General features: G+C 70.9%; 51 protein-coding genes, 2 tRNA genes and 1 pseudogene (1 of these 54 only partly in view). 16 read left to right on the top strand and 38 right to left on the bottom strand.

Features of this window, described 5'->3' with window-relative positions:
• Positions 1-64 carry the 3' portion of a Txe/YoeB family addiction module toxin gene (locus ACLQ2V_RS26020; RefSeq protein WP_425721205.1) on the top strand. The gene continues 191 nt to the left of window position 1, outside the view, so only the last 64 of its 255 coding nucleotides appear in the window; the start codon falls outside the window, past its left edge; the stop codon is at positions 62-64.
• A 279-nt stretch (positions 65-343) separates the two neighbouring features.
• On the opposite strand, the gene ACLQ2V_RS26015 is transcribed toward ACLQ2V_RS26020, so the two are convergent.
• Complete coding sequence (locus ACLQ2V_RS26015; RefSeq protein WP_425721204.1) at positions 344-709, bottom strand: VOC family protein; 366 nt, start codon at positions 707-709, stop codon at positions 344-346.
• A 281-nt stretch (positions 710-990) separates the two neighbouring features.
• Between ACLQ2V_RS26015 and ACLQ2V_RS26010 the strand changes: the two genes are divergently transcribed.
• From ACLQ2V_RS26010 to ACLQ2V_RS25990, 5 genes are all read left to right on the top strand, one after another.
• Positions 991-1,404 carry a VOC family protein gene (locus ACLQ2V_RS26010; RefSeq protein WP_425721203.1) on the top strand — a complete coding sequence of 138 codons (414 nt, stop codon included), beginning with the start codon at positions 991-993 and terminating at the stop codon, positions 1,402-1,404.
• A gap of 159 nt (positions 1,405-1,563) precedes the next feature.
• Positions 1,564-1,974: a DUF6188 family protein gene (locus ACLQ2V_RS26005; protein WP_425721202.1), complete on the top strand. Its 411-nt coding sequence runs from the start codon at positions 1,564-1,566 to the stop codon at positions 1,972-1,974.
• 58 nt (positions 1,975-2,032) lie between these two features.
• Positions 2,033-2,545, top strand: a complete 513-nt coding sequence (locus tag ACLQ2V_RS26000; protein ID WP_425721201.1) for a hypothetical protein — start codon at positions 2,033-2,035, stop codon at positions 2,543-2,545.
• 48 nt (positions 2,546-2,593) lie between these two features.
• Entirely contained in the window at positions 2,594-2,968 is a 375-nt protein-coding gene (locus tag ACLQ2V_RS25995; protein ID WP_425721200.1) for a hypothetical protein, read from the top strand.
• Positions 2,969-3,141: 173 nt separating this feature from the next.
• Complete coding sequence (locus ACLQ2V_RS25990; RefSeq protein ID WP_425721199.1) at positions 3,142-3,702, top strand: SMI1/KNR4 family protein; 561 nt, start codon at positions 3,142-3,144, stop codon at positions 3,700-3,702.
• Here the strand turns inward: ACLQ2V_RS25990 and ACLQ2V_RS25985 are convergent.
• On the bottom strand, positions 3,626-4,387 hold the full coding sequence (locus ACLQ2V_RS25985) for an HAD family hydrolase (RefSeq protein WP_425721198.1): 762 nt from the start codon (positions 4,385-4,387) through the stop codon (positions 3,626-3,628). The two genes, ACLQ2V_RS25990 and ACLQ2V_RS25985, sit on opposite strands and share 77 nt — an antisense overlap.
• Before the next feature lie 54 nt (positions 4,388-4,441).
• Positions 4,442-4,666 carry a GntR family transcriptional regulator gene (locus ACLQ2V_RS25980; RefSeq protein ID WP_425721247.1) on the bottom strand — a complete coding sequence of 75 codons (225 nt, stop codon included), beginning with the start codon at positions 4,664-4,666 and terminating at the stop codon, positions 4,442-4,444.
• A 344-nt stretch (positions 4,667-5,010) separates the two neighbouring features.
• On the opposite strand from ACLQ2V_RS25980, the gene ACLQ2V_RS25975 reads away from it, so the two are divergent.
• The 5 genes from ACLQ2V_RS25975 to hppD all read left to right on the top strand — a co-directional run bounded on the left by ACLQ2V_RS25975 (position 5,011) and on the right by hppD (position 12,143).
• The gene (locus ACLQ2V_RS25975; protein WP_425721197.1) at positions 5,011-6,822 is read left to right on the top strand and encodes an amino acid adenylation domain-containing protein; all 1,812 of its coding nucleotides are present in this window, start codon (positions 5,011-5,013) and stop codon (positions 6,820-6,822) included.
• 208 nt (positions 6,823-7,030) lie between these two features.
• The gene (locus ACLQ2V_RS25970; protein ID WP_425721196.1) at positions 7,031-8,311 is read left to right on the top strand and encodes an MFS transporter; all 1,281 of its coding nucleotides are present in this window, start codon (positions 7,031-7,033) and stop codon (positions 8,309-8,311) included.
• 148 nt (positions 8,312-8,459) lie between these two features.
• Complete coding sequence (locus tag ACLQ2V_RS25965) at positions 8,460-10,085, top strand: hypothetical protein (RefSeq protein WP_425721195.1); 1,626 nt, start codon at positions 8,460-8,462, stop codon at positions 10,083-10,085.
• 68 nt (positions 10,086-10,153) lie between these two features.
• The gene (locus tag ACLQ2V_RS25960) at positions 10,154-10,993 is read left to right on the top strand and encodes a phytanoyl-CoA dioxygenase family protein (RefSeq protein WP_425721194.1); all 840 of its coding nucleotides are present in this window, start codon (positions 10,154-10,156) and stop codon (positions 10,991-10,993) included.
• A gap of 79 nt (positions 10,994-11,072) precedes the next feature.
• Positions 11,073-12,143: a 4-hydroxyphenylpyruvate dioxygenase gene (gene hppD / locus ACLQ2V_RS25955; protein WP_425721193.1), complete on the top strand. Its 1,071-nt coding sequence runs from the start codon at positions 11,073-11,075 to the stop codon at positions 12,141-12,143.
• Between the two features lie 184 nt (positions 12,144-12,327).
• Here hppD and ACLQ2V_RS25950 read toward each other — a convergent pair whose 3' ends face one another.
• The 12 genes from ACLQ2V_RS25950 to ACLQ2V_RS25895 form a co-directional block, all read right to left on the bottom strand.
• A complete protein-coding gene (locus ACLQ2V_RS25950) occupies positions 12,328-13,437 on the bottom strand; it encodes an alpha/beta fold hydrolase (RefSeq protein WP_425721192.1) in 1,110 nt (369 codons plus the stop codon).
• A complete protein-coding gene (locus ACLQ2V_RS25945; RefSeq protein ID WP_425721191.1) occupies positions 13,434-14,414 on the bottom strand; it encodes a phosphopantetheine-binding protein in 981 nt (326 codons plus the stop codon). The genes ACLQ2V_RS25950 and ACLQ2V_RS25945 overlap by 4 nt, the downstream gene beginning before the upstream one ends.
• Before the next feature lie 105 nt (positions 14,415-14,519).
• Positions 14,520-14,981, bottom strand: coding sequence for an HIT family protein (locus tag ACLQ2V_RS25940; protein ID WP_425721190.1), 462 nt, complete (start codon positions 14,979-14,981; stop codon positions 14,520-14,522).
• A complete protein-coding gene (locus tag ACLQ2V_RS25935; RefSeq protein ID WP_425721189.1) occupies positions 14,978-15,988 on the bottom strand; it encodes a glycosyltransferase family 4 protein in 1,011 nt (336 codons plus the stop codon). Before ACLQ2V_RS25935 ends, ACLQ2V_RS25940 begins: the two co-directional genes overlap by 4 nt.
• 107 nt (positions 15,989-16,095) lie before the next feature.
• Positions 16,096-16,620 (bottom strand): dCTP deaminase, encoded by a 525-nt coding sequence (locus ACLQ2V_RS25930; protein ID WP_425721188.1) that lies wholly within the window; start codon positions 16,618-16,620, stop codon positions 16,096-16,098.
• Complete coding sequence (dcd, locus tag ACLQ2V_RS25925) at positions 16,617-17,249, bottom strand: dCTP deaminase (protein ID WP_425721187.1); 633 nt, start codon at positions 17,247-17,249, stop codon at positions 16,617-16,619. The genes ACLQ2V_RS25930 and dcd overlap by 4 nt, the downstream gene beginning before the upstream one ends.
• Before the next feature lie 37 nt (positions 17,250-17,286).
• Positions 17,287-18,312, bottom strand: coding sequence for an HAD family hydrolase (locus ACLQ2V_RS25920; protein WP_425721186.1), 1,026 nt, complete (start codon positions 18,310-18,312; stop codon positions 17,287-17,289).
• A 22-nt stretch (positions 18,313-18,334) separates the two neighbouring features.
• Complete coding sequence (locus tag ACLQ2V_RS25915; protein ID WP_425721185.1) at positions 18,335-20,146, bottom strand: non-ribosomal peptide synthetase; 1,812 nt, start codon at positions 20,144-20,146, stop codon at positions 18,335-18,337.
• A 65-nt stretch (positions 20,147-20,211) separates the two neighbouring features.
• Positions 20,212-21,084, bottom strand: a complete 873-nt coding sequence (locus tag ACLQ2V_RS25910; protein ID WP_425721184.1) for a glycosyltransferase family 4 protein — start codon at positions 21,082-21,084, stop codon at positions 20,212-20,214.
• 376 nt (positions 21,085-21,460) lie between these two features.
• Positions 21,461-22,267 carry a sulfotransferase family protein gene (locus ACLQ2V_RS25905; RefSeq protein WP_425721183.1) on the bottom strand — a complete coding sequence of 269 codons (807 nt, stop codon included), beginning with the start codon at positions 22,265-22,267 and terminating at the stop codon, positions 21,461-21,463.
• A gap of 324 nt (positions 22,268-22,591) precedes the next feature.
• Complete coding sequence (locus ACLQ2V_RS25900; protein ID WP_425721182.1) at positions 22,592-22,771, bottom strand: hypothetical protein; 180 nt, start codon at positions 22,769-22,771, stop codon at positions 22,592-22,594.
• A gap of 97 nt (positions 22,772-22,868) precedes the next feature.
• Positions 22,869-22,942: transfer RNA gene (locus ACLQ2V_RS25895), tRNA-Ile, on the bottom strand.
• A 234-nt stretch (positions 22,943-23,176) separates the two neighbouring features.
• On the opposite strand from ACLQ2V_RS25895, the gene ACLQ2V_RS25890 reads away from it, so the two are divergent.
• Positions 23,177-23,380, top strand: a complete 204-nt coding sequence (locus tag ACLQ2V_RS25890) for an SDR family oxidoreductase (RefSeq protein ID WP_425721181.1) — start codon at positions 23,177-23,179, stop codon at positions 23,378-23,380.
• Positions 23,381-23,482: 102 nt separating this feature from the next.
• Here the strand turns inward: ACLQ2V_RS25890 and ACLQ2V_RS25885 are convergent.
• Positions 23,483-23,558 (bottom strand) — tRNA-Asn (locus ACLQ2V_RS25885).
• A 283-nt stretch (positions 23,559-23,841) separates the two neighbouring features.
• Between ACLQ2V_RS25885 and ACLQ2V_RS25880 the strand changes: the two genes are divergently transcribed.
• Positions 23,842-24,282 carry a hypothetical protein gene (locus ACLQ2V_RS25880; protein WP_425721180.1) on the top strand — a complete coding sequence of 147 codons (441 nt, stop codon included), beginning with the start codon at positions 23,842-23,844 and terminating at the stop codon, positions 24,280-24,282.
• A gap of 170 nt (positions 24,283-24,452) precedes the next feature.
• Here the strand turns inward: ACLQ2V_RS25880 and ACLQ2V_RS25875 are convergent, their stop codons facing one another.
• From ACLQ2V_RS25875 to ACLQ2V_RS25775, 21 genes are all read right to left on the bottom strand, one after another.
• Complete coding sequence (locus ACLQ2V_RS25875) at positions 24,453-25,463, bottom strand: sugar phosphate isomerase/epimerase family protein (protein ID WP_425721179.1); 1,011 nt, start codon at positions 25,461-25,463, stop codon at positions 24,453-24,455.
• 298 nt (positions 25,464-25,761) lie between these two features.
• The gene (locus ACLQ2V_RS25870) at positions 25,762-27,465 is read right to left on the bottom strand and encodes a ThuA domain-containing protein (protein WP_425721178.1); all 1,704 of its coding nucleotides are present in this window, start codon (positions 27,463-27,465) and stop codon (positions 25,762-25,764) included.
• Between the two features lie 82 nt (positions 27,466-27,547).
• On the bottom strand, positions 27,548-30,412 hold the full coding sequence (locus tag ACLQ2V_RS25865; RefSeq protein WP_425721177.1) for a PQQ-dependent sugar dehydrogenase: 2,865 nt from the start codon (positions 30,410-30,412) through the stop codon (positions 27,548-27,550).
• 175 nt (positions 30,413-30,587) lie between these two features.
• Positions 30,588-30,737, bottom strand: coding sequence for a hypothetical protein (locus tag ACLQ2V_RS25860; RefSeq protein ID WP_425721176.1), 150 nt, complete (start codon positions 30,735-30,737; stop codon positions 30,588-30,590).
• A 543-nt stretch (positions 30,738-31,280) separates the two neighbouring features.
• The gene (locus ACLQ2V_RS25855; protein WP_425721246.1) at positions 31,281-32,501 is read right to left on the bottom strand and encodes a Gfo/Idh/MocA family protein; all 1,221 of its coding nucleotides are present in this window, start codon (positions 32,499-32,501) and stop codon (positions 31,281-31,283) included.
• A 53-nt stretch (positions 32,502-32,554) separates the two neighbouring features.
• On the bottom strand, positions 32,555-33,613 hold the full coding sequence (locus tag ACLQ2V_RS25850) for a substrate-binding domain-containing protein (protein WP_425721175.1): 1,059 nt from the start codon (positions 33,611-33,613) through the stop codon (positions 32,555-32,557).
• Positions 33,610-34,758 (bottom strand): ABC transporter permease, encoded by a 1,149-nt coding sequence (locus ACLQ2V_RS25845; protein ID WP_425721174.1) that lies wholly within the window; start codon positions 34,756-34,758, stop codon positions 33,610-33,612. The genes ACLQ2V_RS25850 and ACLQ2V_RS25845 overlap by 4 nt, the downstream gene beginning before the upstream one ends.
• Complete coding sequence (locus ACLQ2V_RS25840; RefSeq protein WP_425721245.1) at positions 34,755-36,269, bottom strand: sugar ABC transporter ATP-binding protein; 1,515 nt, start codon at positions 36,267-36,269, stop codon at positions 34,755-34,757. Before ACLQ2V_RS25840 ends, ACLQ2V_RS25845 begins: the two co-directional genes overlap by 4 nt.
• Before the next feature lie 164 nt (positions 36,270-36,433).
• Entirely contained in the window at positions 36,434-37,612 is a 1,179-nt protein-coding gene (locus ACLQ2V_RS25835; protein WP_425721173.1) for an ROK family protein, read from the bottom strand.
• 300 nt (positions 37,613-37,912) lie between these two features.
• Entirely contained in the window at positions 37,913-39,037 is a 1,125-nt protein-coding gene (locus ACLQ2V_RS25830) for a YihY/virulence factor BrkB family protein (RefSeq protein WP_425721172.1), read from the bottom strand.
• Between the two features lie 65 nt (positions 39,038-39,102).
• Positions 39,103-39,912, bottom strand: a complete 810-nt coding sequence (locus tag ACLQ2V_RS25825; RefSeq protein ID WP_425721171.1) for an ABC transporter permease — start codon at positions 39,910-39,912, stop codon at positions 39,103-39,105.
• 10 nt (positions 39,913-39,922) lie between these two features.
• Positions 39,923-40,726 (bottom strand): ABC transporter permease, encoded by an 804-nt coding sequence (locus ACLQ2V_RS25820; protein ID WP_425721244.1) that lies wholly within the window; start codon positions 40,724-40,726, stop codon positions 39,923-39,925.
• A gap of 2 nt (positions 40,727-40,728) precedes the next feature.
• On the bottom strand, positions 40,729-41,274 hold the full coding sequence (locus tag ACLQ2V_RS25815) for a hypothetical protein (RefSeq protein ID WP_425721170.1): 546 nt from the start codon (positions 41,272-41,274) through the stop codon (positions 40,729-40,731).
• Positions 41,275-41,370: 96 nt separating this feature from the next.
• Complete coding sequence (locus tag ACLQ2V_RS25810; RefSeq protein ID WP_425721169.1) at positions 41,371-42,303, bottom strand: ABC transporter ATP-binding protein; 933 nt, start codon at positions 42,301-42,303, stop codon at positions 41,371-41,373.
• Between the two features lie 114 nt (positions 42,304-42,417).
• Positions 42,418-43,041: a hypothetical protein gene (locus ACLQ2V_RS25805; protein ID WP_425721168.1), complete on the bottom strand. Its 624-nt coding sequence runs from the start codon at positions 43,039-43,041 to the stop codon at positions 42,418-42,420.
• Positions 43,041-44,912: a DNA primase gene (gene dnaG / locus ACLQ2V_RS25800; RefSeq protein ID WP_425721167.1), complete on the bottom strand. Its 1,872-nt coding sequence runs from the start codon at positions 44,910-44,912 to the stop codon at positions 43,041-43,043. Before dnaG ends, ACLQ2V_RS25805 begins: the two co-directional genes overlap by 1 nt.
• A 138-nt stretch (positions 44,913-45,050) precedes the next feature.
• On the bottom strand, positions 45,051-46,688 hold the full coding sequence (locus tag ACLQ2V_RS25795) for a BCCT family transporter (protein WP_425721166.1): 1,638 nt from the start codon (positions 46,686-46,688) through the stop codon (positions 45,051-45,053).
• 120 nt (positions 46,689-46,808) lie between these two features.
• Positions 46,809-48,083: a phospholipase D-like domain-containing protein gene (locus ACLQ2V_RS25790; protein ID WP_425721165.1), complete on the bottom strand. Its 1,275-nt coding sequence runs from the start codon at positions 48,081-48,083 to the stop codon at positions 46,809-46,811.
• A gap of 97 nt (positions 48,084-48,180) precedes the next feature.
• Entirely contained in the window at positions 48,181-49,014 is an 834-nt protein-coding gene (locus ACLQ2V_RS25785) for a siderophore-interacting protein (RefSeq protein WP_425721164.1), read from the bottom strand.
• A gap of 19 nt (positions 49,015-49,033) precedes the next feature.
• On the bottom strand, positions 49,034-50,287 hold the full coding sequence (locus tag ACLQ2V_RS25780; RefSeq protein WP_425721163.1) for a deoxyguanosinetriphosphate triphosphohydrolase: 1,254 nt from the start codon (positions 50,285-50,287) through the stop codon (positions 49,034-49,036).
• A 9-nt stretch (positions 50,288-50,296) separates the two neighbouring features.
• Positions 50,297-50,662, bottom strand: a complete 366-nt coding sequence (locus tag ACLQ2V_RS25775; protein WP_425721162.1) for a VOC family protein — start codon at positions 50,660-50,662, stop codon at positions 50,297-50,299.
• Positions 50,663-50,905: 243 nt separating this feature from the next.
• Here ACLQ2V_RS25775 and ACLQ2V_RS25770 point away from each other — a divergent pair, with 243 nt between their 5' ends.
• A complete protein-coding gene (locus ACLQ2V_RS25770; protein ID WP_425721161.1) occupies positions 50,906-51,406 on the top strand; it encodes a roadblock/LC7 domain-containing protein in 501 nt (166 codons plus the stop codon).
• A 101-nt stretch (positions 51,407-51,507) separates the two neighbouring features.
• Here the strand turns inward: ACLQ2V_RS25770 and ppdK are convergent, their stop codons facing one another.
• Positions 51,508-54,297 carry a pyruvate, phosphate dikinase gene (gene ppdK / locus ACLQ2V_RS25765; protein ID WP_425721160.1) on the bottom strand — a complete coding sequence of 930 codons (2,790 nt, stop codon included), beginning with the start codon at positions 54,295-54,297 and terminating at the stop codon, positions 51,508-51,510.
• Between the two features lie 189 nt (positions 54,298-54,486).
• Here ppdK and ACLQ2V_RS25760 point away from each other — a divergent pair, with 189 nt between their 5' ends.
• Both ACLQ2V_RS25760 and ACLQ2V_RS25755 read left to right on the top strand, forming a co-directional pair.
• Positions 54,487-56,358 (top strand): family 20 glycosylhydrolase, encoded by a 1,872-nt coding sequence (locus ACLQ2V_RS25760; protein ID WP_425721159.1) that lies wholly within the window; start codon positions 54,487-54,489, stop codon positions 56,356-56,358.
• A 508-nt stretch (positions 56,359-56,866) separates the two neighbouring features.
• Positions 56,867-57,102: pseudogene (locus ACLQ2V_RS25755) on the top strand (C39 family peptidase); the annotation flags it as partial.

Here is a 57,102-nt window from a genome sequence, read left to right as displayed (position 1 = left end):
CCTCGTATACCGGATCATGGACGACACAGTGCAGATTGCGCAGTGCCGCTACCACTACGAATGAGGCAGTCCTCGCCGGTGACCATTACGCCCGCCGATTGCGCAGTCACCGGCGAAAGTCCGCTCCCGGCGACGAGCCGGGACGTGGTATCGGGGCGGGGACCGACCAGGCCACCTCAATGAAGGGCGGCTCCGGTCAGGGCTGCGGCCGGGTCAGGATCGCAGCGCGTGGCCGATGATGGCGCGGCCCCACCCGACATGAACCTCATGCGGGACGGACACGAACCGCTCCTTTACCAGCGCCCGAGTCTGCTCCACGTCGATGGCACTCTGACGCTGGCGATCACTGGGGTGACATCACTTCCCACAGGTTCCCGGCTTCATCTTGAAAGAACACACCCCGAGGCACCAACGGGTGGTCGGTGCGACCGTTGTCGGGCTGCTGGGGGTCGTTGCCGTACGGGACGCCCCGACTTTGCAGCCCGGCCAGGATCTGGTCGAAGCTCTCCGGGTCGACGTCGAAGGCGAGGTGGTGCCCGAGGGCATCCGGCATGGTCAGGAAATCCAGCGTGAGCTGTTCGTTGACCTGGACAGGGGCGAAATGACGGTTAAGCCCGTGATACGGCAGCCCCATGATTTCGGCGAAGAAGCGCGCCTCTCGCTCGTTGTCGCGCGCCGGAATGATCGTGTGATTCAGGGTGATCGTCACGTGGGCTCCTTCTCGTCGGTGAGCATCGCCGGTCGTGCTGGCTCAGCAGCGCAGGCTTTCGCCCTTCGGGGCTACCGCCCGTGTGGCCGTCGAGAGTAGACGGCCCTACCGCTCAGCCACACAATTCCCCGCACCGACATCCCGGGGGGATGCGCGGCCACCCGGAGCTTGGGTCGGCTCGCGGCAGTTCGGCACCGGGCTCGAGCGGCCGGTGCATGTGGTGCGGGCTGTCGACCAGGGGCGTGGCCTTCAGCCGCCTGGTCCTGTGGCACGATCGCGGGATGCTGCGACTCACCGATTTCATCATCGATTGCCCGGACACGATGAAGCTGGCAGCCTTCTACGCCGAGGTGACGGGCCGCCCGGTCAGGGAGGGCAGCGACGAGAACTGGGCCGGCATCAAGTTCGGCGAGATCGAGCTGGCCTTCACCCCAGTGGAGGACTACCGAGCCCCGCAGTGGCCCGACGGTGAGCACCCCAAGCAGTTCCACCTCGACTTCGAAGTCGACGACATCGAGGCGGAGCAGAGCCGCGTCCTGGCCCTCGGCGCGACCCTGAAGCGGGACGAAGTGGGGCCCAACGGCTACGGCTTCCGCGTCTACACCGACCCCGTCGGCCATCCCTTCTGTCTCTGCCGCAACGAGGGCGTCGTCTGGACCGACCAGGGCCTCATCTGGCCCAACAAGGCCGAGTGAGCCGTTAGCGCCTGGCTCGAAGTCGTTCACCGCCACTCGTTGACGGGTCGGGCTTCGCGAGCCTGTCGGTAGTGGTCGGCTGCGGCGGGGTCATCGCCGAACGCACCGATGACCCCGCCGCAGCAGAGCACGTTGACACCGTCTGGCAGTGTCCTGACCGTGAACGGACGGACGGGCCTGATCGAGTCGGAAGACCGCTGGCTGCTGCCCTATCGCGACATGCAGGTAATCCAGATTCGGGTCAGCTGTCAGCTGACACTGGTCCTCGACGGGGCTCAGGTGGAGCTGGAGAACGAAGCCGTGCTCACCGATGGTCCGTTGACCGCTCCGGGCGTGGTGCCGGTTCGTCTGGATCCCGCGTGCCAAGACGTCGTACCTGCTCTATCGCTCTTCGGCGCGAAGATCCGCTCTGCGGTCGCGTTCAAGACGGGAGCACTGTGGCTGGTGTTCGACACCGGAGCGCACCTGAACGTGAACCCTGATCCCCAGTACGAAGCTTGGAATGCGCGAGGACCGGGAGACCTCTGCCTGGTCTGCCAGCCTGGCGGGGCCATAGCGGTCTGGACATGAGCGGAGTGCCGAGTTCGTTGGTTCGGATGCATCAGGTGCCCCCTCCGAGGCGACGCCGATGACCGCCCCGCTGCCGTCCGTGTGGCTGCTCGACGTGGACGGCGTTCTCAACGCCTCACGCCCCGGCTGGGGCGGGCCACCCCGCAGAAGCGGATGCTGGTCCAGCGTCGACAACTACGAGTACACGATGCGGTGGGCACCCGCGCTGATCGAACGCATCCGCAACCTGAACAGGAGCGGGGCCGTGGAACTGCGCTGGTGCAGCACCTGGTGCGCCGACGCCACTGCACTCGAACGCCTCTGGGCGCTTCCTCCTTTGAAGCGGGCGTTCGCCGACCCGGTGCGGGGCGATGCGGCGTCCGCAGCGAAGCTGGCCGCCGCACGGAAGGTGCTCGCCGACGACCGCCGGCTGATCTGGACCGACGACACCGAAGTCCCCCTCGACGGAGACGTACACGACGAGTTGGTGGCGGCCGGTCGGGCGCTGCTGATCCGCCCGCGTGGCAGCACCGGTTTGCAGCCCGAGCACATGGACCGCATCGAGGCGTTCGCCCGAAGCGAGGCGCCGTGACAACCGGCCAACGTAGGAATGTGGACGCGAATCTCTGGAGGAATGCGCATGCCCCTGAGCAAGCACTTCGGCTGGCAAGTCGGGGACAACGTGTCCAGCTCCTGGCGACCGGGCAGTAAGGTCCGGTACACCGAACTGATGTGCGAGACCCTGCCGGTTGTGCGGGGCATCCTGATCGCCGCAGCCCGCCGTCAGCAGACCATCACATACGGCGAATTGGCGATTGCGGTTGATCGCCGGTACCACAACTTGCAGTTCGGGGACCTACTCGACGTGCTCAGCCAAGATTGCGAGGACTTCAACGAGCCGTCGCTGGCCGCGCTCGTGGTCAACCAGAGGACTGGCCTACCCGGTGGGGCGTTCATCGGTGACGCAGTGGCCGGCAAGCAGGACTGCTTCCGCTACTGGGAACAACAGGGCTGAATGCCCGCTGACTGCCGCCGCCCATCGACCCCTTGCGGACTAGATGCGGGCTGCACGGTCAGCCGGCGGTCTTGGCAGTACGGATGGCTGGGCTGACGAGCCGCAGCCGGCTGGTAGAGCCGAGGCACCGGGCTGGTCTTCTGGGAGCGGCGGCGGGTGGTATCCATGGCCGCATGAATACCGGCCACGCTGGCTCTGAAGACCTTGCTGCGCTCCGGGCGGCTTTGTACGTCGATGACGGTGGCGAGTCCGCCCTGGGCTGGGAAGCCGTGCGCGCTTTCGAGGCGGAGCACGGCATCGTCCTGCCTGACCCCTACCGAACGTTCGTCGCGGAGATAACCGACGGGTCGTACTCCGGACCGCCGGAGTACGGGCTTGTCGGGTTGGCAGAGCTGCCCGACGACTGGGGCGCCGACCGGCCGGAACGCGTTTTGAGTCGGCCCTTCCCGCTGACCTCCCCCTGGTTGTGGGAGGAGGACCCGAGGGCGTGGGAAGAGATCAGCCCGCTCATTGAGCAGGTCTACAACGACGGGTCAATCGTGTTGGGCACCGACGGATGCGGGATGTACTGGCACCTCATCGTCACCGGGCCGCATCGAGGGCATGTCTGGAACATCAGCGGCGAGGGCGCTACTCCGTTCGGAGCGGAGTTCGGGTTCACCACGGCGGACTCGGGATTCGCTGGATGGGTCCTGCACTGGGCCGCGAACAAGCCATGGTTCGACGCTGAGTGAGGCGCGTAGGTCGCGGCTCTCGAAGTATGGCGGGCAGGTCGCCCAGGGTAGCGAAAGCCGGCCCGACCCAGCCCGGATCGGTGTCGTTGTGCTCCGTGGTCCGGAAGACGGTCATACCCACCGCCGCCGCCCCGGCCAGCTCACCATCTGCGCCGTCGCCGACGAAGACACACTCCGCCGGCTCAACCCCCAGCCGCTCGGCAGCAAGGTGATAGATCGCCGGGTCGGGCTTGGCCAGCCCGACCTCGCAGGAGAAGATCGCGACATCGAACCGTCGGGCGAGCCGACTCTGCGGCCACAGCTCGGCAGTGTCCGAGGTGGCGTTGCTGATGAGGGCCAGCGGATGCCCGTCACCGCGTAGCGCGTCGAGCACGTCCAGGGTGCCGGTCGAGACCCTGTCCAGCACTCGGCATGCAAGGGCTCGCCGCTGCTCACCGGCCTTTGTCACCTCTTCGTTCGTTGGCGTGCCGCCGAGGCGTCCGGCGAGGATGCGGATGGTCTCCTCCACGTCCCACCGGATCAGCCGTTCCCGCCAGCTGGCGTGGTACGCGGCGACCAGCTCGGCCGGAGCTACGCCGACGATGACCGCCATCTCGCCCACTACCCGGTCACGCTCCTCGTCGGCCCCGTGGATCAAGGTGTGGAAGAGATCGAAGATCACTGGCTGAGGCATCTTCAGCATCATACGGAGATCATCACCGTTGTCACCTTTCGTGCCATCCGCGGACGTGACCTCCGACTACCCCTGGCCCGCTACGTACACACCGCGCCCCGGCTGCCCTACGACCAGGTCGCGGTCATGCAGAAGCGAGACCGCGCGGTACGCGGTGGCAATGCTGACGCCGAACTGGTCGGCAAGCTCACTCGTGCTGGGGAGCTTCGCCCCTGGCGCGAGTTCACCGCTCTTGATCTTCTTGGTCAGTTCGTCGGCGATACGTCGATATTCAGCAGGTGCAGAGGGCATGGCTTCGTTCCCTTGGTTCACGCCGTAGTTCTCCGCGTGGATCCGCTCGATCATCGCGGTCAGTTCCTCGTCGCGCCCCTCGCGGCCGGCTGGGCGACTGGTGGCGATGCACCCCGAGCGCGCCGTTCACGGCGACATCGGCATACCGAACCACCGATGCCGATAAGCGAGCCGGCCATTACGTCCACGAATGCGAGTGAACTTCTGGTCAGCGGTTGTGACAGTGATAGGCATGTGTTTCAATGGCCCGACGATATCCAGCAGGCAGCCGCGCCGATGGGCGACAGGCTGCGCGTACGCACCCACGGCGGGGCGGGCGTATCGCCGCCAAGGGAGACGATGTCATGAGCCACCTGCCGGAGTCACCGGCGACGGATGCGGCGCGCCAGAGCGTACCCGTCCCTGCGGACGGCCACCCGGGCCGGCGATCTCCGGCGACCTCGGTCGTTCGCAACCACGTCGGTCAATACTCGGTCTGGCCGACGGAGCACAAGCTGCCAGGAGGCTGGCAGAAGGTCGGCCCGCAGGGAACCGAGAGCGACTGCCTCGCGTGGATCCGAGACGAATGGACCGACCTGCGCCCCCACCCCACTCATCGGCGGGCGGCTCCGCAGAGCGCGTGGCGGCTGATCGCCGCGCACGCAGAGTCTTCCGGAGACCGGGTCGCGATAGATTTCGACGGAGTCGAGACGACCTATCGGGAGCTCATGGCCCAGGCGACCCGGGCCGCAGCCGTCATGAGCCCTCTGCTCGACCGCGAAGGGCTTGTCGGCGTGCTGCTGCCGAACTCGACCGCTGCGGTCGTCGCCATGCTCGCCGCGATGATGACCGGCGGCGCCTACGTTCCGTTGGATTCCCATTTTCCGAGGGAGCGGCTGAGCGCGATCGTCGCCGATGCGGGGATCGACCTCATCGTCACCGACGAGCGGGGGGCGGACGAGCACCGCGGGCTGGCCCCCCAAGTGCTCGACATCGGCGCCATCATCTCAGCGGACTCCTGCGGTTGGGCACCGCCGAGTGACGCGGGCGATCCGGACACCCTCGCCTGCGTCTACTACACCTCGGGTTCGACGGGCACCCCGCGCGGGGTGATGATGTCACACGGCGCGCTTTCCGCCTATGTGGCGAACCTGGTCACCGACTGGAGCATTGGGCCGGGCGACCGATTCCTGCAATTTTCCTCGCTCATCTGGGCCACCAGCGGAGAGGAGATCTTCACCTGTCTGTCGGGCGGCTCGACGCTCGTCATCGACACCGCGTCAAGGTCGGGCACCGCCTGGGAGTTCCTGGCGATGGCCGCCGACCGGCAGTTGACGATCGCAGACCTACCCACGGTGTTCTGGCGAGAGCTGGCGTACGGGCTCGCCGACGGCATCGGCATGCTGCCGCCCTCCCTCCGGCTCGTCGTCATCGGTGGCGACAACCTCGACCGGGCATCGGCCGAGCTGTGGCGGGCGCACACGTCGGAAGCGGTCCGTCTGGTGAACACCTACGGATCTACGGAGTTCGGGCTCGCGCTTCAGGCCGAGGTCGGTGCGAAAGCCACCGAGGCCGGCCTGACAGCGATTGGCCGTCCGCTGCCCGGCGTCGCGGCCTATGTCGACGGAATGCCGATCGATGCGCTTCCTGCCGGAACCACGGGAGAGCTCGCCATCGGCGGCCACACCGTCGCCCGTGGCTACCTGGGGGACAGCGCCTTGACGGCTGAGCGTTTCCGCCCCGATCCACAGGGGCCGGCGGAGGGAGGGCGCTGTTTCCGGACCAGGGACCTGGTGGAGGTCGGGGCCGACGGAGAGTTGCTGTTTGTCGGCCGCGCCGACCGTCAGGTCAAGGTGCGGGGAAGCCGGGTAGACCTCACTGAGATCGAGGCCGCCCTTGAAGGAGCGTCGTCGGTGCTGCGTGCGGTGGCAGTGCCGATCACCTCCGCTGATGGCCAGACCGAGCTGTTCGCCCTGGTGTCCGGAGTGCCCGGAGCCGCCGTCGACGCCGGTGAGCTGCGCAAGCATGTCGCCCACCTACTGCCGACGTACGCTCGGCCGAACAAGATCTTCGTCGTGGAGTCTCTGCGACTACTACCCAGCGGCAAGAAGGACCTCCAGGGTGCCCGTCAGCAGGTCATCGCCCTGCGAGGGGTGTCGCTCAAGCAGGGAGATTAGACCCTCGAGCGGTCCTGGTGGGTGCGGGAAGCGGTCGGCGGAAACGGGCCGGCCGAACGGACCCGCACCGAATCCAACCTCGACATCATCGCTAACGCATTTAAGAACGACGTTATCTTGACGATGCACTTCAGCGCATCAACCGACACGCCAGGTGACGCCACTAATTTACTTGCGTAATGTTGTATCCGATCGGCAGAATGGCCGCATGTTGCGCGACGTCCTACCCGCGAGACCCGAAGCCCGCCGGATGCTCGTCGGCACCATCTTCTCATCGTTGGGGCACGGGCTGACGCTGCCATTCCTCTTCATCTACCTCAGCGAGGTGCGGCACATCCCCAGCGGCATCGTCGGCCTGCTGATCGGCTGGTTCGGCCTGCTCACCCTCGTGGTGACACCGTTCGGCGGCACTCTCATCGACCGGCTCGGCGCGCGCCGCGTGGTGTTGCCGGCCCTGCTGTTGGAGGCGGCGGGGCTCGGTGCCATCGCCCTGGTCGGCACCGTGTGGCAGGCGTGGGCGGCGCTGACTCTGGCCGGTCTGGGCGGGGCCGTGATCTGGGCCGGGCAGAACACCATCATGACGTCCCTCACCGGCGAGTCGGAGCGACAGAAGATTTTCGGTTTCCAGTTCGCGCTGCTCAACCTGGGCATCGGGGTCGGCGCGGCCATTTCGGGATCCATCGTGGACGTCAATCGAGTCGAGACGTTCCAGTTCATCTACGTGCTCGACATGCTCTGTTACCTCGGCCCGTTTCTGATCCTGTTCAGCATGCCGACGGTGGGCCTCCGGCTGGTCGAGCGCGACCCGGCAGCCGGGACCAGGGAGAAGGGGTACGCCGAGGTGTGGGCGCATCGTCCGTTCCGGCGGTTCATGATGTTCAGCGTCCTGTTGACGGTCTCCGGGTACGCACAGTTCGAAGTCGGCTTCACCGGCTTCGCCACGAAGACCATCGGGGTGAGCCCGGCGGTGATCGGCTACTCCTTCACGGCCAACACCCTGGTCATCGTGCTGGCGCAACTGCTTGTCATCAAGCGATTGCAGGGGCGCAGCCGCAGTCGGGCGCTCGCGGGCGTCGGCGCGATCTTCGGCCTGGCCTGGCTGATCCTCGGTGCCACCGGGTACGTCGAAGGCACGAGTGCGGCGCTCAGCGCCGCCGGTGTGATCGCCTTCGGCGCGATCTTCGCAGTCGGCGAGACGCTGCTGGCACCGACCAACCCGGCTCTTGCGAACGCGCTCGCGACCGACGAGCTTCGCGGCCGGTACAACGCCCTCGCGTCGATGGCCTGGGGCATCTCCGGCATCATCGCCCCGGTGAGCGCCGGCCCGCTTCTTCAACTCGGGCTCGGCTGGCTGTGGATCATCCTGGTCGCCGCGGGTTGCCTGGGCGCATCGCTGCTGGCCCTGTCGCTGCGAGGGCTCATCACGGCCGAACAGGACGGACGAGCCGCAGAGACCACACCGACCAGGGTCGGTCCCGTGGCGGTGTGAGCAGCGCATGGCGGGTTGGTCAGGGGACGGGAGGCAGCGACGAGCGCAATCGCCAGCGTGCGGTGAATCTTCAGCATCCACAGTCGGCCCGCGACACCAGATCGTGCGAGGAATTCTGATGCATCAGAGGACGTCCACCACCGCACCCATGACCAGGGCGCAAAAGTTTCAGTGGCATCTGGAAAAGGGGATCGCCTCAGGGGTCCAGCCGCTGCCGACCTCGACGGCCGAGGCCGCCCGCTCCTTGGTCCGGGCCTTGGAGCAGCGATTCGAGATATTGCGCACCTCCATCGAGTCGATAGCGGGTGAACTGCGACAGAAATTGCATGAGTCGGGTTCGCCGCTACGCGTGGTCGATATTGCCGGTGAGGTGGACCTGCGGCCATGCATGGCGAGGCTCGCGGAAGATTTCCGGGTCCACAGGCTCGGCGCTGTCAACCAGCTTCTGGTGCAGTTCTACCTGCTGCGCAGCCATGACCGGAACTGGTTGGCGGTCGTGGCCGACAACGTCGCCATCGACGCCGGGTTCCACAGCGTGCTGGAGCAGGAGACGGCCGGGATCCTGGCCGGGTCGGCGCAGACCCAGTCGGCGCTCCCGACCGGGCTCGGCGGGATACAGCCGAGCGAGGCCGCTGCGCTGGAATCGAGCCCCAAGGGAAACCTGGAACGCGCGAAGGCGGCGGACTACCTCCGTCGTCACTACTCGGTCTCCCCGCCGAGGATGCACCCCAGCCGCCCCGGCGGTGACACGAACGAGGGGCGCTACCACCGGTGCACCCTCACGGTGCGCCGCGCCGACCGATTGTTCTCGCGCGTCATGGCCGAGACCGGGCTGCTTCCTTCCGCAGTGATCCTGGCCGCGTTCGCGCAGTTGATGTGCTGGCGCAGCGAGACCAGGGCATGTTCGGTCAACGTGTCGGTCGACAACCGCCACAATCGCGAGTTGCGCAGGGTGTGGTGCGCGACTGCCCAGCGGGCCCCGGTGGCGCTCGCATCGCACGGGGGCAAGCTGTTCGAGGCCGCCACGAACGTGCAGCGAAGGTTGGCTGAAGGACACCCCACATACGGCAGGTACGACCCCTTCGACCTGATCGAGGAGCGGGCCCGGGCCCAGCGCCGCAGGGGCATCTGTCTGAGCACCGATCTGGCCTTCAACTTCATTCCGCCCCCTCAGGGTTGGACCGTACTGACCGGGACGCTCGCCGGGGCGGCCGAGGACGGGACGGAGCTGGCGTCCGACGTCGTCTCAGCGACCACGGACGAGGTCTTCTATGAGTACGGAGCCAGCCTGTCAGTGCGGTGGAGCAGCCCTCAGTCCGCCCAGCTGTCGATCCATGGCGACTCATCCGTCATCACGCCCTCCCAGTGCGAAAGCCTGCTGCGCGGCATCGAGCTGACGTTGAGGCTTGTGGCGGCAGACGGCGACTGCGCGGTGGACGAGGTGGCCAGAAAGGTCGATCTGCACAAGGTGCCGCGATCTGCCGCCGAACAGCAGATCGACGGGCAGTGGATCGACCACGACAGGATCAAGAGCCGGTTGCGCAACCTCGACGAGGTGGACGACGTGGTGACCACCGCCGATCGGGACCCCGCCACCGGCGCGTCGAGGCTGACAGCACGAGTGGTGGTGGCCGCCGGGTCCACGCTGACCCCCGCTGACCTACGCGAGGAGCTCCTCAAAGCGATCGAGACGAACGAACTCCTCGTCGCCCCTGACTGGTACGAGATCGTCGCTGGGCCTACCACAGAGGTCCGCGCGAACGGTGGGGCATGACCCTTGTCACCGGCGGTTCCACCTGGTCACCAACCTCAGCCCGAGGGATTTCGACGATTGGAGTTCACATGGGGGTCACGAAGGCAGAACCGGGCCTGACCCGGGAGGAGATCGACACCTTCTGGTCGGAGGGGTACCTGGTCGTGCGGGGGGTGTTGACGGCGGATGAGGCGAAGCACTTCGCCAGCCTGGTCTTGGACCTGCTCCCGCCCGACCTGAGCATTCCCGACCACTGGGAGTCCTTCGACGGCCGGATCAAACCCTTCCACGCTGCGGGGGATCAGACCTTCGACGGCCCGGAGATCATCCCGCTCTACCAGAACGAACGCCTCTACACGGTGATGGCGCAGCTACTGCAGTCTCCTCGGCTGCTCGTCAGGGACGGCTCACTGGCGATCACGATACGCAACGACACCCGGCATGAGAGCGAACTGAGCCAGCAGCTCCATCTCGACCCTGCGGTTCCCGAGGATGTGGACGAGTTCCTGTTCACCCTGCAAGAGACCGAAATCGGCGGATGCTTCTACTTCACCGACGTCGAGCCCCACGGCGGCGGTATCCACGTCGTGCCGGGCGGGCATCGCATTGTCGAGGAAGAGGCCAGGGCCGCCCCGCGCGGCCGCCAGTTGCACGACAAGTGGCGAAACATCTCCCATCTCGAGACCGTCGAGGTGACCGGGGCTGCCGGCGATTTCGTGCTGATGCACCACCTGATGCCGCACGCCGCGTCACACAACCGCCGGTCCTTGACCCGCGTCGTCCAGTTTCTTCGATACGCGAGGGATGACCAGCCGTACCAGGCCGGCGAGCGGCCGGGTGATCGCCCGACCGATCGCGGCTACGACGAAGCGCAGCTCGCGGCGATGACCCCACTGGGCCGGAAGTTGCTGGGGGTGGACCGCTGGTAGCCGGGCGGCTACGAAATTTCCCTTGTCCGGTCCTACCAAGAGAGGCGGAAATGGCATGGAATCCTCGTGCGCAGGCGCTGTGATCGATGACTTCGAGCTGGACTACGTGGAGATTTATGTCCAGGACATGTCCGCACAGGCTGCGGTATGGCGCGACCACTACGGCTTCGATGAAGTGGCGATCGGCGGCTCACCCCAGCAGGGGTTCCGCTCGGTGCTCCTCAGGCAGGGGGCCATAGACCTGGTGTTGACCGAGGCGACGGACGCGCGACACCCGGCCGCATCCTACGTACTGGCGCACGGTGACGGCGTCGCCGACATCGCGTTGCGCACCGCCGACGTGCGGAAGGCGTTCGCCCAGGTCATCGAGCGAGGTGCCTGCGCGCTCGCCGAGCCTCGGGAACACGAGACCGACGATGTCGTGCTCAGTGCCAGCGTCTCCGGCTTCGACGATGTCGTACACACGCTGGTCCAGCGGCGAGGCTCGGGCAGAGGGCTCCCCCCAGGCTTCCGGCCGCTCCCCCAGGCGGGCGGGCCTGCCGAGCATGAGCACGTCGGCGAGGCGCGGCTCGCCGAGATCGACCACTTCGCCGTCTGCTTGAAGGTCGGGCAGTTGGACCCGACGGTCGACTACTACAAGGCGACGTTCGGTTTCCGTGAGACCTTCGAAGAGCGTATCGCGGTGGGCGCTCAGGCAATGCTCTCGAAAGTCGTCCAGAGCCAGACCGGCGCGGTTACCTTCACCTTGATCCAGCCTGATCCGAGCGCCGATCAGGGGCAGATTGACGAATTTCTGAAAGAGCACGACGGTGCCGGCGTCCAACACATCGCCTTCGGCACCGACAATGTCGTCGAGGCCGTCAGGACGCTGTCCCGCAACGGGGTGGAATTCCTCACGACCCCCGACGCCTACTACGGACGACTCAGCGACCGCGTGTCAACGGGCGAGCACACGCTCAACGAGCTGCGCGAACTCAACATCCTGGTCGACGAGGATCACGGGGGTCAGCTCTTCCAGATATTCACACGATCAATGCACGAGCGGCGCACGATCTTCTTCGAGGTCATCGAACGGCGTGGAGCAGAAACCTTCGGCAGCTCCAACATCAAGGCTCTCTACGAGGCCGTGGAGATGGACTTGACCCGCTGATCACCGAGGCGCGCCGGGTCCGGTCCGGGGTCGGGCTTGTCGAAGTCCTGGCCCCAGGACCGGACACGGCGCGCGCTTGAGCAGGCGGGTCACGGCGGCACGACGGCCCGCGACAGGTCGCTGTCGAACCGGCGGGGCCGGATCGGACCTGACTTGTCGACGGTGACGTTGCCCGGGTGACCCGTCAGCTCGGTGGAGGTGCCGGGGCGGCGGCCTCCCGCCGGTTGTGGGAGCCGGCGGTGTCGGCGTCTTCCGCCTCTCGGTCCGCGGCGTGCATCGCTTTCGCCATAGCCGCCATCACGGCGGGGTTGCCGGGAACATCAAGGTGATCGCACCCGAAGGTTTCGAAGGTGGTCGTGGGCGCCAGCACATCCGGCCAGTACGAGAGCGCGAGGTCCCCGTCCTCCCCCTGAGGAAGCAGCACGGTGACCGGAGTCCCGACCGGCGTCGGCGGGGGCTTGTACCGCGTCAGGGCGTAGAAGTTGGAGACGAACATCCGCGCCCGCGCGATGACCTCCTCGACGTACTCCTCGGCGACCTCCTTGCCACCTGCCCTCAGCTCGGCGAACAGCGCGCTGGCGACCGGGGGGCCGCTGTAGTCCGCCAGCCCCTCCGACGCGGCGATGTGGGCGACCCTGTCGGTGAGGAGTTCGTCGAAGTCGGGCTGGTACGGCCCCTGCGGCTGCGTCGACGGGCTGAGCATGGTCACGCTTCGCACTGGCCAGCCGATCCCGATCAACTCACGGGCGACCTCCATCGCGTAGACGGCGCCGGTGCAGTAGCCGGCGAGATGCACCGGCTCGGCCGTGCGCCACTGCCCTATCTCGTGGGTGATGTCCTCGACGACCTCTTCCAGGCTGCGCAGCGGCTCGCCGTCGCCGGGCAGCAGGCCGCGAAACTCGAGCCCATAAACCCGGCGGCCGAAGATGGGCTCCGTGAGCCTGTCGTTGACCGCCGGGTTTCCGTGGGCGCCGGGAATGAACAACAGCGGGGCGCCGTCGCCGTCCAGGCACAGGGGCAGGATGCGCGATCGCAGGCCGGCGGAGCCCGACCGGATCGCCGAGCAGAGACTCCGTACGGTGGGATTCTCATAGACGAGCTGCACGCTGACCTCACGCCCGAACGCGTCAGACAGCTGCGAGGCATACGTCGCAGCGTCGATCACGGAGGCCCCGGTGGCGAAGAAGTCCTCGTCGACATCCAGCGGCGGACGGCCCATCACGCTGTACCACTGGGCGGAAACTACTGCCTGGATGAGCTGGTGTGGGTCCGGCGGGTGAACGACGGCAGTCACGGTGTTCCTCTCTCGGGCTCTCTCGGCAGGCCGCTCTCGGCCTCGGCAAGAAATTCCTCGATGCTGTCACGAAGTTTGTCGGTCGCGCCGATGCTGCGAATTGTTGTCTGATCCGGATAGGCACCGGAGGCGATCACGTCGCCACGAGACAGCACGAGTGTGGGTGGCAGGCCGTCGAGCGGCACTGCGGTGCCGGCGGCCACGGTGTTCGCGGCGGCGACGCGCAGGCGTACCGCCATCGCGTTGAAGACCGCACCGGACATCGTGCGTCCTGAGCTCGACAAGGCCTTTCGCAACGACTCGAGACTGTCGAGTTCGACTCCGGCGGGGACGAGTGACCCCGCCGAAGACCGGATATGGCCCGCGAGGGCTTCCTCGAAGCTCGTCGGCTCGGGCGTCGCCGGATCGACCAGCACCAGTGCGGGGATCGTCCATCCCTCGGCGCGTAGCGCATGGGCGGCGGCGGCCGCGAAGACACAGCCCACGCCGACGCCGGAGAGGTGCACCGTCCTCGTCGACGACCAGACAGCCAACATCCGGACCCAGTCCCGCGTCATGTCCTCGATCGACAGCAACGGCTTGCCGACGCCCAACAGCCCCTTGCTGCGTACCCCCAGCACCGGCCTCTGGAGCCCGGTGCTGATCGCGCGCAACGCTGCCGGGTCGCCCTGCTCGTCGGGAAACATGATGAGGGGGGTGGCGGTTCCGTCCGCGAGCGACAGGAGCCGGCCATGCGCCGAGACCTGGTTGGCGCGCAGCCATTCGACCAGACCCGCGACGGTGGGCGCCTCGAAGATGGTTCTGAGAGGCACTGCCACGCCGTACAGTGCCGACAGCCGCGACGCCAGGCGGGCGGCACCCAGCGACGATCCTCCGCTGTCGAAGAAGTCCTGGCGGGGATGCTCCGGTGTGCCACCGACAACCACGCTCCATTCGGCGGCCACCTCGGCGGCTGTTCTGGCGTCGCTTTCAGTCACATCTTGTCCGATCTCTGTGCGGAAACAACGGGTGGGCAAAGAAAGGATGATTCCGGCTTCGCGGCAACGCGTCGTCGCCGAAGCGGATCCGGGGTGGCGACGGCGCTAATGGGCCGGCGTCGGCATGAACAGGCGCGCGCGGATCGCCTGGAGCGTGTCCAGCGGGACCGGCGACGCGGTCCAGGGCCGGTGCAGGTGATCGCCGGTCGCCCTCGGGACCACATGGACGTGCAAGTGGAAGACATCCTGCCAACCGGCGTCGCGATTCGCCTGGAACAGCGTCATGCCGTCCGGCCGCAGCACCTCCTCGATCCGCCGGGCCACGCGGTGTACCGTGCGGGTGACCGCCGCCCACTCATCCGGCGCGATCTCCCACAGATCGGCTCGGTGGGTCTTCGGGACAACCAAGGTGTGCCCCGGCGTCACCGCCGTGATGTCCAGGAACGCCAGCGTCGATCCGTCCTCGTACACGACGGCTGTGGGCTGCGTCCGGGCCACGATCGCGCAGAAGACGCATCCGCTCTCCCCGCGCTCGGGCCTGTCGGCCGGTGCGTCTGGTCGCCTCATCGCCCGGCACCGCCCCGACGAGCAGTCGGCGCCCGTGCCACCAGGTCGGCCGAGAGCTTGCGCAGTGCCGAGGCCGTCGCCGACAGCGGGAACCGTGCGCTGTTGGCCCGGCCCGCCTCGCGCGTCTCGGCGAGCAACGCCGGGTTCGCTCGAAGCTTCTCGACGAGCACCGCCACCCTGCCGGCGTCGCTGAAGTCGACCCGGAACCCGCTGTCGAGCAGCACCTCGGAGAGTCCGGGCACGGCCTGGAAGGCGACGGGCAGACCGCAGGCCTGCGCCTCGACGGCCACGAGGCCGAATGCCTCCAGCTTGACGGAGGGGACGATGAGCAGGTCGTGCCGGGCGAATTCCTGCCAGAGCGCGGGGCGCGTCAACCAGCCCAGATAGCGCACCCCGCAGAGGGCGCCGTCGCCGGCCAGCAGGGCGTACTCGGCGGCCGGGGCGGCGACGGAGAGTACGACGCCGTCCAGGCCGGCGACGGTGCTCAGGACGGATCCGGTCGCCTTCTCGGCGGTGAGCCGTCCGGCATACAGGATCCGCAGCTTGCCCGGGGATTCCCGGCCGGGCTCCCCCCCGGATCCGAGCAGCTCGTCGGGAACGCCCCAGGGAATGTGGACGATCCGCTTCGGCAGCCCGTCGACCAACGGCACCAGGCGGTCCGCCATGGCCAGGGTGGGCACGACGACGGCGTCCGCCGTATTCACCGTGCGGCGCAGCACCTCGGCCTGCGCGGCGTAGGTCTCGGCGTACAGGAGGTCCGTGCCGTGGACGATCGCGACCTGCGGAAGGTGAGGGAATGCGTGTTGCAGCGCGGGGGTAGCGCCGAAAGCGAGGTGCTGCAGGTGCACGACGTGATAGTCGGCGGCGGCGAAGCGCTCCCGAAGGGCTGCGCTCAGCGCGGCCGTGTATGACCAGAATGCCGCCCCGTCGAGCGCCTTACCGGCGACCGGCAGGACCACCGGCCCGCCCTCCGGTGCCGCCGGGTGCCCGTCCGCTGCCGTCAGCATGAACACGTCTGAGGGGATCTGCGGCGGCGTGCCGAGATAGAGGTCGTGGAGGAGTTCGACACTGCCGCCAGGGGTGCCGTACGGTAGATCGATTCCCGTAATTACTTTCACTGCAGCTCCTCGTACAGCCGCGACATGTCGATGCCGGAACTGGACATGTATTTGAACCCCATGTCCTGATAGCTGGCGTGCTCGCCCACGGTCTTCAGGAAGATAATCTTGCCGAAGGTCATTCGGGGATAGATTCGTACGCGGCGCACCGTGCATATTTCCAGGGTCCACCGGATTGCGTGGCCCACGTGTCCCAGCGGGGCCGAGACGTGCACCCAGACACCGAGGGCACCGAGGGTCCGGTCACCGTTGATGAATTGCGCGTACCGATCGGAGCGGGTTCGCTCGTACGTGACGCCGAGGTAGAGGCGCCCCGGAAGCAACAGCATTCCGTCGGGTGGGATCGTCAGCTCGGTGTATTCCGTCGGGCGTCTCGCGTCGAGATCGGTGTCGCACAACCGAATGGTGTCGCCCAGCCGCCAGTCGTACGCGTTGGGAGACACCCTGGCCGAATCGAACGGATCGATGCCGATGTCTCCGGCCTCGACAGCTCGCAGAATTTCCGGCCCGGTGAGGATCATGTCGTCACCAGCTTCGTCGTGTCCCGCCAGTATCGAGATTCCTGCGGTCCGGACGCCTGCTGATACTTGCCGGAGTACAGCTCGATGTCGCCGTAGGACCGGAAGAACATGATTTGGCCGATCTTCATCCCGGGGTACACCCTGAGCGGTCGGACCGGCGCCAGCATCAACGTCCACTGCCCGTGAAAACCGATGTCACCGATCGGCGCGGTGATCTCCACGAAGAGCCCCAGCCTGCCGACCGAGGATCGGCCGAACAGCAGTGGCACATAGTAGTCGGATCCGACCTCCTCCATCGTGTGCCCCAGATACAACTCGCCCGGCTGCAACACGAAGCCGTCCGGGTCCATTGTGGTTGTCCGAGTGGGATTCGGCGCATGGGCGTCGATGACGTCAGTATCATAGGTGAGCAGCGTGCGGCCGAGACGCACGTTGTAGCTGTTCGGGTTCACCTGCTCCGGCTCGAAGGGCGAGATCACGATCTTGCCCTTGGCTGTCGAGGCCACGATCTCCGGTCCGGTGAGTATCATGCGATCTCCGCCATCGACATGTCCGGCCAGTACGTGACGATTCCCGACGCGTTCAGCCTTCCGAAGACGGGCGGTCGACTGCCCGGCACGGCGGGCCACCCGCTCACCTCCGTGGCGCGCACATCCTCATCCGAAATCAGGGCAGGGGTTGGTCGCAGCTGCGTGGCGCCTCCTCTTCTTGCGCGGTCGAACCGAGGCGTAGACGTGTTTCTGGGCAACGTATCCCCCCACAAAACGTAGCGAGCGATGCAGATGTCAAATTGCCCTGCAGACCATCGGTTGGTGTACAGCGGTGCATCATGAGCGGGCGAGACCCCGTGGGCGTCCTTGCCGGGGAGATGATCGACTCCAGCGCGATCGCCAGCCCGTCGCTGTCACACGAACTCGTCACCTCGTTCGCGACTTCCTTGAGGAGCGCCGGGGCGTCTCCCATGGCAATGCCCCGCATCGCCCAGCGCAGCATCTCCACGTCGTTCAGGTGATCGCCGACGGCGACCGTGTCACTCCCTGCGACCTTGAGGGCGACGCGGAGAGCCTCCAGCGCCGCTGCCTTGGAGACGCCGCGCGGCCCGATCTCCACCGCCTCCGCGTCCCCGGTGGTGTCCGCGACGCAGTCGAAGCCCAGGTCGTCGGCGATCCGCGCCAGCCGCGCAGGGTTCTCTGCGGCGTGGACGATCAGCCGGCTGGCGCCGCAGAGACCGAGCTGGGACCACGGAACCACGAGCACGTCACCCGGCAACTCGCCCGGGGGGAAGCTCGCGGTGGCCCGGATGCCTCCCGCGCCCGGCAGCTCGACCGCGACCGCACCGCCGGGCCATTCCCGACCGATGATCGCCAAGAGCGCCCGCGGGTCGAAGGCCGCGTGGGCGACCACCGCATATCGATCGGCTCTGGCCGGGTCGAGGCGAAGCGTCACCGCACCGTTGGAGCACACAACGAATTCGCCGGCGAGGCCCAGCGCGACGGTCACCGGCACCGTCGCCGCGGGTGACCGCCCGGTGGCCAGCACCACATGGTGACCCGCCGAACGCACCGCCCGGACCGCCGCGTGCACCCGAGGCGAGATCGTGACTCCGTCGTCCCTGACGGTGGTGCCGTCCACATCGAGCGCGATCAACAGCCGAGTCGAGTACCCACCGCCATCTGCGTATTCCATCTTCATCAGAGGCCCCCGTGAGATTCAGTTATCTGGTCGCGCCGCCCGCCGCTGCCACCGCCCCGGCAAGTTGACGGACGGTGGGGTGCTGGAACACGTCCTTCACCGATACCCGACGGCCGGTGGCAAGCTCCACGGCTGTCGCCAGGTGCACCGCCGAAATCGAATCACCGCCGAGCTCGAAGAAGTTGTCGTCGAGGTCGACGTCGTCTAGGTCCAACGTCTCGCACCAGGTGGTCACCAGCAGGGTCTCCAACTCGCTGAGCGGATCCACTGGGCGGTCGATGGGCGATCCACGCTCGATCTTCGGCACCGGCAGCCGAGACTGGTCCAGCTTGAGATTGTTCGTCAGCGGAATGCCGGAGATGACGGTCAGAGTGGCGGGGTGTTGGTACCTCGGCAGAATCTCCCGGATGTGGGCGCGCACCGCCGCGACCAGTTGCTGGCGATCGTCGTCAAGCCGCGTCGGCACCACGTACGCGTCGAGACGCTTGTCACCGGCACCGTTCTCTCTGGCGATGAGCACCGCATCCCGCACATCCGGGTGGCGGGTGAGGGCCGCCTCTATCTCTCCCGGCTCGATCCGGTAGCCGCGCACCTTTATCTGCCGGTCGAGGCGGCCCAGAAAGTGGATCGCGCCGTCGTCGCCGAGCCGGACCAGATCACCCGTGCGGTAGCGACGCGCCTGGGGTCCCCCGGTCGGATCCGGGACGAAGCGCTCCGCAGTCGCCGCAGGGCGGTCGAGGTAGCCCCGCGCCACCCCGCGGCCACCGATGTACAACTCACCGGCAGCCCCGTCGGGCACCGGCTGACCAGCCGCGTCGAGAATGCGGACATGGACGTGAAGAATCGGTCGGCCGATGGGTATCTGTGCGGCGGCCCCCGTCCCGGCCCGCACCGCCTGGAAGGTGGCGAACCCAGTGGCCTCCGTCGGGCCGTAGAGGTGAATCAGCGTGCCGCGGAAGGCTTCCGCCGCCCGGACACCGAGTTCGGACCGGACTGACTCCCCGCCGAACAGGAGAGTGTGCACTCGGGTCAGAGCACGAAAGTGTCGGGGCTCCAGCAGCCGGAACACGGGGCTGGTCAGGTGCAGGATGGAGACGGCGTCCCGGTCCACCTGCTCGACGAGGGTGGACATGTCGTCACCGGCGAACGAGTAGAGGACGCACGTCGCACCGTTGGTCAACGGCGCCCACACCTCGAAGGTGGAAGCGTCGAACGCCAACGTGGCCAGCGCCGCGACGCGGTCGTCGGGGGTGACGGTCACGTAGTTCTGCGCCGTGACCAGGTTGACCACGCCGCCGTGCGTCGCGAGCACGCCCTTGGGTGTGCCGGTCGACCCTGACGTGTAGCTGACGTAGGCGAGACTGTCAGCAGCCGAGACGGTGGGAAGGTTCTCCGTCGGCCACGGGTCGAGCGAGTCAGGGTCATCGAGGAGCACAGTCGACACGTCATGCTGCGCAAAGAGGGACGCCAGTCGGCGCTGAGAGACGACGACCGGGGGCGCGCTGTCGCCGATCATGAGCGCCAGTCGTTCGGCGGGATAACCCGGATCCAGTGGAACGTACGCGCCACCAGCTTTGAGAATGGCGAGGAGGCCCACCAACATGTCGGCCGACCGGTCGACGCTGATGCCTACCAGCGTCTCGTGGCCGACGCCCAGCGCCCGTAGCCGCCAGGCCACCTGGTTCGCCCGACGGTTCAGTTCGGCGTACGTCAGGCTCTCCGCGCCCGCGACGACCGCCACCCTGTCGGGGGCGGCCTGCGCATGCTGCTCGAACAGGGCATGAACGGCAGCTCCCGGTCGGGGGGCATGCAGCCCGTCGTTTCGCTGGTCCACCAGGTGCCTCCCTCTTCTCCTACGCCGATGCGGCCGAGGCACCACCACCTCGTGGCCTCGGTTTCTCAGTCGATGCGAACTTCGGAACAGGAAGAAGCGGCTTCCTGTTGCCTGGCGGTGAAACCCTCGAGCAGGCGACCGGCCACGTGCCACCAGGACGACGCCTCGGCGTTCCTGCGCGCCTTCTCGCCCATCGACCTGGCGGTCTGCGGATCGGACAGGGCGAGCATCGCCTCGAACAGCGCCGAGGGATCATGAGGATCCACGACGAACGCTCCGTCATTCAGCATCTCGAAAGCCCCGCCCCGGTTGGTCGCCACCACCGGCAGCCCCGCCGAGGCGGCTTCGAGGTATGCGATGCCGGCCGCGTCGAAGAGGCTCGGCAGGACGAAGCAGGTGGCGGTGGCGTAAAGGCGATCCAAGCGGCGCTGCGCCGCAGCGTTCTCCCGGGGCAGGAAGCCGTGGCTCACGACGCCCGGCCTGGCCACCGGAGGGTGGGAGCCCACCAGGTCCAACGACGCGGCGGGGACCCGCTCGCGCACCATGTCGAATGTCCTCAGCACGGTGGCGCCGTTCTTCCGCCGCCAGTCTGCACCGACGAACAGGAACCTCGGCGTGGACCAGTCACGGTCCCCGCCGGCCGCGTCGGCACGCGGTCGATGCCCCATGCCCACGACGGCGATCTTCTCCGCAGGAACGCCATAGTCCGCCATGAAGGACCTGGCCGCCCAATGGGTGCTCACGCAGCAGAGCGTGGCGGCTCTGCTCGCTGACCTCTGGCAGGCGATCGACCTGGCGAGCATGCCGGCTGGAATCTTCGCCTGGCTGACGTCGGAATCCGGTTCGCGGTGCTGCTGCGCCATCGTCGCATCGTCGAAAGTGATGCTCGGAACCCGCGACCCCACAACCTGCGAGACATCGTACAGCTCGGCTCCCATGGTTATCACGGCGTCTAGCGGGAGCGCCTTTGACAACCGTTTGGTCAATGCCTTTGCGCGGGCCCATCGGCTGATTCCCGTGCGGGCCGCGTTCTCGCCCCGCTTTCCGGTGGCCCTGGACAACACGGCGACGGCTGCCCGCATCCCGCGCGGCACGGGCGCGCCTATGGAAACTATCTCCGCGCCGTGTGCGGAGAGCCCCGAGGCGAGGCCGTCTGGTATCCCGGACCAATTTGCGGGTGACACCGCGTCGGGCGCAGGATAGATAAGCGCAATTCTCATCTCACCTTCCCCTCCCTCTTTTCCGACCGGGACGAACCGAACGAGTAGCCGGCGATCCGCGGGTGGCGCCTCCGAGAGCGAACTCCAGGCGCCGTCAAAGGTCGTAGCCGCAGGCTGCGGCGGCCATGCGGACGTCATCGTCGTCGAGCAGCGCGCGTAGCGATGGCGGCAGCGCGTTCCAGTCGGCGGGCGTCCGAGGGGAGTCACCATTGGGGCCGGTGATGTGGATCTTGCGTTTGAACACGTCCGGGTCGAACTTCGCGGGATCCAGCGACGTGTGCGCGCCGATCATCTTCATGGCCATCGCCGGATCGGCGGTGAGATCCTCATACCGCAGGCGCAACACCGGCGGCGACATCTCCGCCGTGCTGTGCAGGAAGCTCTCCGTGATGCGCAGCCAATCCTGCATCGCCAGCTCGGTCTTCCGCCGGTTCCACCACTGGGACTGGCGTTCCCAGAGGTCAAGGCTGCGCAGCACATCGCGCGGGTCGCGGACCAGTTGGATGACGACCGCGCCGGGGAACAAGTGGTGCATCGCGCACGCCTCGGGCAGCCCGTAGCGAACTTCCTTGATGCCCCAGATGGACTTCCCCTGCGCGGCGGCCCGGTCCGCGAACAACGTGGTCAGGAACTGCCGCAGCGCCTCGTCGATCCACTCGACCTCCGGCGTCAGGTTGGCCATGAAGCTCTGGTATCCACCATCCTCGAATTCGTTGCGCGCCTCCATCCCGTCCTCTTCGGCCCAGACCTTCATCCGGGACACTGCTGCGAGGAGGGGGCGGAGCTGACCGGCGTGTTCGCCCCAGATCAGGACATCTGGATGCGACGAGAGCAGCCGCTGCACCAGCGTGCTGCCGCATCGTTGCCCCGACGCGAGAACGAGAACCGGACTGTTCGCCACGGGGGTCACCTCCAAGAGAAAATGGCAGCCTGATTGACGCCTGCCGACGCCTGTGGCGCACAGGAAGGCCAACCAGACCGAAGCGAACTCTAGCATCGGCTGCAGATTTTCTCAGTCCCGGCAGTGGCGACTGTAGATATTTCACAGCACCCGAAGCAGGCGCGATGAGTCCGAGCGACAGCTCACCGGGCACAACTGCGACCGGCCTCTGGGTGTCTTGACGGCCGAGTCCCGGCAAAGTCGTGACGGTCCCTGACTTGCCGTTCCAGGGCGGAAGCGCCGTTGTTGGCGACAGCAAGACGGGCATGACTGTTCGAAAGATCATCACGCTTCCTGCGCCATGCTGATCGCCGAAGTGCGTGATGCCCCGCGCTGCCGCCACTGCTGATCTCGCCCCCGGCCCGCGCGCAGATCACCCGGTTCGCGCCGCTGCTCGACCAGATCGACGAAGCGCGGGGCACCATGACCACCGCCGAGGCCCGGCACTGCCAACGCGAGCCGCACGCGGGCAGGCCTGCCTCTCGCAGCCGGCGGTGCGAGGCCCCGTCCCGGGACGGATGGGCGCTGGCCGACCCGCCTGCGCGCATCGTGGTGCGGACGGTGGGGCGGACGGGACTCGAACCCGTGACCGAGGGATTATGAGTCCCCTGCTCTAACCCGCTGAGCTACCGCCCCGCTACCGCGCGGGGATCCTAACCCGCCCGGCCGATCGCGGGCCAGCGCGAAACGGCGTCGCCCGGCAACCCGAAAACCGAGGGATACGTAACAGTCCAACACGATGAGCTACGCGAGAATAACAGTGCGACAGCCCGCTACGCCCGCCGGCCGGCGGTAGCGCGACCTCGTCACCATCGCCGGACGTAAACGGCCAGCGCAGGTGACCACCGGTCAACCGGCGACGCCCAGGCGTTGCGTGCCGACCACCGCGAGCAGGCGCAGCGCCCAGGTCGCCGCCGTCCGGGCCACGTCGGGCGGCGGCGCGATCGTGAACAACTCCAGCGCCGGCAGGCCGAGCCCGACGGGATCGCCGAGGCCGCCGCGTGGCTGCTCAGCGACCGCGCCTCCTTCGTGACCGGCACGGTCCTGCGCGTGGACGGCGGCTCCGGGGCCTGAGCAAGCGCCGAGGCCTGGGGAAACGACGGGGCCTGAGCAAGCTGCGGGGCCCGTGGAAACGGTGACGCCCGCCGGCTAGGCCGACGGGCGCTGGATGGATCTTGGCTCCCCCGTTTGGACTCGAACCAAAAACCTGCCGGTTAACAGCCGGCTGCTCTGCCAATTGAGCTACGGGGGACCGCTCGCCGCTGGGAAGCGGATCTCTCCGACGCCCGGCGACGGCACAAGAGTACAGGATTCCCGGGGGGTTTGGTCCAGGGGGTTACCCGCCGGGTCGGTCGGCCGGACGCGACGCAGCGAGATCCGAAAACCGGATATTTCGTCATCACCGCACAAGCAGGTATGAGCGCGGTGGAGGATGGGTAGTTAGCTGCCGACAGAGGACGTAGGCGCGAGATTCGTCGCCACGGGGGTTCACCCCCGGGGAGGCGACGGGAGCGTCAGGTACGGAAGGAGCCGCCATGCGCGGAAAGATCATGTTTCTTGGCGGGCTGGCTGCGGGCTTCGTCCTGGGCGCCCGTGCCGGCCGGGAGAAGTACGAAGAGCTGGTCGTGCGGGGCCGCAAGGTGCTCGACCACCCGACCGTCCAGGAGGCGGCCGGGGTCGCGCAGGCCCAGGCCACTCGGCTCTACAGCGAGGGCAAGGACAAGATCGGCCAGACCAAGCTGGGTGAGAAGCTGAGCACCGGCACCAACGGCAGCGACAGCAAGTCGGAGCTGACCTCCGCCGACAAGCCGTTCGCCGGCACGCCGGCCACGGTCGGCGCGAAGTCGGGCGGCACCTCGTCCGGCACCGGCTCGACGGCGTCGTCGACCAGCTCGACCTCGTCGACCAGCGCCACCCCGAGCAGCACCGTTCGCCCCAAGCCCTCCGGCACGGGGACCAACGGCAGCACCATCTGATCGACCGTACGACAACGGGCCGGCCGCCTTCGGGCGACCGGCCCGCGTGCTGTCCGCCCCCGCCGGGGCGCGGGCAGGGCGACGGGTACGACGAAGCCACCGCCCGCGCCCGGAGCGGGGCTCGGCGGGGCTCAGCGGGTCGGTGCCGCCCTCGCTGCGGGCTCGGCGGGTCAGTCCCGGTTGCTGCTGAACGCGGCGTCGAACGCGGCCGACGGGGCGTCGAAGGCCAGCCCTCGGACGAACTTCAGCGCCTCGGGCGCGCCGACGAGGCGGTCCATGCCGGCGTCCTCCCACTCGATGGAGATGGGGCCCGCGTACCCGATGGTGTTGAGCGCGCGGAAGCAGTCCTCCCAGGGCACGTCGCCGTGGCCGGTGGAGACGAAGTCCCAGCCCCGGCGCAGGTCGGCCCAGGGCAGGTGGGAGGCGAGCCGGCCGCGCCGGCCGTCGCCGGTGCGGACCTTCGCGTCCTTGCAGTCGACGTGGTAGATCCGGTCGGCGAAGTCGAGGATGAAGTTGACCGGGTCCAGCTCCTGCCAGACGAAGTGCGACGGGTCCCAGTTCAGCCCGAACGCGGGTCGGTGCCCGATCGCCTCCAGCGCCCGCTTCGTGGTCCAGTAGTCGTAGGCGATCTCGCTGGGGTGGACCTCGTGGGCGAAGCGGACCCCCACCTCGTCGAAGACGTCGAGGATCGGGTTCCACCGGTCGGCGAAGTCGGCGTAGCCGCGCTCGATCATCGCCGGGGGCACCGGCGGGAACATCGCCAGGGTGTGCCAGATCGACGAGCCGGTGAAGCCGACGACCGTCTGCACGCCCAGCTTCGCCGCCGCGCGGGCGGTGTCCTTGATCTCCTCGGCGGCCCGTCGGCGCACCCCCTCGGGCTCGCCGTCGCCCCAGATCCGGGCGGGCAGGATGTCCTGGTGCCGCTCGTCGATGGGGTGGTCGCAGACCGCCTGGCCGACGAGGTGGTTGGAGATGGCGAAGACCTGCAGGTTGTGCTTGGCCAGGGTCTCCCGTTTGCGGTCGACGTACGACTCGTCGGCGAGCGCCTTGTCGACCTCGAAGTGGTCGCCCCAGCAGGCGATCTCCAGCCCGTCGTAGCCCCACTCGGCGGCGAGCCGGCAGACCTCGTCGAACGGAAGGTCGGCCCACTGGCCGGTGAAGAGCGTGATGGGTCGCGCCATGTGTCCTACTCCCCTGCGGTGATGGGGGGATTCCTGGTGCGGGCCGGGGCGAGGGGTGGCCGGCGGGGCGGTGCGGTGGCGGGCGTGCCGGGTGGCCGGTGGGCGCGGGTGGGCGCCGGACCCGGCGGGTTGCGCCTCCCGCCGGGTCACCGGCCACCACGGACGATCGCCGATCTCACTCTAGGACCGCCCCGACCGGTTAGGAAGGGCCCACCGGGCGTACGGCCGCCGCCACGACAGGGGTCACCGCGCGTACGGCCGCCGCCATGGCGGGGTTATCGGCCGCAGACAGAACGCGTTACGGCAGGGTCCACTTCTGGTTGGCGGCGGCGGTGCAGCTCCACAGGTGCACCACCGTGCTGTCGGCGGAGTTGTTGCCGGCCACGTCGAGGCACTTGCCCGATCCGCCGTTGCGCAGCGTCCCGTCCGGCTGCGGCGACCAGGTCTGCGCCCCGCTGCCGTTGCACGTCCAGAGTTGGATCTTCGTGCCGTTGGCGGTGCCCGCCCCGGAGACGTCCAGGCACTTGCCCAGCGCCTTCACCGGACCGCCGCCGGAAGCCACCGTCCAGCTCTGCGCGGCGGTGCCGTTGCAGCCGTAGATCTGCACCTGCGTGCCGTCGGCGCTCGCGCCGCCGCGTACGTCGAGGCACTTGCCGGCCAGGCCCCGGATCGGGCCGGTGCGGGTGGGCGGGGGCGTGCCGCCCAGTTCCTTGATCCGGATGTGGCGGAACGCGGCGTCGTCGCCGGTGCCGTGGTTCTGGATGCCGATGTGTCCGGCCAGGGAGCGGGCCGGGTCGGTGTTGGTGAAGTCGTTGATCTTCACCCCGTTGAGCAGGACCTGCAGCCGCTCCCCCTCGACCAGCAGCTCGTAGGTGTTCCACTCCCCCGGCGGGTTGAGCGCGGCGTCGCGGGCGGCGAGGTCGGCGGACTTGAAGCCGTACACCGAGCCGGTGGTGCGGTCGGCGGCGTCGGTGGGGTCGATCTGCACCTCGTAGCCGTTGCTCACGGCGGAGTTCGGGTCGGTCGACGGCGGGAAGCCGATGAAGACCCCGGAGTTGTCGTCGCCGGCGAGCTTCCAGTCCAGCTTCAGCGAGTAGTTGGTGAACTGCTTCGCGTTGTACCAGTACAGGCCCATCCCGCCGACGGAGGTGAGGGTGGCGTCGGCGTTGGTGAAGCTGCCCGGCCCGGCCTGGGACCAGCCGGCGGTGCTGCCGTCGTAGAGGTTGGTGTAGCCGGTCTCGGGCCGGCAGTCGGCCTTGGCGCGGCCGGCCGCGTACCGGATGCCGCCGAGCAGGTGCGCGCGGAAGGCCGGCTCGGCGTACGACGACTGGGTGTGCCCGCCGCCGGTGTAGAAGGACCGGCCGCCGCTGGCGGTCTTGCACCAGGCGTGCGGGTGGTCGGCGCCCATCGCCCCGCCGGAGTAGCTGGACTCGTCGAGGGTCGCCAGCACGTGCGCGGTGGAGCGGGCGTTGGTGCGGTAGTCGTACCACTCGTCGGTGCGCGGCCAGGACTGCGGCAGGTGGGCGGTGGCGGCGTGGGCCCGGTCCTCGACCTTGACGGTGGCCTGCTGGGTGGCCGGGTGGGAGGCGAACCACGCGCCGACCAGGTTGCCGTAGAAGGGCCAGTCGTACTCGGTGTCGGCGGCGGCGTGCACGCCCACGTAGCCGCCGCCGGCGCCGATGTAGGACTCGAAGACCGTCTGCTGGGTGGCGTCGAGCACGTCGCCGGTGGTGTTGAGGAAGATCACCGCCTCGTACCGGGCGAGGTTGCCGGTGGTGAACGCGGCGGCGTCCTCGGTGGCCGTGACGGTGAAGTTGTTGGCCGCGCCGAGGTCGCGCACGGCCTGGGTGCCCACGGCGATGGAGTCGTGCCGGAACCCTGCGGTCTTGGAGAAGACCAGCACGTCGTACGGGGTGTCGGCGGCCGACGCGGGGACGGTGCAGGCGAGGCCGGCGAGGGCCGCGGTGGCCGCGCCGAGGACGGGACGGAGGAGTCTGCGCATGTCGCTCTCCTGGGGCTTTGGCGAAAGGTTGGGGGCGCCCCCGGTGCAACAAGCTGCACCGGGGGCGGCGCTGGCCCACCGGTCAGGGCAGGGTCCACTTCTGGTTGGCGGCGGCGGTGCAGCTCCACAGGTGCACCACCGTGCTGTCGGCGGAGTTGTTCTCGGCGACGTCCAGGCACTTGCCCGACGCGGGGTTGCGCAGGGTCCCGTCGGCCTGCGCCGACCAGCTCTGCGCGCCGGTGCCGTTGCACGTCCAGAGCTGGATCTTCGTGCCGTCGGCGGTGGCCGCCCCGGAGACGTCCAGGCACTTGCCCAGCGCCTGCACCGGGCCGCCGCCGGAGGTGACGGTCCAGCTCTGCGCGGCGGTGCCGTTGCAGCCGTAGATCTGCACCTGCGTGCCGTCGGCGCTCGCGCCGCCGCGCACGTCCAGGCACTTGCCGGCCAGGCCCCGGATCGGGCCGGTCCGCTGCGCGCCGGTGTTCAGGGTGAACGCGTCCAGGTCGTAGAGCGCCCCGGAGCCGCCGGCGAAGGTGAGGTAGAGGGTGGTGGTGCCGGCGGGCGGGCCGGCGACCGTCGCGGTGACGGTGGTGAAGGTCTCCCAGGAGCCGGTGACCGGCACGGTGGCCGAGCCGAGGACGGTCCCGGTGGCGGAGCCGGCGCGCACCTGGAGGGTGCCGCCCGCCCCGGCGGAGGAGACCCGGGCGCTGAACGAGGTGACGTTGCCGAGCTGGTACGGCTGGAACGCGATCCAGTCGCCGTTCTCGATGTTGCCGACGGTCTTGCCGCCCTCGGCGGTGGTCTTGTCGTGGGTGGCGATGCCGGCGGAGGTCTTGTAGTGCTCGGCCTGCCGGTGGCGGGGTTGCAGGGTGTGCTGGGTGTGGGTGGTCAGGCCGCCGGAGTCGGTGTACTCGGCGTCGAAGATGGCGAAGATGTTCGCCGCGTCGTCGTGCTCGCCGTCGACGGGGATGGCGATGGAGCCGGTGCAGCCGGTCTTCGAGGTGATCTGGTGGCCGTGCTGGTCGTGGCCGAGCACGTAGGTCATCTTGACCTTGGTGCAGTCGATCGTGGTGTCCTCGGGGTCGGTGACGGTGATGCTGAACGGCACGGTGTCGCCGAAGGAGAAGAGCTTGCCGTTGCCGGGGCTGTTCACGGTCACCGTCGGGGCGGTGTTGCCCACGGTGATGGTGACGCCGGCGCTGCCGGTGGCGCCCTGCGGGTCCCGCACGGTCAGCGTGGCGGTGTACGTGCCCTTCGTGGCGTACGTCTTCGTGGGGTTGGCGGCGGTGGAGGTGGTGCCGTCGCCGAACGCCCACGCGTAGGTCAGCGCCCCGTCGTCGGGGTCCGACGACCCGGCCGAGGAGAACGCCACGGTCAACGGGGCGGGGCCCGAGGTGCGGTTCGCGCCGGCCCGCGCGATGGGGGCCCGGTTGCCGGCGCCGATGTGGTCGAAGCGGTAGAGGGCGGAGTTGGCGTCGCCGTTGAAGTAGCCGGTGCCGTAGTCGAGGACGTAGTACGCGCCGTCCGGGCCGAAGGCCGAGTCCATCACCTGCTTGCCGGTCCAGGGGAACGCCTCGATGGTGCCGGGCGAGCCGTCGGAGTTGACGTGGATGGGCTTGATCCAGCCCCGGCCGAACTCGGTGGCGAAGAACTGCCCGTCGAAGGACTGCGGGAACTTCGTGGTGGAGGTGGAGGCGGCGTCGTACCGGTAGACCGGCCCGGCCATCGGGGACTCGGAGCCGGTGCCGAACTGCGGCGGGGTGCCGGCGTCGCCGCCGTACCGGATCCAGGAGGGCAAGGCGCGCGGCAGCTTGCTCAGGCCGGTGTTGCGGAACGAGTTGTTGGTGGGCCCGCCGGCGCAGTCGTACTTGGCCCCGGTCGTCCCGGTGGCGAAGTCCCACTCGTTGTACGTCTCGGCGGTGGTGTTGGTGCCGGTGCAGTACGGCCAGCCGTAGTTGCCGGGGCCGGTGACCCGGTTGAACTCGACCTGCCCGCTGGGGCCCCGGTTGGCGTTGGTGGCACCGGCGTCGGGCCCGTAGTCGCCGACGTAGACGACGCCGGTGGCCTTGTCGATGCTCATCCGGAACGGGTTGCGGAAGCCCATCGCGTAGATCTCGGGGCGGGTCTTCGCGGTGCCGGGGGCGAAGAGGTTCCCGGTGGGGACCGTGTACGACCCGTTCGCGGCGACCTTGATGCGCAGGATCTTGCCGCGCAGGTCGTTGGTGTTGCCGGCGCTGCGCTGCGCGTCGTACGCGGGGTTGCGGTTGGTCCGCTCGTCGATGGGTGCGTAGCCGGCGGAGTCGAAGGGGTTGCTGTCGTCGCCGGTGGAGAGGTAGAGGTTGCCGGCGGCGTCGAAGTCGATGTCCCCGCCGACGTGGCAGCACATGCCCCGGGTGGCCGGGACGTCCAGCACGTCGATCTTGCTGGCCTGGTTGAGGGTGAAGTCGGCGTTGACGGTGAAGCGGGAGAGCCGGTTGACGCCCTCCCAGGCGGAGAAGTCGGTGCCGGTGGCGGGGGCGTCCCCGGCGGGGGTGGAGAGCGGCGGGGCGTAGTAGAGGTAGATGTGCCGGTTGGTGGCGAAGTTCGGGTCGACGCCGACGCCCTGCAACCCTTCCTCGTCGTGGTTGTAGACGGCCAGGGTGCCGACGACCTTGGTGGTGCCGGCGGAGTCGGTGCGGCGCAGGGTGCCGTCGCGGGCGGTGTGCAGGACCGACCGGTCCGGCAGCACGGCCATCGAGATCGGCTCGCCGACCTCGGCGACGCCGCGCGCCAACTCGACCTGTTGGAAGTCGCTGGGGGTGATGACGTGGGCGGCCGCCGGGGCGGGGCCGCCGAGGCCGGTGGGGCCGACGCCGGGGCCGATCGCGCCCGCGGCGACCGCGAGCAGCAGCGCCGAGGCGGCGGTGCTCCACCGTCGGGTGCGCTGGCTGGGGGTGTCCCTGTTGGACATGGTTGGGCAGTCCCTTCCTGACGACTGGCTGCCAGGGCGGGGCGCGCGCCGTCGCGCCGCGATGCCGTAGCGGGGGTGGTGGGGCTACCCCCCGGACATTAACGCTCGTCAATGATGACTGTCCATACCTTCTGACTGATCAGGCTGAACTTTCGCTCGTTGTGGCAAAAGTGGTTCAGCGCGCCAGTCCGGCCAGCTCCAGCAGCAGCGCCTTGACCTCGGTGGCGGCCACCGCCGGCGGGGCCACCGCCGGGTCGGAGCAGAGCAGCACGGGGCGGGCGTCGTCGAGTCGGTGGTAGTAGGTGAACCAGACACCCGTACGCATGGTGCTCCCTCCCGAGCGCCGGGCACCGGCCGTGCGGTGCTCGGCGGACAGCGGTCGAATTCGTGCGTGCTGGGCCCCGTCCGGCCGCCCGAGGAGGGGCCGCTCCGGCGGCGAAGACGGCGACGACGCCACCGGACGGGTCCCGGTGCGGGCGGGACGGACGGGGCTGGCAGGCAGGGCCGGTTCGGCGTCCCGTCCCTGCCTCCCCCGCGTGCGAAGTGCGGCGGTGCGGATGGTGCCGGTGCTGCGTGGTGCCGGTGGTGCGTGGTGCGGGCCCTCCGGTGCGGCCGGGGAATCCCGGTCCGGCCGCACCGGACGGCCGTCCTGCTTCGCGCGACGCCGGGTGCGGACCCGTCGTCGCACGCCCTCCGGGGCGACCCCGTCCCCGCCGCGGGGCGCAACCGCGGCGGTTCCCTCGCCGGTCGGCCCGGAAGCCTCTCGGGCGGTGGCGGCGACCCGCGCCGCCGCCGCGTCGGCACGCCGGCGGCGGACGCCGCCGGCCCGGCCGGCGGTGGTGACGCGCGCCACCGCCACCGGCCGCGCTCAGGCGGGTACCGCCGCCAGCGTCGGTTCCACCTGCGCCCAGAGCGAGCCCAGCTCCGCCGACCGGGTCACCGCGTCCAGCACGAGCTGGACCTGCAACCCGTCGGCGAACGAGGGCGTCGGGTCGACGCCGGTGGCGACCGCCTCGACGAAGTCGCGCGCCTGGTGGGTGAAGGTGTGTTCGTAGCCGATCAGGTGGCCCGGGGGCCACCAGGCCGACATGTACGGGTGCTCCTGTTCGGTCATCAGGATGCGGGTGAAGCCCTGCTCGGCCGTGGGCCGGGTGGCGTCGTAGAACTCCAGTTCGTTGAGGCGTTCCAGGTCGAAGGCGACGGTGCCGAGCGAACCGTTGATCTCCACCCGGAGCGAGTTCTTGCGCCCGGTGGCGAAGCGGCTCGCCTCGTACGTGGCCAACGCCCCGCCGTCGAGGCGGGCGACGAAGACCGCCGCGTCGTCGACCGTCACCGGGCCGGTGGCCGGGCCCTGGCCGTCGACCGGCACCGGGCCCCGGCCGTCGACGGGGGCGACGCCGTCGGCGGCATGCGCGGCCAGGCCGTGCGACTGCGCCGGCAGCGGACGCTCCTTGACGAAGGTCTCGGTGACCGCGCTGACCCCGGTGATCCGCTGCCCGGTCACGAACTGGGTGAGGTCGATGATGTGCGCGCCGACGTCGCCCAGCGCGCCGGAGCCCGCCCTGTCCCGCTGCAACCGCCAGACCAGCGGGAACTGCGGATCCACGATCCAGTCCTGCAGGTACGCCGCCCGGACGTGCCGGATGACGCCGAGGCGGCCCTCGGCGACCAGCCGCCGCATCATGGCCACGGCGGGAACCCGACGGTAGTTGAACCCGCACATCGACCGGGCCCCCGACGCCTGCGCGACGGCCGCGGCGGCGGCCATCGACCGGGCCTCGGCCACCGTGTTGGCCAGCGGCTTCTCGCAGAGCACGTGCTTGCCGGCGGCGAGCGCGGCGAGCGCGATCTCGGCGTGGCTGTCCCCCGGCGTGCAGATGTCGACCACGTCGACCTCGTCGGAGGCCACCAGGTGCCGCCAGTCCGTGGTGTGCGCCGCCCAGCCGAGCCGCCCGGCGGCGTCGGCCACCTTGGCGGCGTCCCGGCCGCAGAGCATCGTCATCCGCACCTGCGCCGGCAGGTCGTAGACCCGGTTGACGGTGCGCCACGCCTGCGAGTGCGCGGCACCCATGAAGGCGTAGCCGACCATGCCGACCCGCAGCTGACTGTGGTGTGTGGACAAGGTGGGTCTCCCCCCGTGTGTCAGAACCCGAGCTTGAGGTAGCCGCTCGCGTTCTCCTTGGTGATCGTCTCGGAGGCCAGCGTGATCTCCTTGGGCACCTGCAGCTCCACCAGGTCGGACATGCCCCGACCCTGGCCGATGAGCCGGGCCAGCGAGATCGCGGAGGAGGCCATCGACGGGCTGTACGTGACGGTGGCCTTCAGCACGGTGTTGTCGGCCTGGATGTCCTCCATCGCCTTCTTCGAGCCGGCCCCGCCGACCATGAAGAACTCCTTGCGGCCGCTCTGGTTGATCGCGGCCAGCACCCCGATGCCCTGGTCGTCGTCGTGGTTCCAGATCGCGTCGATCTTCTTCAGGGCCTGTAGCAGCCCGGTCGCGGCCTGCTGGCCGGAGTCGACGGTGAACGCCGCCGGGCGGCGGTTGGCGACCTTGAAGCCGCTGGCGGCGAGGGTGTCGGCGAAGCCCTTCGAGCGCTCCTGGGTCAGCTCCAGGGCGTCGACGCCGGGGATCTCGCCGATGACCGGGTTGCTGATCCCCTTGGCCTTGAGCTGGGCCACGATGTAGGTGGCGGCGGCCACCCCCATGCCGTAGTTGTCGCCCTTGATCTGCAACCGGTAGGCCAGCGCGTCGGGGAACGCCCGGTCCAGGTTGACCACGGGGATGCCGGCCTTCATGGCCTCCAGGCCGAACGCGTTGAGCTCCTTGCCGTCGTGCGGCAGCACCACGATCACGTCGGGCTTCTGGGCCAGCAGGGTCGACAGCGCCGCCCGCTGGGCCGCCGCGTCCGCGCCGGCCTCCACAGAGGTGAACTGCACGTCGGCGTACGCCCCGGCCTGCGCCTTGGCGTTGTTGGTGACGGCGGCGAGCCAGCCGTGGTTGGCGGCCGGGGCGGAGAAGCCGATGGTCACCTTCTTGCCGGGGCTGGCGTTGCCGCCGCCGGCGCCCTCGGCCGCCTTGGTCTGCGCCACGGTGGGCGCCGCCTCGTTGCTCGTGCAGGCGGTGAGCAGTGCGCCGGCGCCGAGTGCGGCCCCGCCGAAGAGCAGCCGACGGCGCGGCAGGTCCCGCTTGTGCTGGGTCATGATGACCTCCTGGGAGAGGGGTTCGTGGTAGGCCGGTTGCGGCCGAGGAAGCGGGTGAGGCTGCCGAACTGGAACTGCTGGACCAGCACGGCGGCCACGATGATCCCGCCCTTGACCATGTTCTGCGCCTCCGTGGAGAGGCCGTTGATGGCGAAGAGGTTCGTGATGGTGGAGAAGATGACCACCCCGAGCAGGGAGCCGACGATGGTGCCCCGCCCGCCGCTGAGCAGCGTCCCGCCGATGATCGCGGCGGCGATCGCGTCCAGCTCGTAGAGGCTGGCCATCTCCGCCTGCGCGGAGGTGGCCTGCGCGGTCAGCATGATCGCGGCGATGCCGCAGCAGAGCCCGGAGAGCGCGTAGAGCAGCACGGTGTGCCGGCGCACGTCGATGCCGGCGAGCCGGGTGGCCTCCGGGTTGCCGCCGACGGCGACGGTGCGCCGGCCGAACGTGGTGCGGTTGAGCAGCACCCAGCCGACGGCCACCACGGCGACGAGGAGGTAGACCAGCAGGGGGATGCCGAAGAGGTCGGTGCTGGCGATGCCGTTGATGGTGGTGTTGGCCGACACCTGGGTCTGTTTGCCGGAGATCTGGGCGGCCAGGCCCCGGGCGGCCACCATCATGGCCAGCGTGGCGATGAAGGGCACCAGCCGGCCGTACGCCACGAGCAGCCCGTTGACCAGGCCGACGCAGAGCCCGACGGCGAGCGCCGTGAAGATCATGCCGCCCGCGCCGTAGCCCTGGGTGGCCAGCGTGGTGCACCAGACCCCGGCCAGCGCGACGATCGCGCCGACCGAGAGGTCGATGCCCCCGCCGATGATCACGAACGTCATCCCGACGGTGACCACGCCGACCACCGAGGCGAGCTTGAGGATGGTCAGCACGTTGCCCCACACCCAGGCCGAGTCGCCGTACAGGTCGGGGCGGGTGGCGACGCCGATCAGCACCAGCGCCACCAGGACGCCGGTCAGGCCGAGGTTGCGCCGGGTGCCCTCGCCGCCCTCGCCGCGCCACCAGGAGAGCCGGCGGGGAGCGCCGCCGCCGTGGCCCGGCTCCGTGCCGGCCGCCGCCGTCACGGCCGGCTCCACGGGCGGGGACTGGGCCGGCAGCGCAGCCGGCCGGTCCGCGATGGGGGTGGTGTCGGTCATGCTGGCGCGCCTTCCATCAGGGACCCCGCCATCACGAGGTCGAGCACCGCGTTCTCGTCGAGTTCGCCGGCGGCCGCCGTGCGCACCACCCGGCCCTCCCGCATCACCAGCACCCGGTCGGCCAGGCCGAGCACCTCGGGGACCTCGCTGGAGACCAGCAGCACCCCCACACCCCGGGCGGCCAGCCCCCGGATCACCTGGTACAGCTCGGCGCGCGCGCCGACGTCCACGCCCCGGGTGGGCTCGTCGAGCAGCAGCAGCCTGGTGTCGCCGAGCAGCCACCGCCCGACCACCACCTTCTGCTGGTTGCCGCCGCTGAGCGTGCGCACCATTCGGCGTACGTCACGGGGGCGCAGCTCCAGCGCGTCGGCGATCCGCTGCGCCTCGGCCCGCTCCCGCCCGGCGTCGGTGAAGCCGAGGCGGGCGTACCGGCCGAAGGTGGACAGGGTGACGTTGCGGTGGATCGGCTCGCCGAGCAGCAGCGCCTGGCTCTTGCGCTCCTCCGGTGCCAGGCCCACGCCGGCCCGGACCGCCGCGCCGACGCTGCCCGGACGCAGGGCGCGCCCGCCCATCCGGACCGTGCCGGCGTCCGCGCGGCGGGCACCGTAGATGGTCTCCAGCAGCTCGGAACGGCCGGAGCCGACCAGCCCGGCGATCCCGACGATCTCGCCGGCCCGCACCCGCAGCGACACGTCGGCGAACTCGCCGGCCCGGGTCAGCCCGTCGACGCGCAGCAGCTCCGCGCCGGAGTCGCCGTCGTCGGCGGGGCGGTCGGGGAAGACGTACTCGATGCTGCGGCCGGTCATCCGGGCGACCAGGTCGCGGGTCGGGGTGTCGCGCGCCGGCAGGTTCGCCGCGGTGGTCCGGCCGTCCTTGAGTACGGTCACCCGGTCGCCGATTTCGCGGATCTCCTCCAGCCGGTGCGAGATGTAGATGACGGCGATGCCCCGCGCGGTGAGCTCCCGGATGATCCGGAACAGGTTGGCCACCTCGTCGTGGGCCAGCACCGCGCTCGGCTCGTCCATGACGATCAGTCGGGCCTCGTGGGAGAGCGCGCGGGCCATGCTGACGATCTGTTTGCCGGCCGCCGGCAGCGCCCGCACCAGGCGGCCCGGTGGGATCTCGCCGTGGCCCAGCCGGCTCAGGATCTCCCTTGTCCGGCGGGCCAGCCGGCCCCGGCGGACGAAGCCGGCGACGCGCGGCTCGTGGCCGAGGAAGGCGTTCTCCGCCACCGACAGGTCGTCGACCAGGTCGAGCTCCTGGTAGATGGTGGCGATGCCGGCGCGCATGGCGGCCTGCGGGTCGCTGAACTCGACAGGCTCCCCGCGCCACTGGATGCGGCCGGAGTCGGGGCGGTGCACCCCGGCGAGGACCTTGATCAGGGTGGACTTGCCGGCGCCGTTCTGCCCGAGCAGGCAGTGCACCTCGCCGGCCCGCACCTCCAGCTGCACCCCGTCCAGCGCGCGGACGCCGGGGAACGTCTTCACCACGTCGGTCAGCCGCAGCACCACCTCGCCCGCGACGACGTCGGCGGGGGCCGCGACCAGCGGGGTGGCCGCGCCGGGATCGCCGCCCGGCGCGTCGCCTGGCCTGCCGGCCGGCGGGGTGGCGGCCCTGTCGTCCCGCGCGTCGGCGGGATCGCCGGCCGGCGCGTCGCCGGCGCCGGTGTGGGCGCTCACGAGGCCTCTCCGAAGGCCACGTCGCTGGCGAGCACGGCCGCCCCGGCCACCCCGGCGCGCGGACCCAGCTCGGAGAGGACGACCGGCAGGTTGCCGGTGGCCAGCGGCAGCGACCGGCGGTAGACCACGCTGCGGATCTCGGCCAGCAGGATGTGGCCGAGCTGGGCCAGCCCGCCGCCGATGACGATCATCGACGGGTTGGTGAAGCTGACCAGGCCGGCCAGCACGCCGCCGACCCGCCGGCCGCCGTCGCGGATGAGCTGGATGCAGGTCACGTCCCCCTCGACGGCGCACTCGGCGACGTCGAGGGCGGTGACCGCGCCCCGCGCGGAGAGCCGCTCGGCCAGGGCCGGGGACGCGCCGGAGCGCGCGACGGCGTTCGCCTCCCGGGCCAGCGCCGCGCCGCTGAACAGCGCCTCCAGGCAGCCGGCGTTGCCGCAGGAGCAGATCGGGCCGTGCGGGTCGACCTGGATGTGGCCGATGTCGCCGGCGCAGCCGTCGGTGCCCCGGTAGACCGCGCCGGCCAGGTAGATCCCGCACCCGATGCCGGTGCCGATCTTGACGAAGAGGAAGTCGTCCACCGAGTGGGCGACCCCGCCGTGCCGTTCGCCGATCGCCATGATGTTGACGTCGTTGTCGACCACCGCCGGGCAGCCGTGCTCGCGGGTCAGCAGCTCGCGGACGGGGAACCGGTCCCAGCCGGGCATGATCGGCGGCGAGACGGGCACCCCGTCGCGGAAGCTGACCGGGCCGGGCACGCCCACGCCGACCGCGTGCAGCCGCTCGTACGCCCCGTCGGCCCGCGCCTTGTGCAGCAGCTCGTTGACCCGCTGCAGGGTCACCTTCGGGCCGTTGCGGATCTCGGCCTGCTCGGTGTAGGCGGCGATCGGCTCCAGCCGGCCGTCGACCACCTCGACGTCGATCGAGCTGGCGCCGAGGTCGACGGCCGCGAAGCGCAACTGCGGGTTCAGCTCCACCAGGGTGGAGCGACGCCCGCCCCGAGACGCCGCGAACCCGGCCTCGGCCACGTAGCCGAGGCTGACCAGCCGCGCCAGCTCGGCCAGCAGCCGGGGGCGGGGCATCTGCAACCGGTCCCCGAGTTCGGCCCGGGACACCGCGCCCTCGTCGCGGAGCAACCGCAACAGCCGCAGGTGCATGGGCTCCAGCGTGCGCACCGGCACTCACCTCCGCGTCCGAGCCACACATCGTCCACACGCGACGTGTTGTGTTCGACACAGTAGGAGGCTTCCGCGCGACGTGTCCAGAGCTTCGGCCAATCCGGCCCTAACTTTCGTACGTTCTAACGAAAGTCCCCGAATGGTTCGGATTGGACCGCTCTGCGGCCCGGCGCACGACGGCGGGGCGGCACCCCCGCCCACGACGAAGGGTGCGGCACCTCGCGGTCGGCACGAAGGCCCACCGGGAGGTGCCGCACCCACGATCGATCGACCTGCCACCCCCGCCGGGGGCGACGGTCAGCGCGCGGCGGACTTGCGCTGCTTCTTCTTCAGCTTGCGGTCGTCGCGCAGCTCGACGTACGGCTCCACGTCGGCCGGGTGCCCGGCGGCGATCGCCCGGCCCCGCTCCAACTCGGCGTCGAACTCCGCGCCCAGCAGGATCGCGATGTTGCTCAGCCAGAGCCAGACCAGGAAGATGATCACGCCGGCCAGCGCCCCGTACGTCTTGTTGTACGAGCCGAAGTTGCTGACGTAGAGGGCGAACCCGCCGGAGACCAGCAGCCAGATCACCACGGCCAGCACGCCGCCGGGGCTGACCCAGCGGAACCCGCCGTGCCGGGCGTTCGGCGAGGCCCAGTAGAGCACCGCGAACATCAGGCTGACCAGCACCAGCAGCACCGGCCACTTGGCGATGTTCCAGACCGTGACCGCCGACGAGCCGATCCCGATGGCGCTGCCCGCCTCCTCGGCGAGCCGGCCGGTGAAGACCACGATCACCGCGCTGACCACCAGCATCACCCCGACCAGCGCGGTGACCCCCACCCGGATCGGCAGGGTCTTCCAGATCGGCCGCCCCTCCGGCACGTCGTAGATGCTGTTGGAGGCCCGCATGAACGCGGCGACGTACCCGGAGGCGGACCAGAACGCGGCGAGCAGACCGATGACGGCGGCGACGCTGGCCGCCCCGCCGGCGTTGGTCGCCTGGTCGATAGCGGTCGAGATGATCTGCCGGACGCTGCCCTCGGGCACCGCCTGGTTGACCGTGTCCTTGACCCCCTCGGTGGCGCTCGGGCCGAGCAGCCCGAGGATCGAGACGAGCACCAGCACCCCGGGGAAGATCGACAGCACGCTGTAGTAGGTCAGCGCCGCCGCCCAGTCGGTCAGGCTGTCCTCCTGGAACTCCCGGACGGTGCGCTTGAGCGTCGCCATCCAGCCGGCTCCGGAGAGGCCTGTCGGGCTGTCCGGCCCCTCGTCCGGCCCGACCGGCCGGGCCGCGGTCGCGGTGCGCGCGTCGTCGTGGTCGCCCCCGTCCCGGGCCGTCGCGGTGCGCGCGTCGTCCCGGTCGCGCTCGCCCCGAACGGTCGCGGCGGGCGCGTCGTCCCGGTCGCGCCCACCCCGGGCGGAAGTCTCGTCAGAGGCCATCGCCCCTCCTCAAGGTCACGGTGTGTCCGCATGGACATGCCCTGCGACCGTCACCGCTAATCCCGCTACCGGTACAGCCGCCGACCCATCCGGCGCGCCGCCACCGCCAGGCCCACCCCGGTGAGCACCAGCAGGTACGCCACGTCGAGCAGCCAGGACCAGCCGCCGTCGCCCAGCCCGATGCCGCGCAGCAGGTGCACCGAGCGGTACAGCGGGGTCACCTCCACCAGCCAGCGCAGCGCCGTCGGGTAGGCCGAGGCGGGCACGAACGTGCCGGAGAAGAGGAAGAGGGTGAACTGGGCCGAGCTCAACAGGTCGAAGTCCTGCCAGCTGCGCAGGAGGGTCGCCAGCGTCATGCCGAGCGCCCCGAACGCGAAGCCCACCAGCACCGCCGCCGGGAACGCCAGCAGCGCCCGACCCACGGTGGTCAGGCCCATCGCCACCATCACCGACAGGAACGCCGCCGAGTACGCGCTGCCCCGGATCATCGCCCAGGCCAGCTCGCCGAGGGCGATCTCGAACGGCCGCACCGGAGTGGCGATCACCCCGTCGTAGAGCCGCATGTACTTCATCTTGCCGAAGAAGTTGAAGGTGGTCTCCGCCAGCGCGCCGTTCATCGCCGACGCGGCGAGCATCGCCGGGGCGACGAAGGCCGCGTACGACACCGCCCGGCCGCCGGGGAGGGTGAGGTCGCCGACGAGCCCGCCCACCCCGACGCCGATGGAGAAGAGGTAGAGCAGCGGCTCGAGGAAGCCGGAGACGAGCAGCAGCCAGTAGACCGGCCGCAGCGCCGCCACGTTGCGCTCGGCCACCGAGGCGGCGCGCCGGGACGCGGCGGAGAGACCGGCCAGCCGGGGCAGGAGAAAGGTGACCACGGTGCCCTCCCTAGACGATGAGCCGGCGACGGAACGCGCGGTGGGCCAGCAGCCAGCCGCCCACCACCCAGGCGGCCAGGTAGAGCAGGTGCCCGACGACCGACCCCTGCGGGGCGACGCCCAGGGTGGCCGCCCGGCACAGGTCCACGCCGTGCCAGAGCGGGGTCGCGTACGCCAACCAGCGCAGCGCCGCGGGCAGCGACTCGACCGGGAAGAACACCCCGGCGAAGAGCGTCATCGGGATGACCGCGAAGCGGAACGCCATGGCGAGCCAGCTGTCGCTGTCGACCACCGCCGCGTACGCGAACAGCGGCGCGGCCAAGGCCAGGCCGACCAGCCCCGCGACCGGCACCACGGCCAGCGCCCACGGCGACCGCAGCGCCCCGAACAGGGCGGTCACCAGCAGGAACGCCACGATGGAGGCGAGCACCCGGAACAGCACGTAGAGCAGGTGGCCGGCGAGGATGTCGCCCACCCGCAGCGGCGTGGCGCCCTGCGCGAAGTAGACCTTCGCCCACTCGAAGTTGCTGTAGACCGGCCAGGTCGAGTCGGCGACCGCCACCTGCAGGGCGGTCGAGGCCATCAGGCCGGGCACGATCCAGTCGAGGTAGCGCACCCCGTCGACGCCCTGGTCGATGTAGGCGCCCACGCCCAGCCCGAAGCCGACCATCGTGAGCACCGGCAGCAGGAACGAGGAGAACGCCCCGGACCGCCAGGTGCGCCGGTAGCCCACCAGGAAGTAGCTCAGCACCGCCAGGGCCGGCACCCTCGGCAGCGCCGGCCGGGCCGGGGCCGGCGGCTCCCCTCGCGTCACGCTCACCGGTGCAGCGCCTTCGACCGGGGCGCGGTGACCAGCGCCCACACCCCGTACGCCCAGAGCAGCAGCCCGAGGCCGACGCCGACGACCAGCCCGGGTGCCACCGCCGAGGCGAGGCCGACGACGAGCCCGGCGAGGGCGACCAGGCAGGTCGCCACCCCGAGCAGCGGCAGGCGCGGGTCGCGCAGCAGCGGGGCGAGAGGAAAGAAGTGCGCGCCGACGACGCCGCCGACCAGCACCGGGGCGTACGCCGAATGCCCGAGCGCCGCCAGCGCCGCCGCGCCGAGGCCCGCCACGGCGAACTCGGTCAGCACGATGAGCAGGTACCGGCGCTGGCCCGCGCGGTCCACGCCGGCACCCGCCTCGGGGCGGGCGCGGGCCGCGACGACCCCGCCGGCCACCGCCGTGGCCAGCGCGGCGAGGCTGCCGGCCACCAGCAGCGCCCGCAGCGGTTGGCCGGTCGCCGGGACGCTGAACCAGAGCGCGGCGAAGACGCCGAGGTAGCCGGCGGCCAGTCCGGCCTGACGCCGGGGGACGGTGAGCATGGTCGGCCTTTCGTTGGTCGCTCGGCGGGGGCACCGAGAGCTGGTCGGTCGACGGGGGGCGGTCGCCGGTCGAGTCGATGGAGGGCCGGTCGCGGGTCAGTCGACGAGGGTGCGGCCGGTGAGGTGCAGGAAGACGTCCTCCAGGCTGCTGCGCCGCACCAGCACGGTGGCCGGGGTAAGCCCTCGCGCGGTGACGTCGGCCACCGCCGCGTCGCCGTCGGCGACGTAGAGCAGCACCCGGTCGGGCAGCACCTCGATGCGCTCGGCCAGCCCGTCGAGCTTGCCGGCGAACGCCTCCTGCGACTCGGCGGCGAAGCGCAGCTCGACGACCTCCCGGGTGGAGTGCCGCTCGATGAGCTGCCGGGGCGAGCCCTCGGCCACGATCCGGCCGCCGTCCATCACCACCAGCCGGTCGCAGAGCTGCTCGGCCTCGTCCATGTAGTGGGTGGTGAGCACCAGCGTCACGCCCTGGCGCTTGAGCCGGAACAGCCGCTCCCAGACCAGGTGCCGGGCCTGCGGGTCGAGCCCGGTGGTGGGCTCGTCGAGCAGCACGATGTCGGGCTCGTTGACCAGTGCGCGGGCGATGGTGAGCCGCCGCTTCATGCCGCCGGAGAGGGGGTCGACCAGGCTGTCGGCCCGCTCCGTGAGCTGGACGAAGTCGAGCAGCTCGGCGGCGCGCTCGCGGGCGACCCGGCGCGGGATGCCGAAGTATCGGGCGTAGGTGGTCAGGTTCTCCCGGACGGTCAGCTCCGGGTCGAGGTTGTCGAGCTGGGGGCAGACGCCCAGCCGGGCCCGGATCGCCGACCCGTCACGCACCGGGTCCAGGCCGAGGATGCGCAGCTCGCCACCACTGGGCGGGGAGATGCAGCCGATCATCCGCATGGTCGAGGACTTGCCCGCCCCGTTGGGCCCGAGGAACCCGAAGGCCTCCCCCGCCCGCACCTGCACGTCGATGCCGTTGACGGCGGTGAAGTCGCCGAACCGCTTCACCAGCCCTCGCGCCGCAATCAGTGGCTCCCCCGTCGTCACGGCCCGACCCTACCCACCCGTACCGACATCCTGACCGGCAATTTGCTGCCGCCCGCACGGAGCGTGCTTACTCTTGTTGCGCCCGACCGGCCCGCCCGAGCCGCCCGGCGGGGCCTAGAGGTCGGCGGGGGCGGTGGCGGCCCGCGCGGCGGCGACCAGGCGGTCCGTCTCGGCGATCACCGGCTCGTCGTCGGCGGGGGTGCCGGGGTCGTAGCGGACCGTCCAGCTCAGACCGTCCACGCCGGAGACCCGGCGCGCGGCGATCCGGCCGGCGCCGCCGGGCACCGGGTGGTGCCTGGTGTACGTCACCGAGCGGGTCACCCGCGCCCGCACCTGATGCGGCAGCTCCCCCGGATCGAGCAGCAGGTACGTCTCGGCCGGGCCGTCGGCCACCACCAGGTAGCCGGCGCGCTCGGCGACCCGCTCGGCGGGGGTGACGGTCAGCTCGCGACCCGACCAGACGGCCTTGAGGATCTCGTGCCAGCCCAGCCGCTGCCCGCGCCCGGGCAGCCAGAGCCCGAGGTTGGTGGCGACCAGCACGCCTTCGCCCGCGCCGGCACCAGCAACCGCGCCGGCATCATCGGCCGCCCCCGCAGCATCGGCACCGTCGACCGCGCCGGCACCGTCGGCCGCGCCCGGGCCCTTGCCGGCAGCCGCCCAGGCGAGCACGCGCTCGTCGTCGGCCAGCGGGGGACGGGCCGCCGGGGGCAGCTTCCGCTTACGACCGAACAGTCCCATCACAGCCCTCCCGCAGCCTGCTCACGCAGCCCTCGCGCGTGCTGCTCCAACGAGAGCAGCTCCCCGAAGAGCGCGAAGTACTCGTCCTTGTTGCTGACCGGGTTGACCCGCTGGATCTTGGACTTGAGGTCCCTGATCCGGCCGGTCACCGACCCCCACTGCAACTGGGCGACGGTCACCGAGACGTACCGTGGGTCGGGCTCGCCGTCGATGCGCAGCGGCTCCACGGCCAGCTCGCCGACCAGTGCCCGCGCGGTGAGGTCGTCGCAGGCGTCGCGGACGGCCTCGACCCAGACCGCCCCGCCGGTCGCGGCGGCGGCCCCGCCGGCCGTCGCGATGGCCTCCCGCACGGCCACGTGCACCGGGTGGCGGTACTCGGAGGCCTCGATCGCGTCGAACATCGGGCCGGCCAGCACCGGCTCCTGGAGGGCGAGCTTCAACGCCTCCCGCTCGACCAGGGTGTGCGGGCTCTCCGGGGCGGGCGCGGGCCGCCCGGCGCGGGCGGGTGCGGCGCGGCTGTCCCCGCCGGGCTGGCCGGAGGCGGCGGCGAGGACGGCCCGTTGCACGGGCTCGATCTCCATGCCGAGGTCGCCGGCGAGCTTGCGGACGTACTCGGGGCGTTTCTCCCGGTCCTTGATCTTCGCCACCAGGGGGGCGGCCCGGCGCATCGCCTCCACCCGGCCGTCGACGGTGTCCAGGTCGTACCGGCTGATCATGTGACGCAGCGCGAAGTCGACCAGCGGCTCGCGGCGGGCGACCAGGTCACGGACGGCCAGGTCGCCCTTTGCCAGGCGCAGGTCGCACGGGTCCATGTTGTCGGGGCTGACCGCGATGAAGGTACGCCCGACGAAGCGCTGGTCGTCGTCGAAGGCGCGCAGCGCGGCCTTCTGCCCGGCGGCGTCGCCGTCGAAGGTGAAGATGACCTCGCCGGCCACGTCGTCGGTGTCCAGCAGCAGTCGACGCAGCACCGAGATGTGGTCCGCGCCGAACGCGGTGCCGCAGGTGGCCACGGCGGTGGGCACCCCGGCCAGGTGGCAGGCCATCACGTCGGTGTAGCCCTCGACGACGACCACCTTGCCCTGCTTGGCGATCTCCCGCTTGGCCTGGTCGATGCCGTAGAGGACGTGCGACTTCTTGTAGATCGGCGTCTCGGGGGTGTTGAGGTACTTCGGGCCGTCGTCGTCGTCGAAGAGCTTGCGGGCACCGAAACCGATCGTGTCGCCGGTGATCTCCCGGATCGGCCACATCAGCCGGCGGCGGAACCGGTCGATGAGCGTGCCGGAGCGCGACGGCCGGGAGAGCCCGGCGGTGACCAGCTCGTCGTGGGTGAAGCCCTGCTGGCGCAGGTGCTTGGTGAGCAGGTCCCAGGCGTCCGGGGCGAACCCGCAGCCGTAGCGCTGGGCGGCGGCCCGGTCGAAGCCGCGCTGGGCGAGGAACTCCCGGGCCGGGCGGGCCCCGGCGGTGCCGAGCTGGGCGGCGTAGAAGTCGACGGCGGCGGCGTGGGCGGCGACCAGGCGCTGCCGTTGGCCCTGCGCGGGGCGGGCGCGCGGGGCGGACGTGTCGTTCTCGACGTAGCGCAGCTGGATGCCGGCGCGGGCGCCGAGCCGTTCGACGGACTCGACGAAGCTGAGGTGCTCGGCGTCCATCAGGAACTTGATCGCGTCGCCGCCGGCCCCGCAGCCGAAGCAGTACCAGACGTTGCGGGCGGGCGAGACGTTGAACGACGGGCTCTTCTCGTCGTGGAACGGGCAGAGCCCCTTGAGGTTTCCGCCGCCGGCCGACCGGAGGGTCACCGTGTCCGAGATGACCTCCGCGATCGAGGTGCGCTCCCGGACCAGCGCGATGTCCTCGTCCCGGATCCGCCCAGCCATTCGCCACACCCCCTCGGCCCTACATCCTGCCCTGCCGGCGACGACGCCCGGCGGCGGGGGCACGGGGGTCGGGGCGCGTGGGCACGGCGGGCCCGGAGCGGCGGCCCAGCGGTGGCGACGGGTCGGCGAGGCGGCGCCTCAGCGGGGGCGGCGGCGCAGGTAGCGGGTGACCGGCGGGCCCTCCTCGTCGTACGACCGGGTGGCGCGGACGGCGGCGGCCAGCCCGTGCCGACCGGTGCGCGGGGCCTGCGGCCGCATCGCCGGATCGCGGTACAGGTCCCGGACCAGCGCCACGGCCAGGCCGAGCAGCACCACCAGGAACGGCAGCGCGACCAGGATGGTGGCCTGTTGCAGCGCGTCGAGCCCGCCGGCCAGCAGCAGCGCGGCGGCGACGGCACCGATCAGCACGCCCCAGAGCACCACCAGCCCCCGGTGCGGCCGCAGCGCCCCCCGGGAGGTCAGCGAGCCGAGCACCAGCGACGCCGAGTCGGCGCTGGTGACGAAGTAGAGCGCGATCAGCACCATGGCGAGCACGCTGCTCACCGCCGCCAGGGGCAGCGCGGCCAGCAGCCCGAACAGCGCCTGCTCGGTGCCGGCGGCCACGTCGGCGACCAGGTCCCGGGTGCCGGTGGCCTGGGTCCGCAGCGCGGTGCCCCCCATCACCACGAACCAGACCACGCTCGCGCCGCTGGGCACCAACAGGACGCCGGTGAGGAACTGCCGCACCGTACGCCCCCGGGAGATGCGGGCGATGAAGCTGCCGACGAACGGGGCCCAGGAGATCCACCACGCCCAGTAGAAGATCGTCCACGCGCCGAGCCACGCCGGGTCGGTGAAGGCCCCGGTGCGGGTGGACATCACCACGAGGTTGCCCAGGTAGTCGCCGACCGCGGCGGGCAGCACCTGGAGCGTGTAGATCGTCGGCCCGACCACGAAGACGAAGAGCATCAGCGCCACGGCGAGGACCACGTTGGTGGTGGAGAGCCACTTGACCCCGCGGTGCAGCCCGGAGAGGGCGGAGATGACGAAGGCCAGGGTCAGCGCGCCGACCACGATCAGCGCCAGCGCCCGGGTGGCCTCGACCCCCGCCACCAGTTCGAGGCCGGCGGCGACCTGTAGCGCGCCGAGGCCGAGGCTGGTGGCCGTGCCGAAGACCGTGGCGAAGACGGCCAGCAGGTCGACCACCTGCCCGGCCGCCCCGTCGGCCCGCGCGCCGAGCAGCGGGTGGAAGGCCGCCGAGATGCGGTTGTCGCGGCCCCGGCGGAACGTCGAGTACGCCAACGCGAGCCCTGCGATGGCGTAGATCCCCCACGGGTGCAGGGTCCAGTGGAACAGCGTGTACTGCATGGCCGCCGAGGCGGCCGCGCCGCTCTGCGGTGCCACCGCGCTGGCCGGGGGCGGGGTGGCGAAGTGCTGGATCGGCTCGGCCACCGCGAAGAAGACCAGGCCGATGCCCATTCCGGCGCTGAACATCATGGCGATCCAGGCCAGCGTGTTGAACTCCGGCTGGTCGTCGTCTGCGCCGAGCCGGATCCGGCCGAAGCGCGACAGCGCGAGCACCACGGCGAGCACCAGGAAGGCGTTCGCGCCGATCACGAAGAACCAGCCGAAGGTGTCGATCGCCCAGGCCAGCCCGGACTCGCCGAAGCTCGACAGCGAGCCCCGGGCCAGCACCCCCCAGGCCACCACGGCGAGGACCCCGGCCACGCTCACCCCGAGGACCACCGGGTCGGGCCGGTGGGTCCCCTCGCGTGCCTCCCGCGCCACGTCGGCCATGCGCACCTCCGCTGCCCATCCTGGGCCGGGCGGGCCCCGTCCGGCGCTCGAATCGGCGATTCCGCGCCGGACGGGGGGCCGGTTCCCGCCGGGGGCGGGTGGACCGGGGCGCTTTCTTGATCAGTAGACGCAGCTGCCGTTGTCGGGGTTGACGCACTTCGCCCGGCCCCAGAGGGTGGCGAAGTTGGCGCGGTAGTCGGCCGAGACCGTCGGGTGCTCGATCTTGAGGAACGTCTCGTCGTGGTTCCTGAGCGCCGGGCCGGTCAGGTTGTGCGAGCCGGTGAAGACGATGGTCCGCCCGGCCGAACCGTTGTAGTTGCCCTTCACCACGAGGTACTTCGAGTGCACGGTGACCGTCCGGCCGTCGACGTTGCTCGCCTCGGCGTCCCAGTACTTCTTCAGCGACACGTTCGCCGAGCCGCGCAGGGTGCCGTACACCTGGTCGCCCATCTCGCCGTAGACCACCCGGACCTTGCAGCCGAGCCGGGCCACGCGCAGCAGTTCGGCGGCGACCGCCGGGCGGGCGTCGGTGAACATCGCCTGCGCCACGTCGATCGCGCACCCGCTCTCGTACGTGGTGACGTAGCTCAGGACGTTCTCGACGGTGTCGCCGCTGGCTCGGGGCGAGTGGTAGACGGTCACCGCCGTGGTGGGCGACTTGAAGTACCCGTCGGCGGCGGCGTAGTAGTTGGTGTTCTTCCGCTCGGCGCGCAGCTCGTTGAAGTAGCGGGTGAAGTGGTCGTACAGGTCGTAGTCGCCGTGCACGACCACGGCGTTGTTGTAGAGGTTGTTCTGCGAGAACGTCAGGTTCTGCGAGGCGACCAGGACCACCCGCTTCATCGTCCCCGAGGTGGAGAAGGTGAAGAACTTGTTGTGGTTGATCGAGTTCGCGTGGTTGCCGACGCACGCGCTCGACCCGGCCACCGACGCCGCCGAGGTGCCGCAGAAGACCAGGTCGTCCAGGCCGGCCCCGCGCAGGGTCGAGATCCCGGCGTTGGCCGGGTCGAGGTTGACCTTGCTGTCGCCCTCCCGGTCGACCGCCAGCCGCACCAGCACGCCCCGGGCCGCCGCCCGCTTCAGCGCCTCGGCGACCACCGGCGAGGTCCAGCTGTACATCGCCCCCCGGATGTACGCCCCGGCCGGAGCGCCGTCGGCCAGCCGGACGATCTCGTCCTCGATGCTGCGGTCCCGGGTGCCGTCCTCGGCCGGCACGTTGAACACGGTGTACGCGTCGAACGCGGCCAGCGGTGCCGCCTCGCCGGCGAGGTCGGGGGCCACCCCGGCCGGCGCGGGGGCGGCGTCGGACGGGCCTGCGGCGGCGGGAGCAGGTGCCACGGAGAGGGCGACGAGGGCGACGAGGGCGAGCAGCCCGGCCGCCCGGCTACGAATACTCATGGGCGTGTGTCTATTCCATCGCGGCGATCGGGACAACCCCGCCAGCCCGGGACGCGATCCATCGGGGGCGGATCCACCGCCGGCGGCCGTGGCGCGCTCAGGCGGTGGCGGTGATCTCCTCCGCCTCGACCTGACGGTTCCAGTCGGCCTTGCTGGAGCGCCAGCCCTCGTCGTCCATGCCGCGCCGCCAGTAGCCGGAGATGGAGAGCCGCTCGCGGGGCACGCCGCGCTCGACGCGCAGCAGTCGGCGCAGCTCGCGGACGAAGGTCGCCTCGCCGTGCACGAAGGCGTGCACGTCGCCGGCCGGGAAGTCCAGCGCCCGCACGGCCGTCACCAGCGCCTCGCCGACGGGACGGTCGCCCCGGTGCAGCCAGGTCAGCTCCACCGCTCCCGCGCTGGGCAGCGGCTGCTCCTCGGCGGCGTCGGAGATCTCCACGAAGACCTTCGCCGGCGCACCGAGGGGGAGCCGGGCCAGGGCGGCGGCGATCGCCGGCAGGGCGCTCTCGTCGCCCACCAGCAGGTGCCAGTCGGCGTCGGGGCTCGGCGCGTACGCCCCGCCGGGGCCGACGAACATCACCGGGTCGCCGGGGCGCAGCCGGGCCGCCCACGGGCCGCCCACCCCCACGTCGCCGTGGTGCACGATGTCGATGGTCAGCTCGCCGGCCGCCGGGTCCCAGGCGCGCAGCGTGTACGCCCGCAGCCGGGGCCACTGCTGCGGAGGCAGGTCCCGGCGGATCGCGGCGAGGTCGACCGGCTCCGGGTAGGTCACCCCGGGCGGCGCGAAGACCAGCTTGACGTAGTGGTCGGTGTGCTCGCCCACCGGCAGCCCGGTCAGCTCCTCGCCGCCGAGGACCAGCCGGACCACGTGCGGGGTGGGTCGCTCGGTGCGCAGGACCCGGGCGGTGGTGACGCTCTTCGATCGCTCCGTCATATGGGTAGGCTAACCTAAGTCACGCCCGATCCGCGAGGAGCCGCTCGTGCCAGGCCGACGCGGCCGGGTCGGTGAGCGAGGCCACCTGGTCGATCACCACCCGCAGCCGCGCCGCGTCGTCCGGCGCGGCCCGCCAGAGCGGGGCGAAGACCGGATCCAGCGCCTCCGGCGCGCGCCGCCCGAGGGCGAAGACCAGCTCGGCGAGGATCTGCCGCTGCCGCTCGTACCGGCACTCGGCCCCGGGGCGGCGCATCACGTAGCGCAGCGCGATGCCCTTGAGCAGCGCGCACTCGGCCCGGACCCGGCGCGGCACCACCAGGTCGGCCGCGTACCGGCGCAGCGGGCCGGGGCCGTGGCGCTCCCGGGTGGCGGCCACCACCCACGAGACGAACCGGCCGGTGACCAGGCTGGTGGTGGCCTTCAACGCGACCTGGGCGCGGTGGCTGCCGTCGTACCCGGCCAGCGGGGCGAGCACCGGGTCGGCGAGCAGTTCGACCAGCACCCCGCCCAGGTCGCTCGCGGACTCCCCGGAGTACGTCTCGGCCACGTCGGCGCAGAGCGCCGCCCGCTCGTCGGCGTCGACCAGCAGCGGGTGGAGGCTGACGTACCCGCCGTGCACGCCGTCCTCGACGTCGTGCACCGAGTACGCCACGTCGTCGGCCCAGTCCATCACCTGCGCCTCCAGGCAGCGCCGCCCCGGCGCGGGGGCGTCGGCGCGCAGCCAGTCGAAGACGGGCCGGTCGTCGGCGTACACCCCGAACTTGCGCTCCCCGGCCCGGCGCGGCCAGGGGTACTTGCCGGTCGCGTCGAGCGCGGCCCGGGTCAGGTTGAGCCCGGCGGAGCCGCCGTCCGAGGCGAGCACCTTGGCCTCCAGCCGGGTGAGCACCCGCAGCGTCTGCGCGTTGCCCTCGAAGCCGCCGCAGGCCGCGGCGAGCCCGTTCAGCGCGGCCTCGCCGTTGTGCCCGAACGGCGGGTGCCCGAGATCGTGCGCCAGCCCGGCGGTGTCCACCACGTCGGGGTCGCAGCCCAGCCGGGCACCCATCTCCCGGGCGATCTGCGCCACCTCCAGCGAGTGCGTCAGCCGGGTACGCAGGAAGTCGTCGGTGCCGGCGACGTGCACCTGGGTCTTCGCGGCGAGCCGGCGGAACGCCGCGGAGTGCAGCACCCGCGCCCGGTCCCGCTGGTACGGCGACCGGCCGTCGGCGTCCTTGGGCGGCTCGGCGACCCAGCGTTCGGCGTCGGCCGCCGCGCCGACGGCGTGTCGATCGTCCATTGCGTCCCGCTACCCGCGCTGCCGCAGCACGCAGAACTCGTTGCCCTCGGGGTCGGCCAGCATGATCCAGTCGACGTCGCCCTGCCCGACGTCGCCCTGCCCGACGTCGACGTGCCGGGCGCCCATGTCGACCAGCCGCTCGACCTCCGCCTCCTGGTCGGCCGGGCGCAGGTCCAGGTGCAGCCGGTTCCTGACCTGCCGGTCCTCGGGGGCCGGCACGAAGACCAGGCCGGGAAGGCGGTCCGGGGACTGTCGGATCTCCACCTGGCCGGGCCGGTCGGCGACCACCTGGTAGCCCAGCGCCTCGGCCCACCAGCGGGCCAGCCGGGCGGGATCCCGCGCGTCCACGGTCAGACTTTCCCAGACGCTGGTCATGCGGTCTCACCCTCCCACCGGCGATACGACATCTCGCGCGCCCAGGCTACGCCGCGACGGCGCGGACGGCGCGGCGACAACCGCCCGGGGAACGGTTGCGCAACAGCCGATCAGTCGATTGTTGTCGACCGATTGCCGACCGCCCCAGGGGTCGCGGCCCGACGTGGCGGGCGGTAGCGTCGTCGCAGCGGAACGTTACATCAGATTCACTTGTCTGAATGAGCCCGACGGGGAGTGACGCTCGTGGACGTTGACACGGTGCTGGCGGCGGAGCTGCGCGGGCTGCGCCTGCGCCGCCCCGAGGTCGCCGGTGCGGTGCTCGCCGGCACCGACGGCCTGCTCATCTCCAGCGACCTGCCGAGCACCGACGCCACCCACCTGGCGGCCCTGGCCGCCGCCAGCTTCGGCCTGGGCAACCGGGTCGCCGACACGGTGCGCCACGGCGAGTTCCGGGAGTCGGTGGTGCACACCGCCCGGGGGTGCGTGGTGACCTACCCGGCCGGTCGGCATGCCCTGCTCACCGTGATCGCCGCCGCCGGCACCGACCTGGCGACGCTGCACCCGCAGGCCCGGGAGGTGGCCCACCGGGCCGGTTCCGTGTTCGACCGGCAGCGCACCACGGTCGTCGCCGGGCCGCTGCCGGACCCGCATGCCCCGCTGGCCATGCGGACCCCGATGGCGACGCTGCCGGGGCGCTCCCCCAACGCGCCCCGCGCCACCGGCTGGCGACGCCCGCCGATCTGAGCCCGTCGGCCCCGGTGGGGGTGCGTGCGGCTCACCCACCGGGGCCGGCGCCCATCGTCACCACCCGCCGTCCGCCGCCCGCCGGTCGAGCGGGCTGGCGGTCAGCGGCTGTCGGAGCCGGCGCTCTCCACCACGGCCCGCCCCGCCTCCAGCCGGGCCACCGGGACCCGGAACGGCGAGCACGAGACGTAGTCCAGCCCCACCTCGTGGAAGAAGTGGACCGACTCCGGGTCGCCGCCGTGCTCACCGCAGACGCCGAGTTTCAGGTCCGGCCGGGCGGCACGCCCCTCCTCGGCGGCGATGCGCACCAGCCGACCCACCCCGTCGCGGTCGATCGACTCGAACGGCGAGATGCCGAAGATGCCCAGCTCCAGGTAGCGCCAGAAGAACGCGCCCTCCACGTCGTCGCGGGAGAAGCCCCAGCCCATCTGGGTCAGGTCGTTGGTGCCGAAGGAGAAGAACTGCGCCGCCTCGGCGATCTGCCCGGCGGTCAGCGCCGCCCGGGGCACCTCGATCATCGTGCCGATCAGCACCTCGACGCCGCTGTCGCCGACCACCTCGGCGATGATCTTCTCGGCCTCGGCGCGTACCGTCTCCAGCTCCTGCACCGCGCCGACCAGCGGAACCATGATCTCCGGGCGGGCCGCCCGGCCCTCGCGGGTGACCCGGACGGCGGCCTCCGAGATCGCCCGGACCTGCATGGCGAAGAGCCCCGGGATGACCAGGCCGAGCCGGACCCCGCGCAGCCCCAGCATCGGGTTCTCCTCGTGCATCCGCCGCACGGCCGCCAGCAGCGCCTCCTCCTTGGCCACGTCCTCGCCGCGCTCCTGGGCGACGGCCACGTTGACCGCGAGCTGCTCCAGCGGGGGCAGGAACTCGTGCAGCGGCGGGTCGATCAGCCGGACGGTGACGGGCAGCCCGTCCATCTCCCGGAAGATCTCCACGAAGTCGTCGCGCTGCAACGGCAGCAGGGCGGCCAGGGCGGCCTGCCGGTCGGTGTCGGAGCGGGCCAGGATGAGCCGCTCGACCAGCTCGCGCCGGTCGCCGAGGAACATGTGCTCGGTGCGGCACAGCCCGATGCCCTCCGCGCCGAAGCGCCGGGCCCGCGCGGCGTCCGCGCCGGTGTCCGCGTTCGTCCGCACCGCCAGCCGCCGCCGGGCGTCGGCGTGCGTCATGATCCGGTGTACGGCCCGGACCAGCGCGTTGTCGACGTGCGCCGGGTCGAGGCTGCCCTCGAAGTACTGCACCACCTCCGACGGCATCACCGGCACCTCACCCAGGTAGACCCGGCCGGTGGTGCCGTCGATGGAGACGACGTCGCCCTCGGTGACGGTGTGCCCGCCGACGACGAACTTCTTCCCCGGCACGTCCACTTCGATCTCGTCGGCGCCGGAGACACAGGTCTTGCCCATCCCCCGGGCCACCACGGCGGCGTGGCTGGTCTTGCCGCCGCGCGAGGTGAGGATGCCCTGGGCGGCGATCATGCCGGTGAGGTCGTCCGGGTTGGTCTCCCGGCGGACCAGGATCACCGCCTTGCCCTCGGCGGCCAGCTCGACCGCCCGGGCGGAGGTGAAGACCACCGCGCCCGACGCCGCGCCCGGGGAGGCACCGATGCCCCTGGCCACCGGCGCGAAGTCGTGCTCGAGCTGGAACCGGGGGAACATCAGCTGGGCGAGCTGCGCGCCGGTGACCCGGTGCAGCGCCTCGTCCAGGTCGATCAGGCCCTCGTCGACGAGCTGCCCGGCGATGACGAACGCCGCCGCGGCGGTGCGCTTGCCGACCCGGGTCTGCAGCATCCAGAGCTTGCCGCGCTCGATGGTGAACTCGATGTCGCAGAGGTCGCGGTAGTGCTCCTCCAGCCGGGCCATGATGCCGAGCAGTTCGTCGTAGGAGGACTTGTCCAGCCGCTCCAGCTCCTGCAACGGCACGGTGTTGCGGATGCCGGCGACCACGTCCTCGCCCTGGGCGTTGGCCAGGTAGTCGCCGTAGATGCCCTGCGCCCCGCTGGCCGGGTCGCGGGTGAAGGCGACGCCGGTGCCGGAGTCCGGGCCGAGGTTGCCGAAGACCATGGCCACCACGTTGACCGCGGTGCCGAGGTCGGCCGGGATGCGCTCCTGGCGGCGGTAGAGGATCGCCCGCTCGGCGTTCCACGACTCGAAGACCGCGCGGATGGCCAGGTCGAGCTGCTCGCGCGGGGACTGCGGGAACTCCCGCCCGGTGTGCTTGGCGAAGATCTTCTTGTACGCGTCGACCAGCCCGCGCAGGTCGTCCGCGTCCAGGTCCAGGTCGTCGCCGGTGCCCTTGGCGCGCTTGACCTCGTCGAGGGCGTGCTCGAACTCGTCGCCGGGCACGTCGCAGACGGTCTTGCCGAACATCTGGATCAGCCGCCGGTAGGAGTCCCAGGCGAACCGGTCGTTGCCGCCGGAGGCGGCCGGGTCGGCTCCGCCGCCGGAGGCGGCCGGGTCGGCTCCACCGCCGGAGGCGGGCGAGTCTCCCCTGCCGCCGGCCTGTCGGGCGAGCCCTTCGACGCTGCGGTCGTTGAGGCCGACGTTGAGGACGGTCTCCATCATGCCGGGCATGGAGAACTTCGCCCCCGAGCGGACGGAGACCAGCAGCGGGTCGTCGGGGTCGCCGAGCCGGCGCCCCATCACCCGCTCCAGCGACTCCAGGTGCGCCTCGATCTGCCCGGCCAGCCCGTCCGGCTCCCGGCCCGTCGCGAGGTACGCCTTGCACGCCTCGGTGGTGATCGTGAAGCCAGGGGGAACGGGCAGGCCCAGGTTGGTCATCTCGGCGAGGTTGGCGCCCTTGCCCCCGAGGAGGTCCCGCAGCTCCCTGTTGCCCTCGGAGAAGTCGTAGACGTACTTGCTGTCGACCGTCTCTTGCGCTGCCACCAAAGCCTCCCACACGCGTCGGCATTGACACTTAACGAAGGTTCAGTTGCCCATACCCCGGCCTTGACCACGGCTAATCCGGTTTCCGCCGGGGATCGGTGGGCGAAGATTAAGCGACCGCCGCGCGACGTGGGACCGTTCGGTGACAATCTGCACAGTTATCCCCCCTGACCCCGTCCGTACCAGTTTGTGGAAACGCTTCCACACGCACGTTCGCGCAAGCCAGCCCCGTCGCACCCTGGTCGTACACCCGCCCTGCCTCCCCTCCACGCCCCCGGAGCCGCCGCCGTGCCACCCCTTGCCCCACGTACCCCCGCGACCGGCCGCCACCCCGTCGTCCCGGCCGGGCCGCCGGGTGACCGCCGCACCCCGCCCGCGCCGGGCCGGCTCGACGACGTGGTGCCCGCCCCCGAGCACGTCGAGCCCGATCCCGCCGCCGACTTCACCCTGCCGGCCGACGTGGTCCTGCGGGTCGGCCCCGACCCGGCCGCCCGGGACGTCGCCGAGCACTTCGCCGCCCTGCTCCGCCCGGCCACCGGCTACCCGGTCCCGGTGACCGAGGCCGCCCCGGCCCCCGACGGCGTCCTGACCCTCGCCCTGACCGCTGCCGGCCCCGACACGACCCCGGACGACCCCGGCGCCGGTCGGCACCCGGTCCGCGGGTCGGACCGGGCCGGGGACCTCGCGCTCGGCGCGGAGGGCTACCGCCTCGACGTACGGCCCGACGGGGTGCGGCTCACCGCCGCCGCCCCGGCCGGGCTGTTCCACGGCGTGCAGACCCTGCGCCAACTCCTGCCGGCCGCGATCGAGAGCCCGACCCCGGTCACCGGGCCCTGGACCGTGCCCGGCGGGCTGCTCGTCGACCGGCCCCGGTTCCCGTACCGGGGCGCGATGCTCGACGTGGCCCGGCACTTCTTCGCGGTGGCGGACGTGCTGCGCGTGATCGACCTCCTGGCCCGGTACAAGCTCAACCACCTGCACCTGCACCTCACCGACGACCAGGGCTGGCGGATCGCCGTCGACGCCTGGCCCCGGCTGGCCACCGTCGGCGGGGCCACGGAGGTCGACGGCGGCCCCGGGGGCCACTACAGCGCCGCCGACTACCGACGCATCGTCTCCTACGCCGCCCGCCGGCACGTCACCGTCGTACCGGAGATCGACCTTCCGGGGCACACCAACGCCGCGCTGACCGCGTACCCGGAGCTGGCTCCGGGCGGGGTCGCGCCGCCGCCGTACACCGGCACCGAGGTCGGCTTCAGCCACGTCGAGCCGACCGACGAGCGCACGTACGCCTTCGTCGCGGACGTGCTGCGCGAGGTGGCCGCCCTCACCCCCGGGCCCTACCTGCACATCGGCGGGGACGAGGCGTTCAAGGTCCCGGCCGACGTGTACGCCCGGTTCGTCGAGCGGGTGCAGCAGATCGCCGCCGGCACCGGCAAGACGGTGGTCGGCTGGCACCAGATCGCCCCCGCCGGTCACCTGGACGGGCGAATCCTGCAGTGGTGGGGCACCAAGCCGAACGACCCGGTGACCGCCGAGGCCGTCCGGCGCGGCGCCCGCCTGATCCTCTCCCCCGCCAACCACACCTACCTGGACATGAAGTACGCCCCGGACACCGCGATCGGGCACGACTGGGCGGCGCTCATCGACGTGGCCCGCGCCTACGACTGGGATCCGGGCACCCACCTGGCCGGGGTGCCGGCCGAGGCGGTGCTCGGCGTGGAGGCCCCGCTCTGGACCGAGTCGGTCACCTCGCTCGCCGAGATCGAGTTCATGCTGCTGCCCCGGTTGCCCGCCGTCGCCGAGCTGGGCTGGTCGCCCCCGCAGGCCCACGACTGGCCCGCCTTCCGCACCCGCCTCGCCGGCCACGCCGCCCGCTGGCGTACCGCCGGCATCACCTTCCACCGCTCCCCCGAGATCCCCTGGCCCGCGGAGCACGACACCCCGCCCACCACCGCCGACCTCACCACCGGCGACAGTGCCACTGCCGACCGGGCGACAGCAGTGCCCACCCAGACCCGCCCCGATCGGGCAGCCGACACCAACGCATCCCCAACCTGACCCGCCGGGGCCCCGCGCCCCATCCTCCGAACCGCCCCGACCTCGCACCTCGCGTGGCCAAGATCCGCGCATTTTCCCCGAAAATGCTGCCTCATTCGGACTTGGAGGCGACATCTTCCCCAAAGATGCGCGGATCTTGACCTCACGGGTGCCCCCTCGGCGACGTGACCCGGGCGGCGGATGCCCGGAATGTCACGGACGTGGGGGTTCGGATGGGCTCGGTGGGCGGAATTCGGGTGGGGGCCGGGGCGTTGTACATGGTCCAGCGGGCACGAGCCGGCCCCGGCAACGCCGAGAGCAAGCCACCCGTGGAATGCCCGCCCGACCGGCACGGTTACACCCTCGGGCACGCCGAGCCGAGCCGATGGAATGCCCGGCCGACCGGCTTGGTTACACCCCCGGCGCAGCGAGCCGAGCGAGCACACGCCGAAGTCGCGCACCCCCCTTGAGCAGTCACGCGCCCCCGTTGTGCAGTCGCGTATCCCCCGAGCAGAGGAGCACGCCGATCATGCGTACCGATCTGATCCGTAGGACCGCCCTGACCGCCGCCGCCCTCGCCGCCACCGGCGCCGGCATCGCCGCCCCCGCCATCGCCCACGCCGCCCCCACCACCACCCACAGCGCCACCAGCGCGCAGACCGGACACAAGAACACCAACGAGCGGCAGCTCGACGTCCGCTACGAAGCCCAGCCCAACTTCTACTACTGCGGCCCCGCCGCCGCCCGCAACGCCCTCAGCGTCCA

This window comes from Micromonospora sp. DT233, assembly GCF_049841815.1.
Classification (GTDB): Bacteria; Actinomycetota; Actinomycetes; order Mycobacteriales; family Micromonosporaceae; genus Micromonospora.
The sequence above is the reverse complement of the archived record's forward strand: the minus strand, read 5'-3'. Positions and strand labels throughout refer to the sequence as shown.

Bases quoted from the DNA above. Each gene is read 5' to 3' on its own strand.
- ACLQ2V_RS26010 (WP_425721203.1), top strand. From the start codon at position 991: ATGCTGCGACTCACCGATTTCATCATCGATTGCCCGGACACGATGAAG.
- ACLQ2V_RS26000 (WP_425721201.1), top strand. From the start codon at position 2,033: ATGACCGCCCCGCTGCCGTCCGTGTGGCTGCTCGACGTGGACGGCGTT.
- ACLQ2V_RS25995 (WP_425721200.1), top strand. From the start codon at position 2,594: ATGCCCCTGAGCAAGCACTTCGGCTGGCAAGTCGGGGACAACGTGTCC.
- ACLQ2V_RS25990 (WP_425721199.1), top strand. From the start codon at position 3,142: ATGAATACCGGCCACGCTGGCTCTGAAGACCTTGCTGCGCTCCGGGCG.
- ACLQ2V_RS25985 (WP_425721198.1), bottom strand. From the start codon at position 4,387: ATGATGCTGAAGATGCCTCAGCCAGTGATCTTCGATCTCTTCCACACC.
- ACLQ2V_RS25980 (WP_425721247.1), bottom strand. From the start codon at position 4,666: ATGCCCTCTGCACCTGCTGAATATCGACGTATCGCCGACGAACTGACC.
- ACLQ2V_RS25975 (WP_425721197.1), top strand. From the start codon at position 5,011: ATGAGCCACCTGCCGGAGTCACCGGCGACGGATGCGGCGCGCCAGAGC.
- ACLQ2V_RS25970 (WP_425721196.1), top strand. From the start codon at position 7,031: ATGTTGCGCGACGTCCTACCCGCGAGACCCGAAGCCCGCCGGATGCTC.
- ACLQ2V_RS25965 (WP_425721195.1), top strand. From the start codon at position 8,460: ATGACCAGGGCGCAAAAGTTTCAGTGGCATCTGGAAAAGGGGATCGCC.
- ACLQ2V_RS25960 (WP_425721194.1), top strand. From the start codon at position 10,154: ATGGGGGTCACGAAGGCAGAACCGGGCCTGACCCGGGAGGAGATCGAC.
- ACLQ2V_RS25940 (WP_425721190.1), bottom strand. From the start codon at position 14,981: ATGAGGCGACCAGACGCACCGGCCGACAGGCCCGAGCGCGGGGAGAGC.
- ACLQ2V_RS25935 (WP_425721189.1), bottom strand. From the start codon at position 15,988: ATGCTGACGGCAGCGGACGGGCACCCGGCGGCACCGGAGGGCGGGCCG.
- ACLQ2V_RS25930 (WP_425721188.1), bottom strand. From the start codon at position 16,620: ATGATCCTCACCGGGCCGGAAATTCTGCGAGCTGTCGAGGCCGGAGAC.
- ACLQ2V_RS25920 (WP_425721186.1), bottom strand. From the start codon at position 18,312: ATGAAGATGGAATACGCAGATGGCGGTGGGTACTCGACTCGGCTGTTG.
- ACLQ2V_RS25910 (WP_425721184.1), bottom strand. From the start codon at position 21,084: ATGGGAGCCGAGCTGTACGATGTCTCGCAGGTTGTGGGGTCGCGGGTT.
- ACLQ2V_RS25880 (WP_425721180.1), top strand. From the start codon at position 23,842: ATGCGCGGAAAGATCATGTTTCTTGGCGGGCTGGCTGCGGGCTTCGTC.
- ACLQ2V_RS25875 (WP_425721179.1), bottom strand. From the start codon at position 25,463: ATGGCGCGACCCATCACGCTCTTCACCGGCCAGTGGGCCGACCTTCCG.
- ACLQ2V_RS25870 (WP_425721178.1), bottom strand. From the start codon at position 27,465: ATGCGCAGACTCCTCCGTCCCGTCCTCGGCGCGGCCACCGCGGCCCTC.
- ACLQ2V_RS25865 (WP_425721177.1), bottom strand. From the start codon at position 30,412: ATGTCCAACAGGGACACCCCCAGCCAGCGCACCCGACGGTGGAGCACC.
- ACLQ2V_RS25860 (WP_425721176.1), bottom strand. From the start codon at position 30,737: ATGCGTACGGGTGTCTGGTTCACCTACTACCACCGACTCGACGACGCC.
- ACLQ2V_RS25855 (WP_425721246.1), bottom strand. From the start codon at position 32,501: ATGGTCGGCTACGCCTTCATGGGTGCCGCGCACTCGCAGGCGTGGCGC.
- ACLQ2V_RS25850 (WP_425721175.1), bottom strand. From the start codon at position 33,613: ATGACCCAGCACAAGCGGGACCTGCCGCGCCGTCGGCTGCTCTTCGGC.
- ACLQ2V_RS25845 (WP_425721174.1), bottom strand. From the start codon at position 34,758: ATGACCGACACCACCCCCATCGCGGACCGGCCGGCTGCGCTGCCGGCC.
- ACLQ2V_RS25830 (WP_425721172.1), bottom strand. From the start codon at position 39,037: ATGGCCTCTGACGAGACTTCCGCCCGGGGTGGGCGCGACCGGGACGAC.
- ACLQ2V_RS25815 (WP_425721170.1), bottom strand. From the start codon at position 41,274: ATGCTCACCGTCCCCCGGCGTCAGGCCGGACTGGCCGCCGGCTACCTC.
- ACLQ2V_RS25805 (WP_425721168.1), bottom strand. From the start codon at position 43,041: ATGGGACTGTTCGGTCGTAAGCGGAAGCTGCCCCCGGCGGCCCGTCCC.
- dnaG (WP_425721167.1), bottom strand. From the start codon at position 44,912: ATGGCTGGGCGGATCCGGGACGAGGACATCGCGCTGGTCCGGGAGCGC.
- ACLQ2V_RS25795 (WP_425721166.1), bottom strand. From the start codon at position 46,688: ATGGCCGACGTGGCGCGGGAGGCACGCGAGGGGACCCACCGGCCCGAC.
- ACLQ2V_RS25790 (WP_425721165.1), bottom strand. From the start codon at position 48,083: ATGAGTATTCGTAGCCGGGCGGCCGGGCTGCTCGCCCTCGTCGCCCTC.
- ACLQ2V_RS25785 (WP_425721164.1), bottom strand. From the start codon at position 49,014: ATGACGGAGCGATCGAAGAGCGTCACCACCGCCCGGGTCCTGCGCACC.
- ACLQ2V_RS25780 (WP_425721163.1), bottom strand. From the start codon at position 50,287: ATGGACGATCGACACGCCGTCGGCGCGGCGGCCGACGCCGAACGCTGG.
- ACLQ2V_RS25775 (WP_425721162.1), bottom strand. From the start codon at position 50,662: ATGACCAGCGTCTGGGAAAGTCTGACCGTGGACGCGCGGGATCCCGCC.